General features: G+C 72.0%; 45 protein-coding genes (3 of these 45 only partly in view). 27 read left to right on the top strand and 18 right to left on the bottom strand.

Features of this window, described 5'->3' with window-relative positions:
* On the top strand, nt 1-48 hold the final stretch of the coding sequence (locus tag EU555_RS12815; protein WP_135415018.1) for an ImuA family protein. The gene continues 693 nt to the left of window position 1, outside the view; only the last 48 of its 741 coding nucleotides appear in the window; the start codon falls outside the window, past its left edge; its stop codon occupies nt 46-48.
* Nucleotides 1-1,468 carry the 3' portion of a DUF6504 family protein gene (locus EU555_RS12820; RefSeq protein ID WP_135415019.1) on the top strand. 35 nt of this gene lie to the left of the window's left edge, so only the last 1,468 of its 1,503 coding nucleotides appear in the window; the start codon falls outside the window, past its left edge; it ends in the stop codon at nt 1,466-1,468. The genes EU555_RS12815 and EU555_RS12820 overlap by 83 nt, the downstream gene beginning before the upstream one ends.
* Nucleotides 1,469-1,706: 238 nt before the next feature.
* Nucleotides 1,707-4,928, top strand: a complete 3,222-nt coding sequence (locus tag EU555_RS12825) for an error-prone DNA polymerase (protein ID WP_135415020.1) — start codon at nt 1,707-1,709, stop codon at nt 4,926-4,928.
* 100 nt (nt 4,929-5,028) lie between these two features.
* The gene (locus EU555_RS12830) at nt 5,029-5,253 is read left to right on the top strand and encodes an AbrB/MazE/SpoVT family DNA-binding domain-containing protein (RefSeq protein WP_205820900.1); all 225 of its coding nucleotides are present in this window, start codon (nt 5,029-5,031) and stop codon (nt 5,251-5,253) included.
* A gap of 22 nt (nt 5,254-5,275) precedes the next feature.
* Nucleotides 5,276-5,665: a type II toxin-antitoxin system death-on-curing family toxin gene (locus tag EU555_RS12835; protein WP_135415021.1), complete on the top strand. Its 390-nt coding sequence runs from the start codon at nt 5,276-5,278 to the stop codon at nt 5,663-5,665.
* Nucleotides 5,666-5,689: 24 nt separating this feature from the next.
* Entirely contained in the window at nt 5,690-5,938 is a 249-nt protein-coding gene (locus EU555_RS12840; protein WP_135415022.1) for a FitA-like ribbon-helix-helix domain-containing protein, read from the top strand.
* Nucleotides 5,939-5,990: 52 nt separating this feature from the next.
* Here EU555_RS12840 and ssuD read toward each other — a convergent pair whose 3' ends face one another.
* The 5 genes from ssuD to msuE are packed head-to-tail and all read right to left on the bottom strand — an operon-like array spanning nt 5,991 to nt 10,378.
* The gene (gene ssuD / locus EU555_RS12845) at nt 5,991-7,154 is read right to left on the bottom strand and encodes an FMNH2-dependent alkanesulfonate monooxygenase (protein ID WP_135415023.1); all 1,164 of its coding nucleotides are present in this window, start codon (nt 7,152-7,154) and stop codon (nt 5,991-5,993) included.
* A 27-nt stretch (nt 7,155-7,181) separates the two neighbouring features.
* A complete protein-coding gene (locus EU555_RS12850) occupies nt 7,182-8,006 on the bottom strand; it encodes an ATP-binding cassette domain-containing protein (RefSeq protein WP_135415024.1) in 825 nt (274 codons plus the stop codon).
* A gap of 33 nt (nt 8,007-8,039) precedes the next feature.
* The gene (gene ssuC / locus EU555_RS12855) at nt 8,040-8,825 is read right to left on the bottom strand and encodes an aliphatic sulfonate ABC transporter permease SsuC (RefSeq protein WP_135415025.1); all 786 of its coding nucleotides are present in this window, start codon (nt 8,823-8,825) and stop codon (nt 8,040-8,042) included.
* Nucleotides 8,826-8,831: 6 nt separating this feature from the next.
* Complete coding sequence (locus EU555_RS12860; protein ID WP_135415026.1) at nt 8,832-9,800, bottom strand: aliphatic sulfonate ABC transporter substrate-binding protein; 969 nt, start codon at nt 9,798-9,800, stop codon at nt 8,832-8,834.
* The gene (gene msuE, locus EU555_RS12865; protein WP_135415027.1) at nt 9,797-10,378 is read right to left on the bottom strand and encodes an FMN reductase; all 582 of its coding nucleotides are present in this window, start codon (nt 10,376-10,378) and stop codon (nt 9,797-9,799) included. The genes EU555_RS12860 and msuE overlap by 4 nt, the downstream gene beginning before the upstream one ends.
* Nucleotides 10,379-10,966: 588 nt before the next feature.
* On the opposite strand from msuE, the gene EU555_RS12870 reads away from it, so the two are divergent.
* Nucleotides 10,967-11,377: a tellurite resistance TerB family protein gene (locus EU555_RS12870; protein WP_245524282.1), complete on the top strand. Its 411-nt coding sequence runs from the start codon at nt 10,967-10,969 to the stop codon at nt 11,375-11,377.
* A 124-nt stretch (nt 11,378-11,501) separates the two neighbouring features.
* Here EU555_RS12870 and EU555_RS12875 read toward each other — a convergent pair whose 3' ends face one another.
* Nucleotides 11,502-12,467, bottom strand: a complete 966-nt coding sequence (locus EU555_RS12875; protein ID WP_135415029.1) for a D-2-hydroxyacid dehydrogenase — start codon at nt 12,465-12,467, stop codon at nt 11,502-11,504.
* Between the two features lie 433 nt (nt 12,468-12,900).
* Nucleotides 12,901-13,170: a hypothetical protein gene (locus EU555_RS12880; protein WP_135415030.1), complete on the bottom strand. Its 270-nt coding sequence runs from the start codon at nt 13,168-13,170 to the stop codon at nt 12,901-12,903.
* A 165-nt stretch (nt 13,171-13,335) separates the two neighbouring features.
* On the opposite strand from EU555_RS12880, the gene EU555_RS12885 reads away from it, so the two are divergent.
* From EU555_RS12885 to EU555_RS12895, 3 genes are read left to right on the top strand one after another with little or no spacing between them, the layout of a single operon-like run.
* Nucleotides 13,336-13,854: a (2Fe-2S)-binding protein gene (locus EU555_RS12885; protein WP_135415031.1), complete on the top strand. Its 519-nt coding sequence runs from the start codon at nt 13,336-13,338 to the stop codon at nt 13,852-13,854.
* On the top strand, nt 13,851-14,906 hold the full coding sequence (locus tag EU555_RS12890) for an FAD binding domain-containing protein (RefSeq protein WP_135415032.1): 1,056 nt from the start codon (nt 13,851-13,853) through the stop codon (nt 14,904-14,906). Before EU555_RS12885 ends, EU555_RS12890 begins: the two co-directional genes overlap by 4 nt.
* Nucleotides 14,899-17,133 (top strand): xanthine dehydrogenase family protein molybdopterin-binding subunit, encoded by a 2,235-nt coding sequence (locus EU555_RS12895; RefSeq protein WP_135415033.1) that lies wholly within the window; start codon nt 14,899-14,901, stop codon nt 17,131-17,133. Before EU555_RS12890 ends, EU555_RS12895 begins: the two co-directional genes overlap by 8 nt.
* On the opposite strand, the gene EU555_RS12900 is transcribed toward EU555_RS12895, so the two are convergent.
* Complete coding sequence (locus tag EU555_RS12900; protein WP_135415034.1) at nt 17,063-17,641, bottom strand: ABC transporter substrate-binding protein; 579 nt, start codon at nt 17,639-17,641, stop codon at nt 17,063-17,065. The genes EU555_RS12895 and EU555_RS12900 overlap by 71 nt on opposite strands.
* A gap of 364 nt (nt 17,642-18,005) precedes the next feature.
* Between EU555_RS12900 and EU555_RS12905 the strand changes: the two genes are divergently transcribed.
* On the top strand, nt 18,006-19,007 hold the full coding sequence (locus tag EU555_RS12905; RefSeq protein WP_205820902.1) for a hypothetical protein: 1,002 nt from the start codon (nt 18,006-18,008) through the stop codon (nt 19,005-19,007).
* On the opposite strand, the gene EU555_RS12910 is transcribed toward EU555_RS12905, so the two are convergent.
* A complete protein-coding gene (locus EU555_RS12910; RefSeq protein WP_135415035.1) occupies nt 18,991-19,443 on the bottom strand; it encodes an RrF2 family transcriptional regulator in 453 nt (150 codons plus the stop codon). The genes EU555_RS12905 and EU555_RS12910 overlap by 17 nt on opposite strands.
* A 592-nt stretch (nt 19,444-20,035) precedes the next feature.
* On the opposite strand from EU555_RS12910, the gene EU555_RS12915 reads away from it, so the two are divergent.
* From EU555_RS12915 to EU555_RS12925, 3 genes are all read left to right on the top strand, one after another.
* Nucleotides 20,036-23,068 (top strand): ATP-binding protein, encoded by a 3,033-nt coding sequence (locus tag EU555_RS12915; protein ID WP_135415036.1) that lies wholly within the window; start codon nt 20,036-20,038, stop codon nt 23,066-23,068.
* Nucleotides 23,069-23,279: 211 nt separating this feature from the next.
* Nucleotides 23,280-26,510, top strand: coding sequence for a PAS domain S-box protein (locus tag EU555_RS12920; RefSeq protein ID WP_167858529.1), 3,231 nt, complete (start codon nt 23,280-23,282; stop codon nt 26,508-26,510).
* A gap of 194 nt (nt 26,511-26,704) precedes the next feature.
* Complete coding sequence (locus EU555_RS12925; RefSeq protein ID WP_135415038.1) at nt 26,705-27,121, top strand: response regulator; 417 nt, start codon at nt 26,705-26,707, stop codon at nt 27,119-27,121.
* Nucleotides 27,122-27,436: 315 nt separating this feature from the next.
* Here the strand turns inward: EU555_RS12925 and EU555_RS12930 are convergent, their stop codons facing one another.
* A complete protein-coding gene (locus tag EU555_RS12930; protein WP_135415039.1) occupies nt 27,437-29,092 on the bottom strand; it encodes a glucosamine inositolphosphorylceramide transferase family protein in 1,656 nt (551 codons plus the stop codon).
* A 398-nt stretch (nt 29,093-29,490) separates the two neighbouring features.
* Between EU555_RS12930 and EU555_RS12935 the strand changes: the two genes are divergently transcribed.
* Nucleotides 29,491-31,545, top strand: a complete 2,055-nt coding sequence (locus tag EU555_RS12935; RefSeq protein ID WP_135415040.1) for a GumC family protein — start codon at nt 29,491-29,493, stop codon at nt 31,543-31,545.
* Nucleotides 31,542-32,840, top strand: coding sequence for a VpsF family polysaccharide biosynthesis protein (locus EU555_RS12940; RefSeq protein ID WP_205820904.1), 1,299 nt, complete (start codon nt 31,542-31,544; stop codon nt 32,838-32,840). Before EU555_RS12935 ends, EU555_RS12940 begins: the two co-directional genes overlap by 4 nt.
* A gap of 17 nt (nt 32,841-32,857) precedes the next feature.
* On the opposite strand, the gene EU555_RS12945 is transcribed toward EU555_RS12940, so the two are convergent.
* Both EU555_RS12945 and EU555_RS12950 read right to left on the bottom strand, forming a co-directional pair.
* The gene (locus tag EU555_RS12945) at nt 32,858-34,132 is read right to left on the bottom strand and encodes a glycoside hydrolase family 5 protein (protein WP_135415041.1); all 1,275 of its coding nucleotides are present in this window, start codon (nt 34,130-34,132) and stop codon (nt 32,858-32,860) included.
* Nucleotides 34,133-34,142: 10 nt separating this feature from the next.
* A complete protein-coding gene (locus EU555_RS12950) occupies nt 34,143-35,336 on the bottom strand; it encodes a DUF1972 domain-containing protein (protein WP_135415042.1) in 1,194 nt (397 codons plus the stop codon).
* A 182-nt stretch (nt 35,337-35,518) separates the two neighbouring features.
* On the opposite strand from EU555_RS12950, the gene EU555_RS12955 reads away from it, so the two are divergent.
* A complete protein-coding gene (locus EU555_RS12955; RefSeq protein WP_135415043.1) occupies nt 35,519-36,667 on the top strand; it encodes a glycosyltransferase family 4 protein in 1,149 nt (382 codons plus the stop codon).
* 157 nt (nt 36,668-36,824) lie between these two features.
* Here EU555_RS12955 and EU555_RS12960 read toward each other — a convergent pair whose 3' ends face one another.
* Nucleotides 36,825-38,234, bottom strand: coding sequence for a polysaccharide biosynthesis protein (locus EU555_RS12960; RefSeq protein WP_245524283.1), 1,410 nt, complete (start codon nt 38,232-38,234; stop codon nt 36,825-36,827).
* Between the two features lie 243 nt (nt 38,235-38,477).
* Here EU555_RS12960 and EU555_RS12965 point away from each other — a divergent pair, with 243 nt between their 5' ends.
* Nucleotides 38,478-39,374 carry a GNAT family N-acetyltransferase gene (locus tag EU555_RS12965; RefSeq protein WP_135415044.1) on the top strand — a complete coding sequence of 299 codons (897 nt, stop codon included), beginning with the start codon at nt 38,478-38,480 and terminating at the stop codon, nt 39,372-39,374.
* Between the two features lie 25 nt (nt 39,375-39,399).
* Here the strand turns inward: EU555_RS12965 and EU555_RS12970 are convergent, their stop codons facing one another.
* From EU555_RS12970 to EU555_RS12980, 3 genes are all read right to left on the bottom strand, one after another.
* The gene (locus tag EU555_RS12970; RefSeq protein ID WP_135415045.1) at nt 39,400-41,202 is read right to left on the bottom strand and encodes a long-chain-acyl-CoA synthetase; all 1,803 of its coding nucleotides are present in this window, start codon (nt 41,200-41,202) and stop codon (nt 39,400-39,402) included.
* A 43-nt stretch (nt 41,203-41,245) separates the two neighbouring features.
* Nucleotides 41,246-42,247, bottom strand: a complete 1,002-nt coding sequence (gene metA, locus EU555_RS12975; protein ID WP_135415046.1) for a homoserine O-succinyltransferase MetA — start codon at nt 42,245-42,247, stop codon at nt 41,246-41,248.
* A gap of 131 nt (nt 42,248-42,378) precedes the next feature.
* Nucleotides 42,379-43,671 (bottom strand): O-acetylhomoserine aminocarboxypropyltransferase/cysteine synthase family protein, encoded by a 1,293-nt coding sequence (locus tag EU555_RS12980; protein ID WP_135415047.1) that lies wholly within the window; start codon nt 43,669-43,671, stop codon nt 42,379-42,381.
* A gap of 501 nt (nt 43,672-44,172) precedes the next feature.
* On the opposite strand from EU555_RS12980, the gene EU555_RS12985 reads away from it, so the two are divergent.
* On the top strand, nt 44,173-44,622 hold the full coding sequence (locus EU555_RS12985) for a cupin domain-containing protein (RefSeq protein ID WP_135415131.1): 450 nt from the start codon (nt 44,173-44,175) through the stop codon (nt 44,620-44,622).
* A gap of 61 nt (nt 44,623-44,683) precedes the next feature.
* Nucleotides 44,684-45,565 carry a branched-chain amino acid aminotransferase gene (locus tag EU555_RS12990; RefSeq protein ID WP_135415048.1) on the top strand — a complete coding sequence of 294 codons (882 nt, stop codon included), beginning with the start codon at nt 44,684-44,686 and terminating at the stop codon, nt 45,563-45,565.
* Nucleotides 45,566-45,813: 248 nt separating this feature from the next.
* Here the strand turns inward: EU555_RS12990 and EU555_RS12995 are convergent, their stop codons facing one another.
* Together EU555_RS12995 and EU555_RS36985 are read right to left on the bottom strand one after the other, a co-directional pair.
* Entirely contained in the window at nt 45,814-47,508 is a 1,695-nt protein-coding gene (locus EU555_RS12995) for a thiamine pyrophosphate-binding protein (protein ID WP_135415049.1), read from the bottom strand.
* Nucleotides 47,509-48,246: 738 nt separating this feature from the next.
* Nucleotides 48,247-48,702 carry a phosphopantetheine-binding protein gene (locus tag EU555_RS36985; protein WP_245524284.1) on the bottom strand — a complete coding sequence of 152 codons (456 nt, stop codon included), beginning with the start codon at nt 48,700-48,702 and terminating at the stop codon, nt 48,247-48,249.
* 81 nt (nt 48,703-48,783) lie between these two features.
* Between EU555_RS36985 and EU555_RS13005 the strand changes: the two genes are divergently transcribed.
* The 7 genes from EU555_RS13005 to EU555_RS13035 all read left to right on the top strand — a co-directional run.
* The gene (locus EU555_RS13005; protein ID WP_135415050.1) at nt 48,784-49,986 is read left to right on the top strand and encodes an acyl-CoA dehydrogenase family protein; all 1,203 of its coding nucleotides are present in this window, start codon (nt 48,784-48,786) and stop codon (nt 49,984-49,986) included.
* Between the two features lie 20 nt (nt 49,987-50,006).
* The gene (locus EU555_RS13010; protein WP_135415051.1) at nt 50,007-50,939 is read left to right on the top strand and encodes an amino acid--[acyl-carrier-protein] ligase; all 933 of its coding nucleotides are present in this window, start codon (nt 50,007-50,009) and stop codon (nt 50,937-50,939) included.
* Nucleotides 50,940-51,021: 82 nt separating this feature from the next.
* Nucleotides 51,022-51,999 (top strand): alpha/beta hydrolase, encoded by a 978-nt coding sequence (locus tag EU555_RS13015; RefSeq protein WP_135415052.1) that lies wholly within the window; start codon nt 51,022-51,024, stop codon nt 51,997-51,999.
* Nucleotides 51,996-52,253: an acyl carrier protein gene (locus EU555_RS13020; RefSeq protein WP_135415053.1), complete on the top strand. Its 258-nt coding sequence runs from the start codon at nt 51,996-51,998 to the stop codon at nt 52,251-52,253. Before EU555_RS13015 ends, EU555_RS13020 begins: the two co-directional genes overlap by 4 nt.
* 5 nt (nt 52,254-52,258) lie before the next feature.
* Nucleotides 52,259-53,626 carry a class I adenylate-forming enzyme family protein gene (locus tag EU555_RS13025; protein WP_135415054.1) on the top strand — a complete coding sequence of 456 codons (1,368 nt, stop codon included), beginning with the start codon at nt 52,259-52,261 and terminating at the stop codon, nt 53,624-53,626.
* Nucleotides 53,623-54,357 carry an SDR family NAD(P)-dependent oxidoreductase gene (locus EU555_RS13030; protein WP_135415055.1) on the top strand — a complete coding sequence of 245 codons (735 nt, stop codon included), beginning with the start codon at nt 53,623-53,625 and terminating at the stop codon, nt 54,355-54,357. Before EU555_RS13025 ends, EU555_RS13030 begins: the two co-directional genes overlap by 4 nt.
* Before the next feature lie 687 nt (nt 54,358-55,044).
* Nucleotides 55,045-57,671 carry the 5' portion of an RICIN domain-containing protein gene (locus EU555_RS13035; protein ID WP_167858530.1) on the top strand. 292 nt of this gene lie beyond the right edge of the window, so the window shows 2,627 of its 2,919 coding nt (coding positions 1-2,627); it begins with the start codon at nt 55,045-55,047; its stop codon lies off the right edge, out of view.

A 57,671-nucleotide genomic window follows, 5' to 3' on the forward strand; every position in this document is an offset into this window, starting at 1 on the left:
GCCGACCGACCTGTGGCGGCGCCGGCACGGCGGGCCGCCGCCGGATGAGCCGCTGGTCGCGGCGGCGCAGGAGGGCCCGCGCCGGGTGCTCTCGGCCGTCGACCGCGCCGCCCGCGGCCTTGGTCTGCGCCCCGGCCTCGCCCTGGTGCAGGCGCAGGCGATGGTGCCGGGTCTGACCGTGATCGAGGCCGACCCGGAGGGCGACGCGGCGGCGCTGACCCGCCTCGCCGCCTGGTGCCTCGCCTACGCCCCCCTCGTCGCCCCCGACCCGCCGGACGGGATCTGGATCGACGTCGCGGGCGCGGCCCACCTGCATGGCGGCGAGGCGGCTCTGCTGGCGTCCCTGCGCCGGCGCCTCGGCCGGGCCGGCTACCGGGTGCGGGCGGCGCTCGCCGACACGCCCGGCGCCGCCTGGGCCGCCGCCCGCTGCCTCGCGCCCGAGACCGTGCTGCCGGAAGGCCGGCAGCGCGACCACCTCCTCGACCTGCCGCTCTGGAGCTTGCGCCTCGACCGCGACACGGTCTCGGGCCTGGCCCAGCTCGGCCTCACCCGGGTCGCTCACCTCCTCGACCAGCCCCGCGGCCCCTTGCGCCTGCGCTTCGGGGAGGAGCCGACGCGCCGCCTCGACCAGGCGCTCGGCCACGCCCCCGAACCGCTCGCCTATCTGGTGCCGCCGGTGGCGCACGCCGTGCGGCTCGCCTTCCCGGAGCCGATCGGGGCGCCCGAGACCCTCGCCCGGGTGACCGGGCGGCTCGCCGCGATGCTGGCCGACACCCTCGCCCGGCACGGGCTCGGCGCCCGCCGGCTCGATCTCGTCTTTCGCCGCGTGGACGGGCTCGACCAGTCGGTCAGCGTCGGCACCGCCCGGCCGAGCCGCGACCCGCGCCACCTCGCCCGGCTCCTCGCCGAGCGCCTGAGCACCGTCGATCCCGGCCACGGCCTCGACGAGGCGCGGCTCGCCGCTCCCTCCGTCGAGCGCCTGGAGGCGCGCCAGCTCGCCGCCCCGGGCGGGGAGCCGGACCCGGACGCGATGGCCGAGCTCGTCGACCGGCTGGTGCTGCGGCTCGGGCCCGGCCGGGTCTATCGCAAGGCCCCGGTCGAGAGCGAGTGGCCAGAGCGGGCGGTGCGCCGGGTCGCCCCCTTGAGCCCCGCTGGCGGCGTCACCTGGCCCGCCGACCTGCCGCGGCCCGGCCGCCTGCTTCCCGTCCCCGAGCCGGTGGCGGTGCTGGCCGCGCTCCCCGACGCGCCGCCCACGGTCTTCACCTGGCGCGGCACCCGCCGCCGGGTGGCGCGGGCCGACGGGCCGGAGCGCATCTTCGGCGAGTGGTGGCTTACCGACGACGAGGTCTCGGCCTGCCGCGACTATTACCGGGTCGAGGACGAGACCGGCGCCCGCTACTGGCTGTTTCGCGATTCCCTGACGAAGGACGGGGCGCGCTGGTGGCTGCATGGCTTGGGTGAGGCGTGATGCGCCCGGTCTCTCGAAGCTGGCCGGCTCCGGTCGATGGATTTGATCCCACCCACGACCTCATCCTGAGGTGTGGAGCGATCGCAGATCGCGGAGCCTCGAAGGAGGCCTCCAGTCGTCTCCGCGATCCCTGGAGCCCTCCTTCGAGGCTCGTTTCACTCGCACCTCAGGATGAGGTCGTGGGTGGGATGGGAAAAGGGGCCGGCGATGCTGCCGCCAGCAGTCAGCCAGGCTCCCGATGAGCGTCGAGCTCCAGGTCACCACCCACTACTCGTTCCTGCGCGGCGCCTCCTCGCCGGAGGAGCTGTTCGCCGCAGCCGCCCTCCTCGGCATCCGGGCGCTCGCCGTCACCGACCGCAACACGCTCGCCGGGATGGTCCGGGCCCACGCCGCCGCCCGCACCACCGGCTGCCGCCTGATCGTCGGCTGCCGGCTCGACCTCGCCGAGGGCTGGAGCCTGCTCGTCTATCCCACCGACCGGGCAGCCTATGGCCGGCTCTGCCGGCTCCTCACCCTCGGCCGCTCGCGCGAGCGGACGCCGCGCGGCGGTTGCCACCTGACAACCGCGGACGTGGCCGAGTGGAGCGACGGCCTGCTCGCGGTGCTGCCGGCCGACCGGCCGGACGATACCCTCCTCGAGCGCCTGCGCGCCCTGAAGGCGATCTTCGGCAAAGACCTTTCCTGCGGCCTGTCGCGCCGCTTCGGCGTCAACGACCACCTGCGGCTCGATGGCATCGCGAGCCTCGCCCGCGCCGCGCGGGTGCCGATCGTGGCCCTCGGCGACGTGCTCTACCACGTGCCGGAGCGGCGGATGATGCAGGACGTCGTCACCTGCATCCGCCTGAAGACCACCATCGCGGCGGCGGGCTTTGCCCGCGAGCGCCATGCCGGGCGCCACCTGCACGATCCCGACGAGACCGTGCGCCTGTTCGCCCGCCACCCGGAGGCGCTGGCCCGCGCCGCCGCGATCGCGGAGGCCTGCCGCTTCTCCCTGGATGAGTTGACCTACACCTACCCGGACGAGGCCGGCGCCGACGGCCGCCCGGCGCAGGTGCGCCTCGCGGCGATGACCTGGGAGGGGGCGGCGAGGCGCTACCCGGCCGGGGTGCCGGAGGCGGTGCGCCGGCAGCTCGGCGAAGAGCTCGACCTCGTCGCCAGGAAGAATTACGCGCCGTACTTCCTCACCGTCGAGGCGATCGTCCGCTATGCCCGCTCCCAGGGCATCCTGTGCCAGGGCCGCGGCTCGGCGGCGAATTCGGCGATCTGCTGGTGCCTCGGCATCACCGCCATCGATCCGGTCGCGCAGGGGCTGCTCTTCGCCCGCTTCATCAACGAGAACCGCGACGAGCCGCCCGACATCGACGTCGATTTCGAGCACGAGCGCCGGGAGGAGGTGATCCAGTGGATCTACGCCACCTACGGCCGCGAGCGGGCGGCGCTCACCGCCACGGTGATCCGCTACGGCGCCCGCGGCGCGGTGCGGGAGGTCGGCAAGGTGCTGGGCGTGCCGGAGGACGTCACCGGGGCGCTCGCCCGCCTGGTCTGGGGCTGGTCGCGCGAGGGCGTCGGCGAGCGGGAGGCCAAGGCCCTCGGCCTCGACCTCTCCGAGCGCTCCTTGCGCCTGACGCTGGAGATCGCCCGGGCGCTGATCGGCACCCCGCGCCATTTCGGCCAGCATCCCGGCGGCTTCGTCCTCACCCTCGACCGCCTCGACGACCTCTGCCCGGTGGTCCCGGCCCGGATGGAGGACCGCCAGATCATCGAGTGGGACAAGGACGACATCGAGGTCCTGCGGTTCATGAAGGTCGACGTGCTCGGCCTCGGCATGCTCGGCTGCCTGCGCCGGGCCTTCGCGCTGCTCGCCGAGCACAGGCCGGAGACGAACCCGCCGCGGGAGATCGCCGACATCCAGCAGGGTGACGAGCCGACTTACGAGATGATCCGGCGCGCCGACACGATCGGGGTCTTCCAGATCGAGAGCCGGGCGCAGATGGCGATGCTGCCGCGGATGCAGCCACGCAATCTCTACGACCTCACCATCGAGGTCGCGATCGTGCGGCCGGGCCCGATCCAGGGCGACATGGTCCATCCCTACCTGCGCCGGCGCCGCGAGATAGATCCGGTCACCTACCCGACCGCGGCGCTGGAGAGCGTGCTCGGGCGCACCCTCGGCGTGCCGCTGTTCCAGGAGCAGGCGATGCAGGTCGCGATCGTCGCCGCCGGCTTCACCGCCGCTGAGGCCGACGGCCTGCGCCGGGCCATGGGCACCTTCAAGGGCGACGGCACGATCAACCTCTACGAGGACAAGCTGATCCAGGGCATGATCGCCAACGGCTACGAGCCGGACTTCGCCGCCCGCACCTACCGCCAGCTCGAGGGCTTCGGCTCCTACGGCTTCCCGGAGAGCCACGCCGCCTCCTTCGCCCTCATCGCCTACGCCTCGTCCTGGCTGAAATGCCATCATCCCGAGGTCTTCTGTTGCGCCCTCCTCAACGCTCAGCCGATGGGCTTCTACGCCCCGGCCCAGATCGTGCGCGACGCCCGGGCCCATGGGGTCGAGGTGCGGCCGATCAGCGTCAACGCCTCGCGCTGGGACTGCACCCTGGAGCCGGCGGGGGACGGGCGCCTCGCCCTGCGCCTCGGCCTGCGGCTGGTGCGGGGCTTGGCGAACCAGGACGGCGCCCGGATCGCCACGGTCCGCGAGGCCGACCTGTTTCGCTCGGTCGAGGACCTGTGGCGCCGGGCCGGCCCCTCGCTGAAAGGCCTGCGCAGCCTTGCCGCGGCCGACGCCTTCGCGTGCCTCGGGGTGGGGCGGCGGGAGGCCCTGTGGGCGATCCGCGGCCTCGCCCCCGCCCCCCTGCCGCTCTTCGCGGCCGCCGACCGGCGCGAGGCGATGCCTCTCCCCGAACTCGCCGAGCCACCGGTGCATCTCGCACCCCTGGGGGAGGGGGCCGCGGTCGTGGCGGATTACCGCGCCTCGGGCCTCAGCCTCGGCCGTCACCCGCTCGCCTTCCTGCGGGCGACGCTGTCGCGCGACGGCGTCTCGGCCTGCGCCACCCTGCGCCGCCTGCGCGACGGCGCCCGGGTGACGGTGGCGGGGCTGGTGCTGGTGCGCCAGAAGCCGGGCTCGGCCAAGGGCGTGATGTTCATCACGCTCGAGGACGAGACCGAGGTCGCCAACCTGGTGATCTGGCCCTCGCTGTTTCATCGCCAGCGCAGCCTGATCCTCCAGGCCGGCCTCCTGGCCGCCCGCGGCCGGGTGCAGCGCGAGGGCGACGTCATCCACCTCGTCGCCGAGCACCTGATCGACCGCTCGGACCTCCTGGGCCGGGTGGCCGAGGACGCGCAGGCCGAGCCGCTGGCGGTCGATGGCGGCCGGGGGGACGAGGCGCGGCGCGGGGGAGGGGATGCGCGGGGTGCGGCGCGACCGCTGCGGGTGGGGAGCCGGGATTTCCGGTGAGGCGGTGGGTCTGCTTGGTCCGTGTGCGCCTAGAAGACGCTTGCGAGAACTCGATCGACGCCCCATCGTTAGAACGAACGTTATAACGACGGAGGTCATCATGCTGGCGCTGAAGCTCACGGCGATCGGAAACTCCGTCGGCTTCGTGCTGCCGAAGGAAGCGGCCGCGCGCCTCAAGGTCGAGAAGGGCGACACGGTGTTCCTCACCGAGACGCCGGACGGCTACCGGCTGACGCCCTACAACCCGGCTTTCGAGGAGCAGATGGACAAGGCGCGCGAGATCATGAAGCGCCGTCGCAACGCGTTGCGCGAACTCGCCAAGTGACACAGCCAAGTGACATCGCCAAGTGACGCCGCTCTGGGTCGAGAAAGAGGTTGTTCTCGCCATCCACGACGAACAGCTTGCCGAGCATGGCGGCGCCGTCTCGATGCGCGATAGGCTGATGCTCGACTCGGCCCTGGACCGTCCGCGGAATCGTCACGAGTTCGGCGGTTGCACGGACATCTGCGAACTCGCGGCCTGCTACGCGTTCGGCTTGGCCCGCAATCACGGATTTCTGGACGGCAACAAGCGGGTCTCGGCCGTGGTGACCGAGCTTCTTCTCGCGCTCAACGGTTACGAATTGACCGCCTCCGACGGCGATGTCGTCCAGACTTGGACGGCGATTGCCGCAGGGGAGATGACGGAGAAGGACATCACGGCCTGGATCAGGCGTTTCGTGTCGGCCTCCCCTTAGCCCCGGATGCATCGGTCGCTGCTCATGGCCACGCTCACGATCCGCAACCTCGATACCCAGATGAAAGAAGCGCTGCGCCTGCGCGCCGCGCGCAACGGCCGCTCCATCGAGGCGGAGGTGGGCGCGATCCTTGCCGAGGCAGTCGCACCACCCCCGCACGGGACGGTCAATTTGGCCGAGGCGATCCGCCGCCGCTTCGCGCCGCTCGGCGGGGTTGAACTCGAACCGCATCCGCCGGTGACGATCACTCAGCCGCCTCGCTGCGACGAATGATCGTCCTCGGTACGGCCACGATCTTTGGGCGGATGCGGCCCGAAAGTATCCGTCAATGCGCCGACACCCCCCGCACCGGCGCGATGTCGTTGGCGATCACCTCGCCGAACGGGCCGTCGTTGCGGGCGCCCGTCGCCGCCGTCCCGGTGGTGCTGCGCAGGGGGAGCTTGGGGAAGACCAGCTCGGCGAAGCGGTAGGCCTCCTCCAGGTGCGGGTAGCCGGAGAGGATGAAGCGGTCGATCCCGAGGTCGATATACTCCTTCATCCGGTCGGCGACCTGGTCGGGGGAGCCGACGAGGGCGGTGCCGGCGCCGCCGCGCACCAGGCCGACGCCGGCCCAGAGGTTCGGCGAGACCACGAGCTTGTCGCGCCGGCCGCCATGGAGCTGCATCATCCGGCTCTGGCCGACGGAATCCTGGCGCGCCAGGGTCGCCTGCGCCTTGGCGATGGTGGCGTCGTCGAGGCGCGAGATCAGCGACTCGGCCGCCTCCCAGGCCGCGCCTTCCGTCTCGCGCACGATGACGTGCAGGCGGATGCCGTAGGAGAAGGTTTTTCCGCGCTTCTCGGCCGCCGCGCGGGCCCGGGTAATCTTGTCCGCGACGTCCGCCGGGGGCTCGCCCCAGGTCAGGTAGACGTCGCAATGCTCGGCCGCGACCTCGATTCCCGCCGGCGACGAGCCGCCGAAATAGAGCGGCGGGTAGGGCCGCTGCACCGACGGGAAGATCAGCCGGCTGTCCTCGACCCGCAGGTGCTCGCCCTGGTAGGTCACGGTCTCGCCGGAGAGGAGCGCGCGCCAGACCCGCAGGAACTCGTCGGTCACCGCGTAGCGCTCGTCATGGGCGAGGAAGACGCCGTCGCCGCGCAGCTCCACCGGATCGCCGCCCGTCACCACGTTGATGAGGAGCCGCCCGTCCGAGATCCGGTCGAGGGTGGCGGCCATGCGGGCGGCGGCGGCGGGCAATTGCAGGCCCGGCCGCACCGCCACCAGGAAGCGCAGGCGCTGCGTCAGCGGCACCAGCGCCGAGGCGATAACCCAGGAATCCTCGCAGGAGCGCCCGGTCGGCAGGAGCACGCCGTAATAGCCGAGCTCGTCCGCGGCCTGGGCGATCTGGCGCAGGTAGGGCAGGGAGACGGCGCGGGCGCCTTCCTGCGCGCCGAGGTAGCGGCCGTCGCCATGGGTGGGCAGGAACCAGAGGACGTCGGTCTGGCCGGTCATGGGGGAAACTCCGATGGGAGGGTGCGATCAGGCGCGCCGGTCCAAGAGGTGATCGAGGATGCGGCCTTCGAGGGCCGCGAGCTCCGCGTCGCCGCGCCGGCGCGGGCGGGGCACGGTCACCGGTACGTCGAGGGCGATGCGGCCGGCCTCGACCACCAGGATGCGGTCGGCGAGCGCCACCGCCTCGGCGACGTCGTGGGTGACGAGGAGCGCGGTGAACCCTTGCGCGCGCCAGATCCGCTCGATCATCGCCTGCATGTCGATGCGGGTGAGCGCGTCGAGGGCGCCGAGGGGCTCGTCGAGGGCCAAGAGCCCCGGGTGGCTGACGAGGGCGCGGGCGAGCGCCACCCGCTGGCGCTGGCCGCCCGAGAGGGTGGCGGGCCACTGGCCGGTCTTGTCGGCAAGGCCGACCTCCTGAAGCGCCGCCGCCGCCCGCTCCCGCCGCTCCGCCGCCGAGCCGTCGCGCAGACCCACCGCGACGTTGTCGAGGACCCGCGCCCAGGGCAGCAGCCGCGGCTCCTGGAACATGATCCGGCGCGGCGCCTCCCCGCCCTCGACCGCGACGCGGCCGGCGCTCGGCGCCTCGAGGCCCAGGATCAGGCGCAGCAGGGTGGACTTGCCGCAGCCCGAGCGCCCGACCACGGCGACGAACTGGCCCGCCGGCACGTGCAGGTCGAGCCCGTCGATGACCGGCTTGCCGTCCTCGAAGGCCTTGGACAGGCCCCGCAGGGTGATGCCGAGGCCGGGCGCGGCCCGGTCGCGGGCGATCTCGCGGGAGATGGCCTCGCGGCGCAAACCCGCCCGGGAGGCGGGGGCGAGGCCCTCGAACCGGCGAAGGGTGCTGGCGATCATGGAGAGAAACCCTGGAGGCGGAAGGCGGGAGGGTCAGGCCGAGCGGTAGGCCGGGTTCCAGGCGAGGCAGGCGCGCTCGAGCTGGCGGGTGAGCAGGTCGGCGACCTTGCCGAGAAGCGCGTAGATCAGGATCGCCAGGACCACGACGTCGACCAGCATGAACTCGCGCGCCTGCATCGCCATGTAGCCGAGGCCGGAGGAGGCCGAGATCGTCTCGGCGACGATGAGCGTCAGCCACATGATGCCGAGCGCGTAGCGCAGGCCCACGAAGACCGATGGCAGGGCACCCGGCAGCACCACGCGCCAGAAGAGTTCGCCGCGCGACATGCCGTAGATCCGGCCCATCTCGACCAGCTGCGGATCGACCGAGCGGATGCCGTGCAGGGTGTTGGCGTAGATCGGGAAGAACACGCCCAGCGCCACCAGGAAGAGCTTGGCTTCCTCGCCGATGCCGAACCACAGGATCACCAGCGGGATCAGCGACAGGTGCGGGATGTTGCGGATCATCTGCACGGTCGTGTCGGTGAGCCGGTCGGAGAGGCGCGACAGGCCGTTGGCGAGCCCGAGGACGAAGCCGATGCTGCCGCCGATCAGGAAGCCGCTCGCCGCCCGCAGGAAGCTGACGCCGAGATTGGTCCAGAGCTCGCCGGTCGCGGCCATGCGCCAGCCGGCCGCCGCCACGTCGAGGGGGGCGGGCATCAGCCGGGTCGAGACCAGCCCGGCCGAGCCGGCGGCCTGCCAGCCCAGCAGGATCACGGCGGGCAGCAGCCAGGGGGCGAGGCGCCGCGCCGCCGCGGCGGGGGAGAGGAGGGCAGGCATGAGGCGTCAGCCGTTGTTCTGGGAGACCGGCGTGCGGAGCGCGTCGGCGATCCGGATCGGCCGCGGGATCAGCGAGAGGGCGTGGAAGCGGTCGGCGACGCGCTGCTGCTCGGCGACCACGCTCGCGGTCATCGGGCCGATGACGAAGTCGGTGCGGTCCACCGCCCGCTGCGTCGCCGCAAGCGGCACGCCGGTGCCCTTCGCGAGCAGGCCCGCGACCTCGCCCCGGTTGGCGCCGCACCAGCGCGAGACGTCGGCGAGGGCGGCGAGCGCCGCGTCGAGCACCGGTCCGCGCTCGCGCGCGACGGTCTGGTGGGCGAGGAAGAAGCTGTTGGGCCTGGCGATGTCGGTGGCGAGCGACAGGACCCGGGTGCCCGGCTGCATCTCCGCGATGGCGAAGTACGGGTCCCAGATCGTCCAGGCATCGACGCTGCCGCGGGCGAAGGCCGCCGCGGCGTCGGCCGGGGCCAGGGTCACGGGCTCGATGTCGCGGTAGGTCAGGCCCGCCTTGTCGAGCGCCGCGATGGTGAGGTTGTGGGCGCTCGACGCCTTGGCGAAGGCGACGCGCTTGCCCCTCAGGTCCGCCAGGCTGCGGAGGGACGAGTCCTTCTGCACCAGGATCGCGGAACCCGAGCCGGCGGCTTCCTGCGCGGCGACGTAGACCAGCGGGCTGCCGGCGGAATCTTGGGGCCTGCCGGCGGCCTGGGCGAAGATCGGCGGCGCGTCGCCGGTCTGGCCGATGTCGATGGCGCCGAGGCTGATCGCCTCGAGGAGCGGCGGGCCGAACGAGAACTCGACCCAGGACACGCCGACGCCGAGGGGCTTGAGCCGGGCCTCGATGGCGCCCTGCTGCTTGGCGACGACCAGGATGCCGTTCTTCTGGTAGCCGATGCGCAGGGTGTCGCCGGCCGCGGCCCGCGCCGGCAGGGCGGCGCCGGCCAGCGCCGCGGCGAGGAGCGTGCGACGGTCGATCACCGGGCCCCCCCGGCCGTGCGGGCGAGCGGTGCCGGGCTGGCCGCGCGGGCACCGGCCAGCGCCGCGAGCTGGCCGCCGGCCTCCGCCACCCGCTGGCGGATCGCCGCGGAGTCGAGGCCGCCGTCGCGAAAATCGGGATCGGAGGCGTAGACCGCGGTCGGCACCGTGAGCGCCGTGAAGAAGCCGAAGAGCGGGCGCAAGGCGTGCTCGACCACGAGGGCATGGCGCGGCCCGCCGCCGGTGGCGGCGAGCGCCACCGGCTTGCCGGCCAGGGCCTCGGGCGCCACGAGGTCGAACAGGTGCTTGAACAGGCCCGTATAGGCGCCCTTGTAGACGGGGGTGCCGACCACGAGGGCGTCCGCCTCCTCCACCGCCTCGACGACGCGGCGGGCGGGCAGGGAGAGCTGGTCGCGGGTGAGCGCGCCGCCGAGGCCGGGGCCGGCATCGACGAGGTCGAAGATCCGCACCTCGACCGGCAGCCGCACGGCGGCCTCGGCGGCGATCGCCTCGACCAGGGTGCGGGTCTTCGAGGGCCGCTGGATGTTCGCGGAGAAGCCGACGAGGCGCGGTCGCGTCATGGAGGTGGATCCGGTGGTCAGGGACGACGGCATGGCTGGGGCGTCGCAGCCCCGTGCCCGATCTCGCTACGATGCGGTGGCCGTCGAGATCAGTCAATGAAACGAGTTTTTAAATGAAGGTAGAGGCGGAGTTGATCTTGCTATGGCGACAGCTCCATGGAGAAAATGCGCCTTCCATCTCGGCAAAGGGCGGGAAAAAATCACGGATGCGTCAGGAGATATGCTGACGCTCCGGGATCGGTTACGGTCGGCTCGGGCCGCTGGCGATCCGGAGAGGACGATGCGGGCGAACCCTGGCGGCGTGGGCTCCCTTGCGCATCCCTCGCGTCGGGCTTCCACTCGGAACGGAATTTTTTAAGCAATCATACGGGATTAAATCCGCTTTCCAAACGTAATAATTGCGTGATCGCCGCTATATGGGAGTTTTACCCGGCAAACGGAATACTCTGTCGCGGAAAAATACTCACGCCGGGCCGACTTCAGGATGATCGACATCGGTGCATCATTGCGGTAATCGACCGGCTGCGCTGACGGATCGCGTCGGCACCTTGCCAGACACCGTGCCAAGGGTCCCTGACGATGTTCAACATGTTCAAGTCGCAGACCTCGCTCGACCTCACGCCGAGGACCTGCCTCGCGGTCTCGCTGGTCTACTGCATGGGCGCCGACGGCGAGATCGACCCGGAGGAGGTCGGCCACCTGATCTCGGTGCTCGGCCGCAACGCGACGCGCCAGCAGCTCGACGCCGCCGTCCGCTACGCCCGCGCCACCCAGCCGGGGCAGTTCCTGGCCGATGCCGCGCCGCGCCTGCGCCCGGAGCAGAAGCTCTGCATCATCCTCAACATGATCGACAGCGCCATGGCCGACGGCGAGGCCGAGCCGGCCGAGCAGCAGCTGATCATGCAGTTCGCCCAGGCCTTCGGCCTGTCGGAGGCCGACCTGACCCCGTACTTCAAGGCCCTGGTGGCGAAGAACGACCGGGCGGTGCTGGATCGGTGAGGCGGGGCCGGGCGTCGGCGGGATGCTGGTTCCTCCTCTCCCCGTCCGCGGGGAGAGGAGGACGCGCACGATCCGTCGTGTGACCCGGACCCACAGGGACGTGGCTCTCCCCGTAACTCGTCCCTCACACCACCGGGTTCACCAGCTCCTCGCCCCGCCGCAGCCGGCCGAGATTCTCGAGGAGCAGGTCGATCACCCGGCCCTCGTAATGGTCCGTCTCGCCGGCGCTGTGGGGCGTGACGATCACGTTCTCCATGCGCCAGAACGGCGCCTCCGGCGGCAGCGGCTCCTCGCGAAAGCAGTCGAGGCCGGCGCCGGCGATCCGGCCCTCGGTCAGCGCCCGGGCCAGGGCATCCTGGTCGACGACGCGGCCGCGGGCGACGTTGATGAGGAGGGCGCCGGGCTTCATCGCCGCGAGCGCCGCTTCGTCGATCAGCCCCTCCGTCTCCGGCGTCAGCGGGCAGGCGAGCGCCACCACGTCGGCTTGCCCTAAGGCCTCGTGCAGGTGCGCGGGGGAAAACACCGCCTCGACCGGGTCGTCGGCCTGGAGCGGGCGGCGGCGCAGGCCGATCACCCGCATGTCGAAGGCTTGGGCCAGCCGGGCGATGCGGGTGCCGATGCGGCCGAGCCCGATCACCAGCAGCGTCTGTCCGCCGAGCTCCCGCTCGCGCCTGGCCGGATCGGCGATCATCGGCCGCCAGGTCGCGGCGGCCTGGTTGCGCAGGGCCTCGGGCAGGCGGCGGGTGAGGCCGAGCATCAGCGCGAGGGCGTGCTCGGCCACGGCGCGCTCGTTGCCGCCCTGCGCGCTGGCGAGCCGGATGCTGCGCTGGCGCAAGGCCTCCTTCGGGAACTGGTCGGTGCCGGCGCTGACCGACTGGATGAAGCGCAGGCGCGGGGCCCGCTCCAGCAGGGAGTGGCGCCAGAGCCCCGAGACCACCAGCACCTCGGCTTCCGGGATCGCGGCCTCCAAAGCCGCGAGGTCGCGCACCTCGACGACCGGCTGGGTCGCGCCCTTCGCCCCATAGGCGTCGCCGAGGCGGTAGGCGGCGTGGGCGAGGACGATGGGGCCGGAGAAGGCGGGTGCGGTCATCGGCGGGCGGCTCGGGATCCGGGAGGCAAGCGGGGCCGCGGGAGTTCACACCGGCCGCAGGTCGGATGCAAGCCGCCGGACTGTATTTTCGCGCCTCGCTTCAGCAACAAAACCGTCGACGAGACTGCGCGGGATCCCCTCTCCCGTGTGGGAGAGGGGTTGGGGTGAGGGTGCTACGCTTCAGTGTGAAGCTGCGGCTGTCGTGCTGGCAGCGGAACAGTCGGAGCTAGACTCAGAACCGTGTCACCCTCACCCCCAACCCCTCTCCCACACGGGAGAGGGGAGGCGTGCTCTACTTCAAAACATTGCAGAGAAAGCAGTCGGGACCGCAAACACGAAAAGCCCGCCCCCGCAGGCAGCGGGGACGGGCTTTTCCGGCTCGCGAGAACTTCAAAGAATCCCGAACGGGGCGGACGGGACCCTCAGGGCTCGATCAGCGGCCGTAGATGGTCGGCGCGCCCGGCGGGTAGCCCGGGGGCACCTCGCGCACCAGCACGCCGCGCTCGTCGCGCGGGACGATGACGACGCTGCCGGTGCTGTCGATGGCCGGAACGCCGCCCGGGGCGCCGTAGGCGCGCTCGGCGCCGGCGAGCGGGCCGCCGGCCTGCGAGCCGGAGCGGTTGTAGGGCGAGCCGCCCTGGGCGAAGGCGGGAGCGGCGGCCACGGTCAGCAGCGCCGCCGCGAGAGCGAGGCGGGTCTTCATCACAGTACCTCTCGGGTTGTCGGGAACCGTCGGTGCGGTTTCGCAGCGTCAACAGGCCAGCTGGCAAAAGGTTCGCTGCGGCGTGTGCGCTGCCGCACACGCTGCAGCCTGGGCAGGGTGCGGTGCGGGACTAGCTTGGAGCCGGTCTAGCCTGGAGGAAGCCGCATGAGCGTCGACATCGTCCTGACGGTGAACGGCACGAGGCGCACGATCCCGATTCCGGACCCGCGCACGACCCTGCTCGACCTGCTGCGCGAGGGCCTGCACCTCACCGGCGCCAAGAAGGGCTGCGACCGCGGCCAGTGCGGCGCCTGCACGGTGCTGGTCGACGGACGGCGCATCAATTCCTGCCTGGCCCTCGCGGTCAGCCTCGACGGGGCCGAGGTCCTGACCATCGAGGGCCTGGCGGAGGGCGACCACCTGCATCCGGTACAGGAGGCCTTCATCGCCCATGACGGGTTCCAGTGCGGCTTCTGCACCCCCGGCCAGATCATGAGCGCGGTCGGGCTGATCCGCGAGGCCCAGGCCGGCAACGACCCCGAGCGGGTGCGCGAGGCGATGAGCGGCAACCTGTGCCGCTGCGGCGCCTACGCCGGCATCACCGAGGCGGTGCTGGAGGCGCAGGGCGCCATGAGCCAGCACACGATTCGCGATTCTGCCACCCGGCAGGGAGAGGCGGCATGATCCCGTTCGAGTACGTGCGCGCGACCGACGTCGCCGACGCGGTCGCCGCGGGAGGAGCGCCCGGCGCCGCCTATCTCGCCGCCGGCACCAACCTCCTCGACCTGATGAAGGGCGGCGTCAGCCGGCCGACCCGCCTCGTCGACATCACCCGCCTGCCGGGCCTCGCCGCGGTCGAGCGGCGGGACGACGGCTCGGTGCGGATCGGGGCGCTCGTCCGCAACAGCGACCTCGCGCACGATCCCGCCTTCGCCAGAACCTATCCGGCGGTGGCGGAGGCGCTGCTGTCTGGCGCCTCGGCGCAGCTGCGCAACGCCGCCACGGCGGCCGGCAACGTGATGCAGCGCACCCGCTGCCCGTACTTCACCGACACGGGCAGCGCCTGCAACAAGCGCGAGCCCGGAAGCGGCTGCGACGCCCGGGGTGGCGAGACCCGGCTGCACGCGGTCCTCGGCTGGAGCGAGGCCTGCATCGCCACCCACCCGTCGGATTTCTGCGTGCCCCTCGTGGCGCTCGACGCCGTCGTCGAGATCGCGGGCCCGGCCGGGACGCGCAGCGTGCCGCTCGACGCCTTCCACCGCCTGCCCGGCGACGCGCCGGAGCGGGAGACGGTGCTCGAACCCGGCGAACTCGTCACCGTCCTGGTGCTGCCGCCGGAGGCCGCGCGCTTCTCCGGCCACAGCCGCTACCTCAAGGTCCGCGACCGCACATCCTACGCCTTCGCGGTCGTCTCGGCGGCGGCGTCCTTGCGGCTCGACGGCGGGCGCATCGCCGAGGCGCGGCTGGCGCTCGGCGGCGTCGCCCTCAAGCCCTGGCGGGCGAGGGAGGCGGAAGCGGTTCTCGCCGGCCGCGCGCCCGACGAGGCCGCCTTCCGGGCGGCGGCCGACGCCGCCCTCGCGGGTGCAAGACCCTCCGGCGACAACGCCTTCAAGATCGAGCTCGCCCGCCGCCTCGTGGTGCGGGCGTTTCAACGCGCCGCTGCCGGCACGCCGGAGCGCCTGCCGGCGCTGCCGGGTTCCGCTTTCGCCCCCGCCTCGGAGGCCGCTCATGTCTGAGACCGCTCCCCGGACCCGCCACGGCTCCAGCATCGGCCAGCCGCTCACCCGCCGGGACGGGATCCTGAAGGTGACGGGCGGCGCGCGATATGCCGCCGATCATCACCCGCCCGGGATGCTCTACGCCGTGATGGCGGTGAGCCGCATCGCCCGCGGCCGCGTGACCCATCTCGACGTCGCGGCGGCCGAGAGCCATCCCGGCGTCGTCGCCGTGATGACGCCGCAGAACAAGCCCGCGCTCGCCCAGCACCCGGACGAGAAGCACGACGGCTTCACCTTCCGGCTCGACCTCCTGCAGGACGACCGCGTGCGCTACGCCAACCAGCCGGTCGCGGTGGTGATCGCCGAGACGCTGGAGGCCGCGACCGAGGGCGCCGCCCTGCTCGACCCCGCCTACGAGGTGGAGACCCCGGCGGTCGGGCTCGATGCGGCGAGAGAGTTCACCCCGCCGGCGATCGGCGTCGGCGATCCGGCCGACATGGAGACGGGCGACGTCGCGGCCGGGCTCGCGGCGGCGGCGAAGACGATCGAGGCGACCTACGAGACGCCGGCCCAGTACCACAACGCGATGGAGCCCCATGCCGTCGTCGCCACCTGGGACGGCGACCGGCTCGACCTCGACATGCCCTCGCAGGGGCTCGCGATGGCTCAAGGGCGCATCGCCGGCCTGTTCGGCATCGCGCCGTCGGACATCCACATCCGCAGCCCGTTCCTCGGCGGCGGCTTCGGCTCGAAGGGGATGATCGCCGGTCCCCAGGTGCTCGGCATCATGGCGGCCCGCCTCGTCGGTCGGCCGGTGAAGCTCGTGATGAGCCGGCCGCAGATGTTCGGCCCGGTCGGCCACCGCGCCCCGACCCGCCAGACCCTGCGCCTCGGCGCGGCCGAGGACGGCGCCCTCACCGCCCTCGACCATCACACGCTGACGGCGACCAGCACCTTCGACGACTTCATCGAGCCGAGCGGCGGCGTCTCGCACACGCTCTACGCCGCGCCGGCGCTGGCCACCCGGCACCGGGCGGTGCGGCTCGACACCGGCACGCCGCTCTTCATGCGCGCGCCCGGCGAGGCGTCGGGCAGCGCGGCTTTGGAGGCCGCCATCGACGAGATGGCCGAGGCCTGCGGCATGGACCCGCTGGAGTTCCGCCTGCGCAACTACGCCGAGACCGAGCCCGCTTCCGGCAAGCCGTTCTCCTCGAAGGCCCTGCGCGCGTGCTACGCCCGCGGTGCCGAGGCCTTCGGCTGGGGCAAGCGCCCGCTGGCGCCGGGGCAGATGCGCAATGCCGACGGGCTCCTCGTCGGCTGGGGCGTCGGCACCGCGACCTTCCCGGCACTGATGTTCCAGGCCGAGGCGCGGGCGGTGCTCAAGGCCAGCGGCGAGGCGTCCGTGGCGATCGGCGCGATCGACATGGGGCAGGGGGCCTGGACCGCGCTCGCCCAGATCGCTGCGGACGAACTCGGCCTCGACATCGACGCGGTCGACTTCCGCATCGGCACCTCGGACCTGCCGAACGGCGGCATCGCCGGCGGCTCGGCCCACACCGCCACCGCCGGCACGGCGATCAAGGGAGCGGCCGCCGACGCGATCGCGCAACTCGCAGGTCTGGCGACGCAGGATCCGCGCTCGCCGCTCTACGGCGCCGGCAATGCCGGGGTGATCGCGCGGGGCGGCCGCCTCGTGCGGCGCGACGACGAGAGCCGGTCCGAGGCCTTCACGGAGATCTTAGGGAGGGCCGGCAAGGAATCGGTCGAGGGCAAGGGCTCGGCCGGGCCCGACGCGGCGCGGGAGCATTACGCCATGCACGCCCACGGCGCGGTCTTCGCCGAGGTGACGGTCGATCCCGATCTCGGCCAGATCCGCGCGACCCGCCTCGTCGGCGCCTTCGCGGCCGGGCGGATCATCAACCCGCGGCTGGTGCGCAGCCAGTATTACGGCGGGATGATCTGGGGCGTCTCCTTCGCCCTGCACGAGCAGGCGGTGATGGACCCGCGCACCGGCCGGCCGATGAACGCCAACCTCGCCGAGTATCACGTCCCGGTGAACGCCGACGTGCCCTCGCTCGAGGCGATCCTGGTCGAGGAGGAGGACCCGCACGTCAACCCGCTCGGGATCAAGGGCGTGGGCGAGATCGGCGTCACCGGGAGTGCGGGGGCGATCGTCAACGCGATCTGGCACGCGACCGGCAAGCGGGTGCGGACGCTTCCGGTGACGCTGGACAAGCTGCTGTAGGAGCCGCGGCTGGGTTCAGGCCTTCCTGACCCGCAGATCCTGCGGCACCCCGGTGTCGAGGTTGACGAACGCTTGCGTCCGCGGCCCGAACAGGCGCGGGTGGTGGTGTCGATTCCGCCCCCGCGAAGGCGCTGATCAGGAACGGGGCCGGGCGCGACAGCACGATCTCGACGCTGTGGGCGTCCGCACCTCCGGGACGTTGGCGAAGCTGATGCGCCTCGCGCAGGCGCAGGAGCGAGAACGCGATGGCGGCGGCGGTGAACGGCTGGCCGTCATGCCAGGACACGTCGCGCCGCAAGTTGAAGCGGTAGCGCAGGCTGTAGGTCTGGCCGGTGCCCGAGGTCGTGTTGATGGCGATGAGCGCCGGCGGCCCGGGGAAGGACGCCCAGTCGCGCGTGCCGCCGCGCTCCGGCGTCTCGGCCGGAGCGGGGAGCCGGGCAGGGACGCGGGAAGCGCGGCGCCGGCGCTCAGGAGCAGGCGGGTCGCATGACGGCGCGCGAGGGGACATGGCGCGGGCCCTCGGACGGCGAAGCGGGGCTGACCATCGTTCTTTTGATCGAACGAAGCCCACCCATCCGGCATCGCATGACCTGGCGTGCGATCCTGTTGCTGCGATCAACACGGGTGAATGCGCCGATATGCTCGTTGTCTTCTCCGTGGGGCGTCCGCTTCAGCAGATAATTTCTTCCGCGAGGGTTCTTTAAAGAGAACATTCTCGTTGACCGGTCGGTTCGGTCCGGAGAGACTGCCAGCCCATGACAGACTGTCCATGACAGCCCGCCACCGTGAGAACCGACCCAGTGGGAGCCTATCTGGGAGCCTATCCCGGTGAGTGACTGCCCAACCGCGACGGGGACCGATCGATGCCGGACATGCCGCCCCGAGGAAACAGCCTCCAGGGAGCCAGCCTCACGCATCCGGGGCCCGAGCCTGCCCCGCGCGGGCGCCACGTCCTGGTGATCGGCGCGACCCCCAGCAGCTTGGGGCTCGCCTCCCACCTGCTGCGCCGCGAGGCGCGGGTGCAGGTCACCGTGATCGAGGCGAGGCCCGCCCGTTGCCGCCGCCTGCGCCGCGGCGAGTTCGCCGGCTTGCTGGCGGAGGAGACCGGCCCGCTGCCGACCGAGCCCCTGCACCTCGTCGAGGCGCTGCGGCGGCATGCCGGGCGCCTCCACGTCGCCGAGACGACCTGCCTGTCGGTCGCTCTCACGGCGCAGGGCGTGGCGGCGCGGACCGCCGACGGTCCCATCTATCTCGGGCGCGCCGCGATCCTGGCCTGCGCCCTGCAAACACCGGCCCCGGCGATTCCGCCGCGCGAGGCGGCCGCCTCCGTCCGCGCCCTGCGGCTCGATCCGGCGGATCTGCCGCTCGGGCATGGCGCCGTCGCCCTCGTCAGGGCCCTGCGCGCCCTGGTGCGGGAGGCGCAGGACCGCGGCGTCCCGGCGCACGAGGCACTGGCCGGCCTGCGTCTGAGCGCTCCGGCCCTCTGGCACAGCCTGCCGGACGAGGCGCGCGCGCGGCTGCTGCGCCATGGCCGGCCGATTTGGGAGCGGATCCTCGGCGGCGGGGCATCGCGGCCGGCGGCGCTCCACGGCGCGCCGAGGCCGCGTCCGCTCCTGCGCGACCTCGTCGTGCGCGGGCTGCTGTTACCGTGTGCAACCGGTCTCACCGTCGCGCCCGGGGCACGGGACCGGCTGTTCGCGGCGCATCCGGCGGCCCTGATGCCCTATGCGGCGCCGCGGCTCCTCGATCTCGATGCCGCCTGCGCCTGGCTCGCAGGGCGTGTCGCCGAGGGCGCCGCCGCGCCTTACGTCGCGTCGGCCGAGGCACGGGAGGCCCCGGCCCAAGGGGGCGCGGCGCTCAGATGTGGTAGGTGAGGCTCGCTTCCGCCTCCGCCTGCGGCATCGCCCGCATCTGCGCCAGGGTCAGGTTGTCGAGGATCCCCGCGATGCTGTTGCGCACCGCCAGCATGGCGAGGCGCACCGCGCAGGCCCCCTCGTCGGCGCAGTCCTCGCAGGGCCGATAGGCGGTGCGGCTGGCGCAGGGAAGCGGCGCCAGCGGGCCGTCGAGCGCCCGCACGACGTGGCCGATGCGAATCTCCTCGGCCGGGCGCGCCAGGGCGTAGCCGCCGCCCGGCCCCTTCTTGCTGTGGACGAAGCCGGCATTGCGCAGGTCGCCCAGGATCGCGTCCAGGAACTTCTTCGGGATGCGATGCGCCTCGGCGATCTCGGCGACGCCGATGCGGGCGCCCGGGGGCAGCCCGGCGAGGTGGACCATCGCCTTGAGGCCGTACTTGCCCTTGTTGGTCAGCATCGTCGTCCTGCGTGAAGCGCGTGCGGCGGAGAGGGCGGGTGAGGGGGGTCGGCGCGAGCGCCGTCGCGGGGAGGCGGTGCCGGAGAGATGGGGATTTGTCGACCGGGGCGGTAGACTTCCTCCGGGCCGATCCCGCGACGGCAGGCCTGAGCGCGCGGCCCGTCCTCCCCTCCCGCACACCCGAAGGCCATGGTCGAGCGCCTGTTCCGGCGCCTCATCCAGGCCGCCCCCGTCATGCCGGCGGTGGCGGTGCTGGTCTTTCGCCGTCGTCGTTTGGCCTGCATCAGCCGGCGCAACCAAGAGAGGGGCGCTCCCGGTCGACGTGCCGCGCCGACCGCCGCGCGCAATAGACCGATCGGCTTAGTTCTTACGTCTCGACCAAGGCTTCGAAGGTGCCCTCACCACGCTCAACTTTTTGATTATCATACGTTTAACTGTGATCTGAATAGTCTAGATTCAACCAGATGTGCCCCCAATCGATATAGATCGCTAAGGTTGTATCTGCGATACCATTTTTCGGGTACGCAAATCATAGAAGCCAATGCGGCCCGCTGTTGAGGCCTTAAAACTTGCTTGATCGCCGAGTTCGTACATGTCTGTCCTGCGCGGGCGCCCGCTGTCCCACTACATCGCCAGCTTGATGCTCGCCGTGCTCGTCCCCGCCGTCGCGATAACGCTGCTACTCGGGCAGCGCCTGATCACGGCCGAGCAGGCTCGCCTCCAGGACGCCACCGCCGCCTCCAACGCCGACGCCGTCGAGCGGATCGACCGCTTCCTCGCCGGTCAGATCGCGATGCTGCGCGCCCTCGCGAGTTCGCCCGTGTTCGAGACGAAGGACTTCGCGCGCTTCGACCAGCAGGCCCGCGAGCTCGCAAGCCTGGAAGGGACGCACATCATCCTGCGGGATCGTTCGGGGCAGGAGATCGTGACCACCCGGGCACCCCTCGGCGCATCCCAACCGCGCCTCGCTCGCGAGGATGCGGACCATTCCTTCGCGGTGCAGGGCCCGGCCGTGTCGAACCTGCTCCTCGACGCCGTCACCGGACGACACGCGGTGCGCGTCGGCGTCCCGGTGATCCGATCCGGCGAAACCGTCTACGTTCTGCTCTCCCATATACCGGCCGCGCATCTCGGCGGCCTGCTCGCGCAGGCGGGGATCGCGCAGCCCTCCTTCGGCTCCCTCGTCGATCGAGACGGGATGATCATCGGCCGTTCCGCCGACACGGACGCCGTCGCCGGCAAGCGCCTGCCCGGCTTCGACGAGATCGCGGAGCGCGACCGCGGCGTCTGGATCGGGGAGAACATCGCGGGCGTGCCCGTCGTCGCCACCTTCCGACGCTCGACGCTGTCGGGCTGGATCGTCGGCGTCGGGATCGAGCGCACCGCCCTGGAAGCCCCCCTGAGGGCCTCCCTCTGGGTGCTGATCCCGGTCGTTCTCGGTCTCATCATCCTGGCCCTCGCGGTCTCGACCTTCGTCAGCCGGACGATCGTGATGGCTCATCACGGCCTCGTCGGCCACGCCCGGGCGCTCGGGGACGGGCGCGTCCTCGATCCGCTCCTCACCCCGATCCGCGAGACGAGCGAGGTCGGCGCCGAACTCGCGACGGCTTCACGCAAGATCCGCGGGCAGGCCGAGGCGCTGCTCGGCGTCCAGCAGGTCCTCGAAGAGCGCGTCGCGGAACGCACCCGGGAGGCGCAGGCGCGGCAGGCGCTCCTGACCGCGACGCTCGATGCCATCGACCACGGCCTGATCGCGTTCGAGCCCGACGGCCGACTCGCGGTCGCGAACCGGCGAGCCGCCGAGCTTCTCGGGCTCGACCCGGGCTTCCTCACCGGCCGGCTGACCTGCGACGCGTTCCAGCAGGCCCTCGTCGCCAACGGCGAGTTCTCCGGCGTCAGCCCGGTCATGCTGGCATCCATGGGCCTGACCGATGCTCCGCCGGCGGGAGCGCTCTACGAACGCACCCGCCCGAACGGCACCGTGCTGGAAGTGCGCACGGCCGTCCTGCCGGATGGCAGCGTGGTTCGCACCTACTCCGACATCACCCTTCGCCGGCGGGCCGAGGAGAGCATGGCCGAGGCCGCACGGCTCGCCGAGGTCGCCCGCCGGGAGGCCGAGGCCGCCAGCGCGGCGAAATCGGACTTCCTCGCGACGATGTCGCACGAGATCCGCACGCCGCTGACCGGCATTCTCGGCTACGCCGACCTCCTCCTCCGGCAACCCGGACTGCCTCCGGCCGCGCATCGATCCGTCGAGCGCATCCGCGGGGCCGGAACCGCCCTGGTCACGATCGTCAATGACATCCTGGACTATTCCAGCATCCAGTCCCGGCACGTCGCCCTCAACCCGGAGCCGTTCTCCCCGCGCGCGCTCATCGAGGAGGCGGTCGCGATCGTCCGGCCGAATGCCGACAAGAAGATGCTGAGCCTCACCTGCCACGTCGAGCAGGACGTCCCGGGGACCCTCCTCGGCGATCCAGGGCGCATCCGCCAGATCGTCCTGAATCTGCTCGCGAACGCGGTGAAGTTCACGAGCGAGGGCGGTGTCACGGTGACGGTGCTGTGCCACCGTGCGATCGATGCCGGAGCGCCGCACCGGTTGCAGGTTGCCGTGCAGGACACCGGCATCGGCATCCCGCCGGAGAAGCGCGATCGCCTGTTCCGGCACTTCAGCCAGATCGACGGCTCGACGCAGCGGGACTTCGGCGGCACCGGGCTCGGGCTGGCGATCAGCAGAAGGCTGGTCGAGGTCATGGACGGCAAGATCGGGGTCGCCAGCACCCCGGGCCGGGGTTCGACCTTCTTCTTCAGCATCCCTCTGCCGGAAGCGATCGAGGCGGCGGAGGCCGTGCCCGTTCGTGCCGAGATGGCGCCGCCGCTCACCCGCACCGTCCGTATCCTCCTCGCCGAGGACGACCCGATCAACCAGGAGATCGCCCTCGGCCTGCTCGACGGCTGGGGCTACACCATCGAGGTCGCGAATGACGGCGCCGAGGCCGTGGAAGCGGTGAGGACCAGGCACTACGATCTCGTGCTCATGGACATCCAGATGCCGCGGATGGACGGGATCACCGCGATGCGGACCATCCGCGACCTCGACGAGCCGTGCAGGGACGTGCCGATCCTCGCCGTGACGGCCAATGTGCTGCCCCAGCAGGTCGCCCAGTTCCGTCAGGCGGGTGCGACCGGCCATATCGGCAAGCCGTTCAAGCAGCAGGAACTGGTCGCCGCCATCGAGCGGTTGATCTCGCTCAAGGATCCGGATCCGGGCGGGGACGAGACCGGGCCCCCGGACCAGAACGCCCTGCTCGACGCGCAGGCCTATCACGACGCCTTGGAGCAGTTCGGCACGCAGACCATGCACCGGCTGCTCGCGGATCTCGCCGAGGAGATGCAGTCCCGCTTCACCGCACGGACGAGCGCGAGCGGGCGCGAGGCGCTCGCACGTGACGCCCACGGGATGTGCTCGGTCGCCGGGACGCTCGGATTCAGGGCCTTCTCGGCCGCCTGCCGGGATTTGGAGCGGGCATGCCGGAGCCACGGTGACGTCGACCTCCGGCTTCGTCGCCTCGACGTGACGCGTGAGGCGACGCTCAGCCGGATCGCCGATCTGCGGACGGCCTAACGGTGATACGCGATGCCGGCCAGTCTGGATCAGGCGGTGGATTAAGGCATAACAAATAGGTCGGACGCAATCGATTCGTGAAATAACCTATTGCAGCTTACACAGCCGACTCGCCCGCTCGGTTGAGCCGCCTACGTCACGAGGATGCGGGACCATGCCGCCGTTGAATGCCGCTCGCGCGTCGCGAGGTCGACGTCCGTCGAGCCCGGCGATGATCGCCTACCTCGCCGCCATCCTGATCGTCTGCCTGGGGGGGTGGCAACTCCTTCGCGGACGGGAGGCCGCCTTGGTCGACGCCCGGGGTGACGTGCGCAACCTCGCGCGCTCCCTGGCCCAGCACGCCACCCGCAGTGCCGAGGCCGTCGACATCGTTCTCAGCGGCATCGTCGACCGGGTCGAGCATGGCGCCCTGCGCGATCCGAATCAGTTCAGGACGTTCCTGGAGAAGCGCGTCAAGGCGGTCACCCAGGTTCGCAACCTCGCCGTTCTGGACGAGCGCGGCGACTGGATCATCGACTCGGTGCCCGGTGCGCATCCCCCGCTGAACTCCGCCGATCGGGACTACTTCCTGTGGCATCGCGAGCGCCCGGATCCCGGCATGCACCTGGGTGAGATGATCCTCAGTCGCGCGACCGGGAAGTGGTTGATCCCGCTGACGCGCCGATGGAACAAGCCGGACGGGAGCTTCGGCGGCCTCGTCGCGGCGGCTCTCGATCCCGCCTACTTCCAGAGCTTCTACGACGAGCTGGGCGTGGGGCAGCAGGGATCGATCGCGCTGATCAGCGACCGCGCGCGGCTGCTGGTGCGCCACCCCTACGATCCGGGAATGGTGAACCTCGACGTGTCCCGGGGGCCGCTGTTCCGCGACCTCCTCCCGCGCTCGCCGGTCGGGACCGCCTCGTCCGTCCAGGCCCTGGACGGCAACGAGCTGATCGTCGCCTACGAGCGCCTCCGCGACTTCCCCTTCGTGGTGTGGGTCGGACGAAGCGTGCCCGAGACCCTTGCGGCGTGGCGCCGCGAAGTGCTCGTCGTCGGCGGCGTGATCGCGTCGGCCGCGGTCCTGCTCGCTCTGCTGGGGCTGCACCTCGACCGGCGCCAGCGGCGGGTTCACGCGGCCGAGGCGCTGATCCGCGAGAGCGAGGCGCGCTACCGCCTGCTCGCCGACAACGCCTCCGACGTCATCATGATCAAGGACGTCCGCCGCGGCGGCTTGCGCTCCTACGTCTCGCCCGCAATCCGTGCGGTCCTGGGCTACGACCCGGAGGAGTTCGCCGCCCTGCCGCCCCGCGACCTGATCCACCCGGACGATGCCGGGCGCGTGCTCGCCCTGGAGGCCGGCATCGACGCCGATCACCCGGTCGCCACGAGCGTCCACCGCCTCAGGCACAAGGACGGCCGCTGGCTCTGGGTCGAGGTCGCCTTCACCTGGATGCGGCAGGACGACGGCGAGCCCAGGCTGCTGGGCACGATCCGCGACGTGAGCGAGCGCGTGGCGGCCGAGGAGGCGATCCGCGCCAGTCAGCGCGATTACCGGCTCTTGGCCGAGACCACGACCGACGTGATCACCCGTCTCGACCTGGAGTTCCGGCGAACCTACGTCTCGCCCGCCTGCCGGACCGTGCTGGGCTACGAGCCCGAGGAGCTGCTCGGCTGCCAGCCCTCCGCCGCCATCCACCCCGACGACGCGCCCGCCGTGCGCGAGGCCGCGGGTCGGCTGACCGGGGGCCAGGTGCCGCAGGGGCGGATCGTCACCACCTACCGCACGCGCCACAAGGCCGGACACTGGATCTGGATCGAGGCCGGGATGAGCCTCGCCCGCGACGCGGAGGACCAGCCGGCCGCGATCGTCTGCTCGCTGCGCGACGTCACCGCCCGCAGGCAGGCGGAGGCGGCGCTCGCGCGCCTGCGCGAGGAAGCGGAGGCGGCCAGGGCGGAGGCCGAGAAGGCCAGCCTCGCCAAGAGCGAGTTCCTGGCCGCCATGAGCCACGAGATCCGCACCCCGCTCCATGGCGTCATCGGCTACGCGGACCTGCTGGTCCGTGATGGCGGCCTCGCGCCCGTCCAGCGTCGTCAGGCGCAATGCATCCAGACCGCCGGGAAGACCCTCCTGACGATCGTCAACGACGTGCTGGACTTCGCGAAGATCGAGGCGGGGCAGATTGATCTCGATCCCCAGCCCTTCGCCATGCGGGCGATGCTCGAGGACGCCGTCTCGATCCTGCGCGAGCCCGCGGACCGGAAAGGGGTGACGCTCCACGTCGAGATCGACCCGGCCCTGCCGCCGCACCTGATCGGCGATCAGGATCGCGTGAGGCAGATCGTCCTCAACCTCCTGTCGAACGCCATCAAGTTCACCGCGAGGGGAACCGTCACGCTCCGCCTGCGCTGTGACCCGGTGGACGATCCCACCGCGCCGTGCCGCTTCCTCGTCGCGGTGGCCGATACCGGCATCGGCATCCCGCGGGAGCACCTCGGGCGCCTGTTCCAGCGCTTCGCTCAGGCCGATGCCTCGGTGCAGCGCCGGTTCGGCGGCACGGGCCTGGGCCTGGCGATCTCGAAGACGCTCGTCGAGAGGATGGGCGGCGAGATCGGGGTCGAGAGCGAAGCAGGCGCCGGCTCGACCTTCTGGTTCCGTCTCGCGCTGATGCCCGCCACGGCGCCGGCGGCCGGCACGGTCGCCGAGGTTGCGGCCGCCGCGCGGAGCGGACGCCCGGCACGCATCCTCCTGGCCGAGGACGGCGAGATCAACCAGGACATCGCACGCGTGGTGCTCGAAAGTGCCGGCCACGCCGTCACCATCGTGAGTGACGGCGTGGCGGCGATCGAGGCGGTGAAGGGGAGCGACTTCGACCTCGTGCTGATGGACGTTCAGATGGCGCCGGGCATGGATGGCCTGACGGCGACCCGGCACATCCGCAGCCTCGACCATCCCGCCCGTGATCTTCCGATCGTCGCGATGACGGCGAACGTTCTTCCCGCCCAACTGGCGGAATGCCGTCTGGCGGGCATGAACGACCATGTCGGGAAGCCGTTCCATCTCGACGAACTTCTCGGCGCCGTCGCGCGCTGGACCAGCGCCGATGACCGCCCCGCCGCTCCCTCCCTCCAGGCCGAGCCGCCCGCGGCGGTGTTCGACCCGCAGACCTTCGACGCGCTGGCGCAGATCCTTGGCCAGGACAGGATGCGCCGGATCCTCTCGGGCCTGGCCGAGGAACTCCGCGCCCGGTTTCCGGTGGACAGCCCGCGGGAGCGGCTGGTGCGCGAGGCGCACGCCACGGTGTCGGCCGCCGGAGCGCTGGGCTTCCCGGCCCTGACCCGGGCCTGTCGGGAGATCGAGGAGACCTGCGGCGCGGAGGGCGATCTCGGCCCGCTCATCCGACGGGTGGGAGAAGCCCGCGACGCCGCCCTCGAGGAGATCAGGCGGTTGCAGACCGCCGCCTGACGAGGGATCGGACAGAGAGGCCCGGACTGGGATCGCGCCGCCATCAGCGCAGTCTCAATCTGCTCGGCCTCCCCGGAACCGACCCGCGGTCGATGTCGCCGACGCCGCAGCGCTGATCCCAACTCCGCGACGTGAAGCAAAGCCTCTCCGAACGGCCGACGCAATCCATCGAATCTTCAGCCGGGAACAAAATCATGCGCATCCGCGATCAACTTGTGCTCGTGGTCGAGGACGAAATATTGGTTGCAGAGTTTCTCTTTGACATCATCAGGGAGGAGGGAGGAATTCCGATCGGTCCGGCCTCCACGAATTCTGCCGCGCTTCGTTACATCGAGGATAACAACGCAAACATTGCGATACTGGATGTCAATTTACGTGATGGTGAATCGATCGCAGTCGCGCAGGCGCTGCATGGTCGTGACATCCCCTTCGTCATCTACACCGGAGGTGGATTGCCGAAGCGTCTTCGACCTGCATTTGGCAATGCCACGATCATCAACAAGCCTGTTCGATCCAAGGTCATCATCGACGCCCTCGTTGCCGCGATCGACATGAGCGAACCGTTGCACCCTTCTCCGTCCGGCTCACCCGGCATCAACGATTTTGGTTGAGGTCGAGCGGCCCGTCGCGAGCGCGAACGGGTCCCGTTCACGGATCGTCCGCTCCAGGGGACCCGCTTGCCGCTCCGCCGCCGGAGCCGGCCCAGGATCCGGCATGCCCTCGCCCGCAGGCGGAGGCGACAGGCCCGCGGCGACCTCAGGGGCCGGTATGTCGAGGCCAGCCCGATCGTGCCGGCCGTCTCCGAGACGTCGCCGGCGGCGAGGTCGATGCTGTTGAACGGGCGCCCAACCGGGCGTTCCGGACCGCGACCGTCGGGATCGGACCGCCTCGGCGGGCCGGGGTCGTCCGACCGGGCGGACGCCGCATCAGACCTGGCGCCGGGCGAGTCCCGGCGGCAGGAAGCGCGGGATCCGGGCCGAGCCGTCGATGAACTCGAACCCGCCGGCGCAGTTGAGCGAGTGGATCCGGGTGCCGGGCCAGAGCGGCCCGGAGGTGATCCGCGCGTGAAGGCTCTGGGCGAAGCCGTCCTCGTCCAGCCGGTCGATGCGCATCAGGCCGAGCGCCCGCCCGTAGCCGTCGGCGCAATCCTGGACCGGGCGGATCGCCTGGCCGTTCCGGACCACGATGCGGCCGGCCGGCCGGGCCGTCGCGGCGTCGATCAGCACAGGGTTGGCCCTGTGCGCGGTCCAGGGCCCGCGGAAATCCGGTGCGCTCCAGAGATGGAGCGCGTCCGAGTACGAGCCCCGCCCGAGCGGTTCCGAGGCCGGTGCTCCGCGGACCGTGGCGAACATCCACCAGCGCCCGCCATGCTCGAACAGGGTCGGATCGCTCGCCGCGACGCCGGAGACCAGCCGCGCCTCCCGGACCCAGCCGCCCGGGAAGGCGGTCGCCCGGTAGAGATCGATCGACCCTGCGGCGCAGGATTCCGGGATCATCCAGACCGCGCCGTCCCGCTCGAAGACGAACGGGTAGGACAGGTGATGCTCCGTCTCCAGGACCGGCGCCGGGATGCCGGCCGGTCCTTCGGCGTCGAACGGCACCGCCGAGATCACGCCCTTGCCGGTCGCGTGGGGAAACTCCTCGACGAACAGCCAGCAGCGCCCGTCGTGGAGGATCGGGAAGGGATCGGCGTAGAAGCGCCGGCCGTCGTCCGGCAGTTCCTGCCAGCCGGTCTCGGGATGCGCCCGGAGGTCGACGAGATCCGGCCCGTCGAGCCGGCGCCAGCCGATCCGCCAGTGCGGCGAGCGATAGCCCAGCCGGTAGAGGCGCTGGAAGACGGCCCGCGCCGCGATGCGCAGGGTCCGGCGCGCGAGCTCCGTCGCCGTCAGCGCGACCGGGGGCAGCCCGACCTGCGGGGCCGCGGCGGCATCGGGATCCGCGAGCGGGGCCGCCCCGCCCGCGAAGCCCGCCTCGATCATCGTCGCCGTCCGGACGAGCGCGTCGTCCAGCATGGTCAGCATCACCCCGCGCACCTCCGTGCCCAGGCGCGCCGCACAGAGCGTGCGGCCGCCCTCGACGAGGCTCGCGACGGGGACCCGCTTCGCGAGCAGGGCGCCGAACAGGGCCGCCTCCCCGGGCAGGCCGTCATAGTGGAGGCGACGGACCGGGACGCCGGCGCGCTCCGGGACGTCGCCCACGAGGTCGATCACGAGGTCCGGCAGGTCTCCGGCCGGCAGGTCTCCGGCCGGCCTGGGCCAGGCCGCGGCGGCCGCCGGGTCGAGCCGGGAGGCCGGGCCGTCGCGCGGGACGCCGTAGGCGAGGGATTCGATCCGGAACAGCGCCTCCGCGTAGGCGGGCGCGTCATCGGGGCCCGGCCGGTCCTCGACCTCGATCGAGAGGCCGGGCCGCGCGGCGAGGCGCGCGATCAGTGCCGCGTGCCACCGGCGCGGTCGGCGCCCGTCGATCCGCAGGCGCACGCGCAGGGCCCCCGCCGTCCTTGCCGCCGCGCAGCCGGCCGCACGCCCCGCCGGGCGCGCCCGCGTCGAGCCGGCATCCACTTCGATGAGGAGCGCTTCAGCCACGGTGCAATCCCTGCCTGCGGGAAGGGGGCGCGGCCGCCGCGCGGCCCGATCGATGCCGGCCCGTGACGATCCGGGCCGCCCACCGACCCCGCCGATCTCATCCGAGCACGGTTAACGCAAGGTTGATCGGTGCGACATCCGTTCCGGGTGCCGGAGGTGCGCACCGATCGCCGCGGATGGAAGAGAACGGTTAATCCTGCGCAGGTAAACATCTCCGGAACGCCGCTCCGCTCCGGCCGGCTCCGCGCGGTCGCGTGCCTCAGAGTTTTCTTCGTGTTCTTGCAGCGGTTTTGCAGCCGGGATCGGGCAGAGGCCGACGGAGCGCCGTTTTGAACCAGCAATGGCCGAGTCTGAGACAGCTTGAGCCCGGTTCGGAACCGCCGAGCCGCGCCCCCGCCGTGCCGCCCCCGCGGGGCCAGGCCGCCAAGGAGACCATCGTCGACCTCGGCGACATCTGGCGCATCATCGTGCGCCGGCGCGCGATCGTGCTCGGCACCACTACCCTCTGCGCCCTTGCGGCTCTCGTGTACGGCGTCCTCGCCGCGCCCCTCTACTCGGCGACGTCCCAGATCCTGATCGATCCGCGCGACCGGCAGGTCGTCAACCGCGACCTCAACGCGAGCGCGGTGGCTCCGGACGGCGGCATCACCATCGTCGAGAGTCAGGTCAAGGTCATCGAGTCCGACACCGTGCTCCTGCGCGCCATCGCGGCGGAGGGCCTCGAGACCGATCCCGAATTCGGCGCCGCCCCGACCGGGCTGGTCCAGCGGCTCCGGGAGTCGCTGCTCGGATCGACCGAGAGCGTCGGCGATCCCAGGACGGCGGCCCTGCGCAAGCTCCGGCGCCGGCTCGCCGTGAAGCGCGCCGACAAGGTCTTCGTCGTCGACATCATCGTCACGGTCTCCGACCCCGGGAAGGCGGCCCGCATCGTCAACGCCATCGCCCGGGCCTATCTCGCCGACCAGGCCGAAGCCCGCGCGGACGCGGCCAGGCGCGCCTCCGGCGAGCTGAACGGCCGCCTCGACAGCCTGCGGACGGACCTCAACGCCGCGGAGAACCGGCTGGAGACCTTCAAGGCGAAGCACGGGCTCATCGCCTCGAGCGGCGTGCTCGTCAGCGAGCAGCAGCTGACCGATAGCAATTCGCGCCTCTCGGCGGCGCGCAACCGGGTCGCGGAGGCGAAGAGCAAGCTCCAGGACCTCCGCACCGCCCGCGGCGGTGCCGTCGACCCCGGCGCCCTGCCGGAGGCGATTCAGTCCCAGACGATCGATCGCCTGCGCGGGCAGTACGCCGAGCTGATCGGCAAGGAGGGCGAGCTGCGCATGCAGCTCGGGCCCCGCCATCCCGCCATCCAGGCCGTGCGCACCCAGAAGGCGGACGTGAAGAGGCTGATCGACGCCGAGCTCGACCGCATCGTCCGGGCGTCCGAGGTCGAGTATCAGCGCGCGCTTGCCGCCGCGCGCCTGCTCTCGGAGAACCTCGACGCGCTGCGGGCGGAATCGGTGCGGACCAACCGCGACACGGTGCAGCTGCGCGAGCTCGAGAGCGCCGTCGCCGCGAGCCGCTCGGTCTACGACGCGTTCCTGGTCCGCTCCCGCGAGATCGCGGAGCAGGCCAACATCGACCCGACCAACGCGCGGGTCATCAGCTGGGGCCAGCCTCCCGACGAGCGTAGCTGGCCCCTGCGCGGCCTCATCTTCGTCGCCGGCCTCGCGGCCGGGCTGGGGCTCGGCATCGGCCTCGCGATGGTGCGCGAGTACGTCCGTCCCGCCCTGCTCTCCGCCGGGCAGATGGAGCGGCTGATCGGGGCGCCGGTTCTGGCCGTGTTCCCGCCCGCGCTCACCCTGCGCAACACCCCGCGCGCGGCCCGCGAGGCGGTCTTCGCCCTCGACGGCCTGACCGGCTTCCCGGACGCGCGGCCACGGTCGCGGCGCGGGCTCAGCGTCGTCCTGACCGGGGCCGAGGCCGATGCGGACGCGCGCAAGGCGCTGACCGAGATGCTCGCCGACGCCGCCACGGCCCGCGGCGACCGGGTGCTCGTCGTGGAGACCGCCCTCACGGCGAGCGAGGTCGGCGCGGGCTGCCTCCTCGAGGTCCTGCGCGGCGAGGCGAGCGTCCAGGCCGCCGTCACGACCGACCCCGAGACCGGCACCCGCCGGCTCCGCGTCGGCACCGGCCAGAAACCCGTGCGCGACGCCTTCGCCCGGGAGAACGTCGAGGCCTTCCTCGACGATGTCTGCGACCGGTTCGATCTCGTGCTCGTGGACGGCGGCGACATCGCGCGCTCCCTGCAGATCGCCCACTTCGTCGCTCAGGCGGAGCGCGTCCTCGTCGTGGCCCGCGCCGGGCTGTCCCTGCAATCCGAGGTCGGCGCCATCGCCAGGGTCGTCGCCGCGACGAGGCAGCGCATCTTCGGCGGCCTCCTCGTCGATGACCGGGCGAGCGGGCGATGAGCCGGGGCTGGAGCGGTGCCGCGGTCCCGGCCGCCCCGCGGCGGCTCGGCCTGCGCGCACCGCCCTCGGCCGCGCTGGTCCTGCTCACGCTCCTCGTATTCGGCGTGTCGGGCGGGATGCTCTGGGTCGTCGGCATCAACTACGACGGTCTGACCGGCTCCGCCGCGCAGAAGATCCATCCGGCGACCTATCTCGCGCTGCTGCTGCTCGGCTGGTCGCTGGTGCATGCGGGCAATCCGGTCGCCAACCTGAGGACGGCCGTCGAGCGCAGGCCCGCGAGCGTCCTGCTCGGGATCGCCGGCGTCGGCCTCGCGCTCCAGATCAGCCTGCGCGGCGGAGCCGGCATCGCGGGCGCCGTCGATACCTTCCTGCTCCCCGCCCTCGTCTGCCTCCTGCTGCTCGACTGCGACGCGCCGACCCTGCGCCGCCTGGAGCGGACCGTTCACGCCGTCATGACGGCCAACGGTCTCCTCGGCCTCTTCGAGTTCGTCTCCGGCCGCCAGGTTTTTCCCTACCGCCTGGACGGGATGCTGCTCGAATACGACACCCGCGCGATGTCCCTGCAGGGGCATCCGCTGCCCAACGCGACCCTGACGGCCTGCTACGTGATCGCGCTCTGCGCGGGCGCGGGCAGCCTGTCGGCGGCCGCGCGCCTCGCCGTGATCGGCCTCCAGCTCGCCGCGCTCGTCACCTTCGGCGGACGCTCCGGCATCGTGATCACCCTGGTGCTCGGCGGCGGGCTCGGCCTCCTCGCGCTCGCGCGCATGGTCCGGCGCGGGCGGATCCCGCTTCTGGGCGTCGCCGGGGCGGCCTTCGCGCTCCCCCTCCTCGCCCTCGCCCTGGCCGCGCTCGCGGGTTCCGGCTTCTTCGACGCGCTGCTCGCGCGCTTCGCCAATGACGGCGGCAGCGCCAATGCGCGGGTCGTGGTCCTCGACCTGTTCGCGGCGCTGTCCCCGCGCGAGTTCGTCTTCGGACCCGATGCGGGCGTGATCGACACCCTGCGCCGCATGAACGGGCTGCAGATGGGCCTCGAGAACCCGATCGTGCGCATCCTGCTCTACCAGGGCGCGGCGATGACCGGCCTGCTCACGGTGGCCTTCGCGCTGTTCCTCTGGGAGGTCGGCCGCCGCTGCCGGCCCGGCATCGCGATGCCGATGGTCGCCTTCGTGGTGCTGGTGAACACCTACGAGAGCCTCGGCGGCAAGACGACGATCCTCGCCAAGTTCGTGATCCTGCTGATCGCGCTGTACCGGTGGCCCGACCCGGAGGACGGACCGGGCGGCCACGGCCTCTGAACCGCTCGGCCCGCCGGTCAGGGCCGGGATCGCGCGCCGGGCGCGGGCAGGCCCAGCGCGGCCAGGAGGTCGGCGTCGAGCACCCGCGTCTCGTCGTCGCGCACGAGCCCCATGCCGTCGAAGAGGTTCCAGAACGCCCAGCCGAAGCCGAGCGCCTCAGCGCTCGCGCGCACGTCGGCGACGTAGCGGGCGCGGTCGGGGGCGGACGCGGCGAGGTAGCGCGCGTCGGTGCGCAGGGCCCCGAACTCCCCGAGCAGGATCTCCTGCGGGGCGATGCCCTGCCGGGAGGCCCAGCCCGCGACCGCCCCGAGATGGCGGTCGACGAAGCCCCGATCGGGCCGGGCCGCGAAATACTCGGCCATCTTCGCCTCGGTCACCCGGTAGGCCGCCTCCCGCTCGGCCGGTGCCCTCGGGTCGTCGGCGCGCATCCGGGCGCGCACGGCGGACAGCGTCGCATCGCGGGTTCCGGCCGAGGCCGGCCACGGCACCCCGTTGAGGGCGCGGTAGACCGGCTCCCGCATCCACGGGGCGCCCTGATGCGTGAACAGGTAGGGCTCGTAGAAGTGGAACGTGTAGAGCAGCGGCCGGCAGGCGCGCAGGGGAGCCGGGTCGAGCGCCGCCAGACCCGCGACCATGCTGCCGCAGGCGCCCGTGGCCACGAGCGTGAGCCGCGGCGCGGCGGCCCGCGCGGCGGTGAGGAGAGAGACCTGCACGCCGGCCCAGGATGCGGCGGAGCAGGCCTGCGGCGGCTCGTTGACCGGCTCGAAGGCGATCGTGTCGGGCGGGTGCCGGGCGAGCATCCGGGCGAGGTCGGCCACCAGGGCGCGGTAGGGCGGCAGCAGCGGGGCGTCCGGGCCGCCGTAGAGGCGCGGCGGGTTGAAGTGGTGCGTCGCCGCGTTCCCGTGGAGGTTGACCACGATCTTCAGCCGGGCGGCCAGCACCGCCGCGACGGCGGCGTCCAGCTCGGCGAGAAGGGCGGTTCTGCGCCCGTCCGCGAAGGCGAGGAACGGGCCCGGATCGACGGGCAGGCGCACGAAGTCGAAGCCCGCCCGCGCCAGGCCGCGCAGGTCGGCCGCCGTCGGCACCGGCCGCTCGCTCTGGAAGGCGGGCCAGCCGTAATCCGTCCGCGGCGGCGGGTATTCCCGGGTCAGGGAGAACCAGGGCCACAGGTTGACGCCGCGCCGGACGACGATCGGCCCGCCCGCCCCCGGGGGCCCGGCTGCCGCGCGGCGCGGCGGCAGGGCGGCCGCCAGGAGCGCGGCGGTCACGCGGCGGCGGTCGAGCGCCGGCATGACCCGCGGCTCAGAGCGACCGGGTCGGGACGCCGACGGCCGGCCCGGCCTCCGGTTTCGTCTCGAGCGCGGGGGCGCGTTCGCGGCCGGCCGTTCCGACCTTGAGGATCATCGTCTCGTAGGCCTCGAGGATGTCCGTCCAGTCGAAGCGCTGCGCCTGCAGCCGCGCACCCTGCCGGCAGCGTTCCGCCAGCGCCGCGTCCGTCAGGATCCGCGTCATCAGCCGGTCGCACTCATCGGCATCCCGGAAATAGCTCTGCGCCTCGCCCGCGGTGATGCGGTTGTAGGGATTGTCGTGGGCGATGATCGGGCTGCCGGCCCAGAGCGCCTCGACCAGGGACGGGTTGGTGCCGCCGACGGTGTGCCCGTGCAGATAGGCGCCCGCATGGTAGCGGAGCGCGCCGACGACCTGCGCGTCGTAGATGGCTCCCGGGAACATCACCTCGTCGCTCGCCGCGGCGCGGATGCGTGCGTGATAGGCGTTGCCGGGGCGCAGCTCGCCCAGCACGATCAGCTTGGCGCCGCGCCTGCGGCGCGAGAAGGCCTCGACGATCGTCAGGATGTTGTTGTCCGGCTCGATGCGGCAGATCGACACCATGTAGCGGCCGGGCTCCACCCCGAACGCCGCCAGGGGCGCGGACGGTGCGTCGCGGACCGGCTCGCCGCCGTAGGGGATCGTGGTGATCGCCCTGCGCGGCCGGCGCGTGGCGACGTGGTCGGCGATGACCGGGTGGTCCGCGACGAGCCGGTGCGACGACCAGGCGGCGATCCATTCGTTGACCCAGAACCAGGCCTTGACCGGGAACGACCATTTCGGCCGGCGCCATTCGATGCCGTCCATGTTCGTCACGATCTTGCGCCCGGCGAGGCGCAGCAGGGGGAGGAACACGGCGCCGTTGTATCCGAGCACGAGGCACACGGCTCGGCGCGTCGCGGCATGCCGGACGCAGTGGAAGTCGAAATCCAGGGTCGCGCGCGGTCCCGTCGAGGCGACCTGCACGCGGATGAGCTCGATGCCGCACCAGGTCTCGCTCCGGAACCGTTCCCCGACCTCGCCGACCTCGTCCTGGCAGTAGACCCCGACGGACCAGCCGCGGCCGGCCAGGAACAGGGCGAGACGCTCGGCGAAGGTCTCAAACCCCCCGTGCTCCGCGGGTATTCCGCGCGTGCCCAGGATGAGGAGAGAGGGGGCTTGAGGCGTCATGTCCCGGATCCGATAGGGGCTGGAGCTGGCGCGAAGCGAGATCACCGCGAGGGCGGGTAGACGCCTGCCGTTGATCAGGCTAACACTTGCTTGGCGCAAGGGAAGTTGCGCGCAAAGATTTTCCCGCTGGAAACCGCGGTCATTTCTCGTTATTGTTAACGTCGTCGGAGGCAGACGAGTCCGTGCGGTTCACATGCGTTCACCAGGGTTACGAACTCTACGGATCGGACCGGAGCTTCGTCGAGACGGTGCGGGTCATCCGTGCGGCCTGGCCGCAGGCGGTGATCGACGTGGTGCTGCCGCGGCACGGTCCGATCGTGGCCGCGCTGGAGCCCCTGGCGACCCGCATCCTCGTCGAGCCTCTCTGGATCCTGCGCCGGCGTGACCTTCCCGGCCTCCTGACCGTCGGTCTGCTGAGACTGCCCCTGGCACTCGGGCGCGCGCTCGTGCGGATCGCCCGCAGCGACCTCGTCTACGTGAACACCACCGTCGTCGCCGACTACCTGCTGGCGGCGCGGCTCTTCCGCCGCCGCTGCGTGGTTCACGTCCACGAGATCCCCGAGGGCGTCGTCCGCCGGGTGCTGCGGATGCTGCTCGGCTGGAGCGGCTGCGCGCGGATCTACAACTCGCAGGCGACGCGGCGCGCCTTCGCGGGCGAGGCAGCCGCGGGCCGCGTGGTCTATAACGGCATCGCCGATCCCGGTTCTCCGAAGGGCACGACCTATCGCGGCGACCGGCCCCTGCGCCTGCTGATGCTCGGCCGGATCAGCCGCATCAAGGGCCAGGACGTCCTCGTCGAGGCGGTGGCCCGCCTGCCGGACGACCTGCGCGGCCGGATCGCCGTGCGCATCGTCGGCAGCGCCTTCGAGGATGCGGAGCGCGAACGGGCGCTCGCCGCGCGCGTGGCGGAGCCGGACCTGCGCGATTGCGTGACGCTCCTGCCGTTCGCCCCCGATCCGTCCGAGCATTTCCGCTGGGCCGACCTCGTCGCCGTCCCGTCGTGCCTGCCGGAATCCCTCGGCCGCGTGGCGATCGAGGCGATGGCCCACGGCATCCCGCCGGTCGTCTCGGAGATCGGCGGCCTGCCGGAGGTGGTGGCGGACGGCCGGACCGGCTGGCTCGTGCCGCCGGGCGATGCGGCGGCCCTGTCGCGGCGCCTCGCGGACCTGGTGCGGCGGCCGGAGGACTGGGCCGGCTTTCCCGAGGCGGCGCGGGCGCGCTACCTCGCGGTCTTCGCCGAACGCGCCTCCGCCGAGGGCATGATCGCCTGCTTCCGCTCCGTGCTGGAGCGGCGCGCGGGCAGGCTCCCGGCCGAACCGCGCACCGAGTGAGCGGCCGGGTACCGCGCCGACCCCCTCGACCAGGCCGGCGGCAGGTTGCCGAGGCGGCGGAGCGGGGATCGCCGCCGGGGCCCGGCCGTCGTCCCTTCCTTGCGGCCATCTCCGGACCGGCGGGACCGAACGCGGCGCGCTGGACTCGGCATCTCCATCATCGGGCTTCCGCAGGGGAGACGGCGGCGCGGATCTGCGGCGCGACCGCGTCCTCGCGGGGCGCCTGGACCTCCGCCATCGCGGCGGCCGTCGCGAGGACGCGCCTGTCGGCGTTGCGCGCGAAGCGCCGGAAGGCCAGGGCGGACCAGATCACGGTCGCGGCCTCGGAGGCCGCGAGGCCGATCAGCGCCCAGGGCGCCGGCAGGACGAGCAGGAGCGGGACCATGATCGCGAAGCCGAGGAGCGCCGCCACGATGGCGCCGCTGGCGATCGTCCGGAAGCCCGCCGAGGCCTCCAGATAGGCGCGCGGGATCGCGTAGAGCAGCGACACGCTCACGACGGTCCAGACCCCGAACCCGATCCAGTTCATCGGCTCGTGGTTGAAGCGGCCCTTGAACAGGTACTGCTCGATCAGCGGCAGAAGGACCCACATCGCGGTGCCGTAGACGAGGCAGGCGAGCGCGATCACCGCCGTCGAGCGCACGACGATCAGCGTCGCGGGCCGCGTGCGCCCCTCCGCGAGCAGGGCGGTGATCTCGGCCATCACCATGTTGGTGAGCGCGTTGGTGGGGATCCGCAGCGGCGCGAACAGGACGAGCGTGGCGGCGATCGGCGCGTAGCTCTCGGGCCCGACCAGGGTGGCGAAGGCGAGCGTCATGCCCTGGCCCTGAACCGTGATGCTGGTGACGCCGGTGAGCGACCACAGCAGGGTCCGCCACAGCGCGAGGTAGCGCCGCCAGAGCGAGCGGCGCAGCGTGAACCGCAGCGGCTTGCGCAGGGCCAGGTAGGAGACCGCGATGCCGCAGCCATGCGCGAAGGCGACCGACAGGAAGGCGTGCTCGAGGACGATCTCGTCGCTGCCGTGCAGGGTCGCCACCGCGAGGGCGAGCCCGAGGCCGGCATAGACCGTGTCGCTGAGGCCCGCGATGCGCGGAGCCTTGCGGGCGAGGAGCACGATGCGCAGGTGGCTGCGGAACGCGTAAAGCGCGATGAAGGCGCCGGCGGCGAGGGCGCCCACCCCCATGATCGGGACGAGCACGGCGGCGGCGAGCCCGCCCATCGCCGCGGCGACGAGCAGGGCGCCGGACCCGAACACCACGTCGTAGCCGCGCTCGGACGGGCGCCCGAGGCTGCGCGACAGGAACAGGGTGGCCGGCACCGAGACCAGGGCGCGGATATAGGCGACCCCGACGGCCCCGCACGTGAACACGATCGCGAACAGCCCGTAATCGTGCTGGGTCAGGGTGCGCACGAGCACGACGTTCAGCACGAAGTGGAACAGGCTCTGGATGAGCTCGCCCGACAGGACCACCGCGAAGCGGCGTCCGAACCCGCCGCGCCCGCCGGTGAGGGCTGCCGCTGTCCGGGAGAGCCGGCTCGAACTCAGGAAACTCGGCATCGCGGTCATGAGGCCATCCTTGAGAAGCCCCTCTCCTCATCACGAAACATTTTACGAACCTGCCTTAAAGGTCGCTCAAGATCATCCTCGATCCGGGTCGCTCCGGACCGGGACGAACCTGCCGGGCCCCGTTTCCTTCGCGGCTGCAAGTCCGGGGCCCGGGGCGCAGGGGCGGGTTCGTGCCGATCCGGGACGCTGGCCCGTGGCCGTCGCGAGGGTGGGTGTTTCGGTCCGGGACCGTCGGGAGCGCACATGACGACCACCTCCGCCACGTTGTCCGGCGCCCAGGCCTCCCCGCCCGCCCCGCCCCGGAGCGTCGCCGTGCGCTGCCGGCGGATCGAGCCGGGGGACGACGCGCCCCTCGCGGCCCTGCTCGCGCAGGGCTTTCCGGCCCGGGGCCTCGCCGCCTGGCGCGGGACGCTCGCGCGCCTCCGGGCCTGGACGGAGGCGGAGGCGCTGCCCGGATTCGGCTTCGTGCTGGAGGAGGAGGGCCGCCTCGTCGGCTGCCTGCTCACGCTCTACGCGGCCGGCGGCGGGCGCTGCAACATGTCGAGCTGGTACGTCGCGGAAGGCTACCGGCGCTACGGCTCGATGCTCGTGAACCTCGCCCTGCGGGATCGCTCGGTGACCTACCTGAACGTCACCTCGGAGCGGCACACCCGCCCGATCATCGAGGCGCAGGGCTTCCGCCGCTTCGCCGACGGCGTGGTGCTCGCGGCCCCGCTCCTGGCGGTCGCGGGTCTCGCGCGCGCGCGGGTCTCGCGGCACTTGCCCGCGGAGGCCGCGGCGGATCCGGCCGAGCAGCGGCTCGTCGCCGACCACGCCCGGCTCGGCTGCATCACCTTCTGGTGCCTCGCGCAGGGCCGGGCCTTCCCCTTCGTCGCCGTGCGCCGGCAGGTGCGGGGCGCCCTGCCGATCGCCCAGATCGTCTATTGCGCCGCGGAGACGGACTGGCGGCTCGTGTCGCACGCGGTCGGCCGGGCGCTCGCCCGGCACGGCCTGTTCCTGATGCTCGTCGATGCGCGGGGCCCGCTTCCCGGGCTGCCCGGCCGCTTCCTTCGCGGCCGCATGCCGAAATACGCCCGCGGCTCCGCGCCGCCCCATTGCGGCGACCTCGCCTACACGGAGATCGCCCTGATCGGCACCTGAGGCGACCGCCGCGGCGGGGCAGGCCTCACAGCCGGATCCCGCCTCGGGTCACGGCCGTGAAGAGATCCCGATCGAGGCGCCGGTAGCCCGCCTTCAGGTCGATGTAGAGCGGGTCGTCGATCCGATCGGGGTCGAAGCCCTCGGCGGCGAGCGCGGCCTTGCGCTGCTTGAACGTCTCGGTGTGGACGAAGCCCGGCGCGATCCGCAGGAAGACCGGGCGGGCATAGGCCGGCAGCAGCGCGGCGAGCTGCAGATGGAGGGCGGCCGGGTCGAAATCGGGCGTCACCGTGAGGGCGGCCATGCCGGCCCGGCCCTCGGTGCCCGGCACCGCCACGCCATAGACGATCGCCTCGCTGACGCCCGCGCAACGCCCGAGCGCCTCGGCGACCTCGGTGGTCGCGACGTTCTCGCCCTTCCAGCGGAAGGTGTCGCCGATCCGGTCCACGAAGTAGAAGAAGCCCTGGGCGTCACGCCGCATCAGGTCGCCGGTCCGCATCCAGGCGTCCCCTGGCCGCAGGACGTCGCGGACGATCTTGCGGTCGCTCTCCTGGGCGCTCGTATAGCCCTCGAAGCTGTGCTCGGCCCGCGACGACGAGAGCCGGCCCAGCAGCTCGCCCGTCTCGTCCGGTTCCGCCGGGACGCAGTGCCCGGATGCATCGCGCAGGGGCTGCCCGGTCTCGACATCGTGGCGCACGATCAGGGCGGGCGACCGCCGCGCCATGAAGGGCGGCACCCGGCCGACCGCGCCGACCCGGCCCTCGACGTTGTAGAGCGACACCGTGCCCTCGGTGGCGGCGTAGAATTCGAGCACCCGCGGGATCGCGAACCGCGCCTGGAAGCGCTCCCAGACCTCCGGCCGCATGCCGTTGCCCGTGCACAGGCGCAGGCGGTGCCGGGTCTCGGCGGGATCGGGGGCCGCCGCGGCGAGGTAGCGGCAGAGCTCGCCGATATACTGGAACAGCGTCGCGCCGGTCTCGGCCACGTCGGCCCAGAACCGGCTCGCGGAGAACTTCTCCCGGATCACCACGCTGCCGCCGCCGATCAGGACGCTGCCCGGGGCCACCACGCCCCCGACGCTGTGGTAGAGCGGCAGGCAATCGTACATCCGGTCTTCCGGCGTGGGATCGATCAGCCCGGCGAACCAGTGGGTCCAGCTCATGACCCGGTGGTGGCTGACCCGCGCGGCCTTCGGCAGGCCGGTGGTGCCGGAGGTGTAGATCAGGAGCGCCTCGTCCCGCAGGCCCACCGCGGGTCCCTCGCCGTCGCGCAAGGGGTCCCCCGCGTGGGGCGCCGCCGCCTCGGCGAGGCGGACGGCCTCGCCGGCCGGCTCCGGTGTGCACCCGTCGCCTTGCCAGACGAGCGCCGGCGTCTCGGCGAGATGCGGCCAGGCGCTCGCCACCGCGTCCGCGAGCCCGGTCTCCGCGATGAGCACGCGCGGGCCCGCGACCGCGATGCAATGCGCCAGGCCCTGCGCCAGCAGGCTCGTGTTCAGCAGGGCCACCCGCACGCCGACGCGGGTGAGGCCGAGCCAGATCGCGAGATAGTCCGGCCGGTTGCGCATGAGGAGCGCGACGGTCTCCCCCTTGCCGAGGCCGCGGGCGGACGCCCAGCGGGCATAGCGGTTCTGGCGCGCGGCGAGGTCGGCGAAGCTCAGGGTCTCGTCCGTGCCGATCAGCGCCGGCGCCGGGCCGTACTGCGCGGCGAGCTCGTCGATGACGCAGGGAAAGATCCGCGCCGGCTGCGCGTCGATCCGGGCGGTGCGCTCCAGTGCCGCGATCCAGCCGCTGATCGATGCGGATCGGGTGCGCGGGTCGGGCGATGCGGCCATGGGGGTGCTCCGGGAGGGGTGTCCGCGGGCGGTCGGCCCGCGCTCAGCGGGCGGCCTGCCGGGCGAGGCACCGGCGGTCGGCGACGCAGGCGAGCCAGTTGGCGAAGAGCCGGCGCGCCGCGGGCTGCCAGGCCGCCGGCCTGAGCGGCGCGGCGTCGAGCCCGGGAACGCCGCAGACCTGCGCGAACTCGCGCCAGGACCGGGCCTTGGCGGCGAAGTCCGCCAGACGGGCCTCGCCCGCGGCCGTGTAGTAGTGGCGGGGCAGGCCGGGACAGGTCGCGGCCGTCCCGTCGAGGAAGCGCCCGAGGTCGCGGCGGTACTCGCGGGCGAGGCTGTCGGGCTCGTATTCCGGATGGCCCTGCAGGAAGACCAGGAGGCTGCGCCCCTCGCGCACGAACAGGTCGACCCCGACCTCGGCCGAGCGCCGCAGGACCGTGTAGCCGCAGGCGGTCAGATCGTCCTCGGCCAGGTCGTTCCAGCGGGAATGGGGCACCGGGACCGTGTCCGGCTCGCCGGCCAGCAGAGGATGCGGGGCGGTGCGGTCGCAGGCGAACACGCCCGAATGCTTGCGCGTCAGCGGCTGCCGCCGGATGCCGTCGCGGTGCAGGACGGCGGCGTGCGAGGCGAGGCAGGAGAACAGGGTCGAGACGGTGCTCTCCGCCGCCCAGTCGATCACCGCGGCGAGGGGAGCGAAGAACGGCTCGTCCTCGAGCCGGGCCTGGCGCGGCTCGCAGCCGGTCACCACGAGGGCATCGAGCCCCGCCTCCGCCAGCGCCTCGTGCGGGGCGTAGTGCGCGGCGATGCGGGCCGCGACGGCCGGCGCGCGCGGCGTCGCCAGGAACGCGAACCGCGCGAGGGCGGCGTCCGGGCCGAGGAGCTGCCGGAACTGCGCCTCGGTGCGGATGAAGGCCGCGTCCGGCATGTTGTTGAGCAGCCCGACCCGCAGGGGCGGCGCGGCGTCCTCCCGCGACGGCGGGCGCGGGACCACCGACCAACCCGGCATCTCGAGGGCGGACATGTGCGGCGATGGCCCGTGCTCCAGCATCGGAACGTCTCTCCCGGAACTGTGCGGAGAGGGCGCTCCGCTCGCGATCCTCAGGTCCTTCCAAGGGGCGCGGCCCGGGGCCCCCCTCGCGGGACGCGCCGAACCGGCATCGCCGGGCGCCGTGCCGGCGCTCAGGCGGCCCGCATCAGCGAGCCGGCCGCGTGCAGCGCCTGTTCGAGATCCTCGGTGATGTCGTCGACGTGCTCGATGCCGACGCTGAGGCGGATCATCTCGGGATAGACCCCGGCCTTGCGCTGCTCCTCGGGAGTCATCTGCCGGTGGGTGGTCGAGGCCGGATGGCAGGCGAGCGACTTCGCGTCGCCGATATTGACCAGCCGCTTCACGAGCTTCAGGGCGTCGTAGAACGACTTGCCGGCCGTGAAGCCGCCGTGCACGCCGAAGGTCAGGAGCGAGGAGCCCTGGCCGCCGAGGTATTTCTGCGCCATCGCGTGGTGCTCGTTCTCCGGAAAGCCCGCGTAGTTGACCCAGGCGACGGCCGGATGCGCCCGCAGGAAGGCGGCGACCTTGGCGGCGTTGGCGACGTGGCGCTCCACCCGCAGGGCCACCGTCTCGATGCCCTGCAGCAGCAGGAAGGCGCTCATCGCGGGCAGCACGGCGCCGGTTGTGCGCTGATAGACGCTGCGGGCCCGCGCCGCGAAGGCGCCGGCGCCGAAATGCTCCGCGTAGACGAGCCCGTGATAGGAGACGTCCGGCGTCGAGAACATCGGGAAGCGCCGGGGCTCCGCGGCCCAGTCGAACCGGCCGGAATCGACGATCACGCCGCCGAGCGTGGTCCCGTGACCGCCCATGAACTTGGTGAGCGAGGCGATGACGATGTCCGCCCCGTGCTCGATCGGCCGCAGCAGTATCGGTGTCGCCACGGTGTTGTCGACGATCAGCGGGACGCCGCGGGCATGTGCGACGTCCGCGAGGGCGGCGATGTCGCAGATGTTGCCCGCCGGGTTGCCGATGGACTCGCAATAGACCGCCCTGGTCTCGTCGTCGATCAGCCGCGCGATGTCGGCCGGGGCGTCGCTGTCCGCGAAGCGCGTCGTGATGCCCTGGCGCGGCAGCACGTGCGCCAGCAGGGTGTGCGTGGTTCCGTAGAGCTGGGGCACCGCGACGATGTTGCCGCCGTGGTCGGCGAGCGTCGCGATCGCGTAGTGGAGGGCCGCCTGCCCGCTGGCGACGGCGAGCGCCGCATGGCCGCGCTCGAGGTCGGCGACCCGACGCTCCAGCACCGCCACGGTCGGGTTGGCGATCCGGCTGTAGCGGAAGCCCTCTTCCTCGAGGTTGAAGAGGGCGGCGCCGTGGTCGGCACTGTCGAAGGCGTAGGCGACGCTCTGGTAGATCGGGACCGCCACCGCATGGGTTGCCGGATCATGCTCGAAGCCGGCGTGAACGGCGATCGTTTCGCTGCGCATGTGGAGGGTCCCGTATCGAGAGGCAGACCGTGTCGGCCCGGTGGCAAGGCTCGAGCCAGACCTTGATGTGCCGCTCCTGCACAGACGGTTGACGAATGGGGTGAAGAATTTTCCATTCACGGTGCGGCTCGACGACTTGTCGCGGCACCACCCGGAATCGGGCCTTCCGCTAGGTGCGCCGAGCACTTGGGGCCGCCGATGATCCGACGGCGCCGACGCCGGACGGCCGGTTCCGGCGGCGCGGCGCAGCGCGGCGGCGACTGTCCCGAGATGGGGCGACTGTGCCGAAACATGACGCTCGGTGAGGGATGGCCCTGTTCATCGGCAATGTCTGTCAGACCTCAAGCGGGTCTTGTTAAGAATAAGAGCGCAATCCTCTTGCTCCACGGCAGGTTTGGTGAGTTCCTGGGGCTCCACTCGATCCTGAACTGACTCTGCGGCTCAGGATCCGCACGCCATCAGGGGAACGCGTCCGTGTCTGCCAATGCCTCCACCAAGCCGATGATCGCGTCGCTGACCTCGGTCGAGCTGAGCCCGGCCCCGATCGAGCCGAGCTGGATCCGCGACGGCAACCCGGTCGCGCGGAACGCGACCCTGTCCCGGAGCGCGGACGGGCTTGCCAGCACGCTGGTCTGGGACTGCACGGCGGGCAAGTTCGACTGGATCTACGACATCGACGAAACGATCTACTTCCTCGAAGGGTCGGCCACGATCTCCGACGGCCATTCCCCCGCCAGGACGTTCGGGCCGGGCGATGTGCTGTTCCTGCCGCGCGGCGCGGTCTGCCACTGGCACGTCGAGACCTATGTCCGGAAGGTCGCGTTCTGCCGGCGGACGCAGCCCTGGGCCATCGGCTTCATGATGCGGGCCATCGGGAAGATCGGCCGCATGCTGACGCGCGGCGGCTCCAAGCGGAGCGGCGGCTTCCAGGTCGGGCCCGAGCCGGCCTGACCGGCGCCCTGCGACCGTCGTTCCGGCGGGCTGCGAGACAACAGGCCGATCGAGGTGTGCCATGGCTGTGACCGATCCCGATACCTGGACGTTCTTCGAGGAGGCCTGGCACCCGGGGAACGTGCGCCTGATGGGCCCGCGCACCCACGGTGCCTGGCTCGGATCGACGGTCTTCGACGGCGCGCGCGCCTTCGAGGGCGTGACGCCCGACCTCGACCTGCACCTCGCGCGGGTCAACCGCTCGGCCGAGGCGCTGGGGCTGTCGCCGAAGGTCGACGTCGCGCGCTGGGAGGCGCTGGTGCGCGAGGGGCTCGCTCGGTTCGCGCCCGACGCGGAGCTCTACATCCGCCCGATGTACTGGGCCGAGGACGGGTTCGCGGGGGGCGTCCGCTTCGATCCGGATTCCACCAACTGGTGCCTCTGCCTCTATCGCGCACCGATGCCCGAGCCCACCGGCGTGCAGGCGACGCTCTCGCCCTTCCGGCGGCCGACGATGGAGACGGCCCCCGTCGATGCCAAGGCGGGCTGCCTCTACCCGAACGGCGCCCGCGCCCTCTCCGAGGCCTTCGCGCGCGGCTACGGCAATTGCCTGATGCGCGACGCGCTCGGCAACGTCGCCGAGTTCGCCAACGCCAACGCCTTCCTGGCCAAGGACGGGGTGGTCCACACCCCCGTCCCGAACGGCGCGTTCCTGGCCGGCATCACCCGGGCGCGGGTCATCGGCCTGCTCCGGGACGCCGGTGTGACGGTCGTGGAGCGGACGCTCACCTACGCGGACTTCCTGGGCGCCGACGAGGTGTTCACCGCGGGCAACTTCGCCAAGGTCGCGCCGGTCGTCGCGCTCGACGAGGTCGCCTTCGAGGCGGGTCCGATCTTCCGCCTCGCCCGCCGGCTCTACTGGGATTTCGCGCACGACCGGCGCACGCGAAACCTCGCGGCCTGATACGATGTCCGCTTGATTCCTCCAGATAAAGATGGAGCGCGGGATCCCCTTGCCCGGCGATGCCGGGCAAGGGGATCCCGCGCTATATTTCTATGAGAATAGATTAAGCGGAGATCGGATGACGCATTGCCCGCGCCACGGACGGACGACGCGCGGCCCGGCACCGCGTCGTCCGTCCGGATCTTCGCGGTGTCGCGCGTTCCCGTCGGGAGCCCGGCGACCCGTCTTTTCCGGGATCCGCTCGAGCCCTACCGGGCAGCCAGGGCCTTGTCCCGGATCGCCGTGAGGCTCTGCCCCGGCGCGATGGCATCGACGCTCATCGTGAGATGGACGATCGCCGGCTTGCCGGAGGCGCGCGCGGCCTCGAAGGCCGCCGGGAAGTCCTCGGTGCGCTCCACGGTGATGCCGAAGCCGCCGAAGGCCCGGGCGTAGGCCGCGAAGTCCGGGTTGACGAGATCGGTCGCGCAGACGCGGCCGGGGAAGTCGCGCTCCTGGTGCATCCGGATCGTGCCGTAGCTGGCATTGTCGCAGACGATGCAGACGATCGGCAGCCCGTACTGGACGGCCGTGGCGAATTCCTGCCCGTTCATGAGGAAGTCGCCGTCGCCCGCGAGGGCGACCACGACGCGGTCGGGATGGAGCCGCTTCATCGCCACCGCCGCGGGCACGCCGTAGCCCATCGAGCCCGAGGTCGGGGCGAGATGCGTGGCGAGCTGCCGGAAGCGGTAGAAGCGGTGGATCCAGGCGGCGTAGTTGCCCGCCCCGTTGCAGAGGATCGCGTCCGCGGGCAGCGTCTCGCGCAGGGCGACCATCACGGCGCCGAGATTGACGGGGCCGGGCTGCGGGGTCGCGCGCTCGCTCCAGTCGAGATACTCCGCATGGGCGGCACGGGTCTCCTGCCCCCACCGGATCGTCGCGGGTGCCGGAAGCCGCTCCAGCGCCTCGGCCATCCGGGTCGGCGCGGCGTTGATCGCCAGGTGCGGGACGTAGACCCGGCCGAGTTCCTCCGGGCCGGGATGGATGTGGACGAGGCGGGTGCGCGGGCTCGGGATGTCGAGGAGGGCGTAGCCCTGGCTCGGAACCTCGCCGAGGCGGCCGCCGAGGACGATCAGGAGGTCGGCCGCCCTGGCCCGGGCGACGAGCCTCGGGTTGGCCGCGAGCCCGAGATCGCCCGCATAGGCCGGGTGCAGCGGGTCGAACAGCGGCAGGCGCCGGTAGCTCGTGGCCACCGGCAGGTCGAAACGCTCCGCGAAGCGGTGGATGGCCGCGCGCGCCTCCTCGCTCCAGCGACTGCCGCCGAGCACCAGCAGCGGGCGCTCGGCCTCCGCGAGCAGGTGGGCGAGCCGCTCCATCTCCTCCGCGCCCGGCGCCGCCTCGACCGGCGTCCAGGGGGCGGCGGGCGGTGCCGTCACGGTCTCCTTCAGCATGTCCTTGGGCAGCGCCACCACCACCGGGCCGGGCCTGCCGGAGGTGGCGGTGTGGAAGGCGCGCGAGACGTACTCGGTCACCCGCGACCCCTGGTCGATCTCGGTCGCCCATTTCGAGATCGGACCGAAGGCGGCCCGGTAATCGATCTCCTGCCACGCCTCGCGGTCGCGCAGCGCGCGCTCGATCTGGCCGACGAACAGGATCATCGGCGTCGAGTCCTGCTGGGCGATATGGATGCCCGCCGACGCGTTCGTCGCACCCGGGCCCCGTGTGACGAAGCAGATGCCGGGCCGCCCGGTCGCCTTGCCGTGCGCCTCCGCCATCATCGCCGCGCCGCCTTCCTGGCGGCAGACGGTGATCGCGATCCCGGACCCGTGCAGGGCGTCGAGGACGGGCAGGAAGCTCTCGCCCGGCACGGTGAAGACGTGGCGGACGCCGTTCGCCACGAGTTGTGCCACGAGCGCCTCCGCCGCGCTGGAGGCGGTGCGGGCGGCGTCTGCAGGAGCTTTGGTCATGGGCGGGAGTCCGGGATGTCGCGGGCGGGAGGGCGAGCCGGGCGCTGTCGCCGTTGAGCGGAACGCCGGATCGCGCGGAAGAGCGCGTGTCGGCGCAGGTCTCAGGACGATCGGCGGACAGGGCCTGACGAAGGCGTCCTCGAGGCCCGGCGCCTCGCGGTGCCAGCCGTTCTCGGATCGCGTATCGTGCCCTGTCCGGCCGGTTCAGCGGTCGAGGGGCGTGCAGGCGGTCAGGATGCGCGCGGCCCTCGCGAAACGGACTTGTTCCTGTCGATGTCGGGGGCGCACCGGTCCGTGAGCCGAAGCACGGGGCCGGATGACAGCGCGCATCATGGGCTCGTGTTCAAGCAAGAGGATAGTCTAGACTCGGTGCGTTGATTTTCTTGTCTTGACGGAGGGATCATCCGTTCCGAGATCTCTCCACGGTCGGCAAGAGCCATGAATCCGCACGCGTGACCTGTCCGGCCCTGCGCATGACGAGGCGCGACGCAAATTCTCGTCCGGTCGGCGGGGACCGAGCGAACGGCACGCCGGGCCGACCGCATGCGGGACGAGGCGCGGGTGAACGCGCTCGAAGACCTCGCGCGTTTCGGCACCCCTCCCGCCCGGTTCAGGCTGCCGCCAGAGCGCTGCGCCCGGCTCGCACCCATCCGGCAGGCCGGAACCGGTGGTCCGCGCGTGTCCGGGCCGGCGTCTCCCGGAGGATCTGCCGGCCGGCTCGATCAGGCGGCCCGATCCTCAGTTCTTCAGCGCGAGGACCATGATGGCGATGGACTGGACCGACCGAAAATTCTGCGGATTGATCTGGGTTGATGGGATCATCACGTCAAACTCGACCTCAAGGGAAATCATGAGATTGACGAGATCGAGCGAGGACAGCCCGATATCGAGCAGAGCGTCATCCGGCTCGAAGGCGAGATCGCGCGACTGATCCGCCAGGATGCCCTTCGCGAGGCTCATGGTCCGATGGGTGATGTCCACGAGAGCGCTGGTGTGGCTCTGAGGAAATGTTTCAGCAAGATTAATCATAGCTGGCCCGGGACGATTCAAACATGGGCTTGGATCTACATCAAATACCGGCGGTTTGGCGAGGCGCTCGCTGCGCACTTCCGAATTTAGGGTTAATTCCGTCAAGTGCGCGATACGCAGTCTCCACGTATACCAATAACCCTGCCTTAAGGCGAAGAAGGTCATATGAAGCGCCACGGGCCGTTGGACGGCTGTGACGACTTACGGGGCGGCCCGGCGCCGCGATAGAGCGTTGCGGGAGCAGGCATGACCAATCAACACAGCGCAGCCTCGACGTCCTGCGGCGCGGGCGCGGCCGGGCTGAAGGAGCGAACCGACGCCGTCGCCGCGACGGCGGCCCTGCACGCCGAGGCCGTCGATGCCGATGCCCGGTTCCCGGCCGAGGCGTGTGACGCGCTGCGGACGAACCGCCTGTTCGGCGCGGCCATCCCGATCGAGCTGGGGGGCGAGGGCGCATCGGTACGGATGCTGGCCGACATCTGCTACGCGCTCGGCCGTGCCTGCTCCTCGACCGCGATGATCTTCGCGATGCACCAGACCAAGGTGGCCTGCCTCGTCCGGCACGGTCGGGGCACGCCCTGGCTGGAGACGCTCATGCGGCGGATCGCCGACGAGCAGCTGCTCCTGGCCTCCTCGACGACCGAGGGCAACGGCGGCGGCAATGTCCGCGCCTCCGCCGCGGCGATCGAGCGCGAGGCCGGCCTGATCCGCCTCGATCGCGCCGCGACCGTGATCTCCTACGGCGCGCAGGCCGACGGCATCGTCACGGTGGCCCGGCGCTCGGCCGAGGCCGCGCCCTCCGACCAGGTGCTCTGCGCCTTCCTGAAGGAGGACTACACCCTCGAGCCTCTCGCCGGCTGGGAGACGCTCGGGATGCGCGGCACCTGCAGCAGCGGCTTCCGCCTGCTCGCGCGGGGCTGCGAGGCGCAGGTGCTCGAGACGCGCTACGCCGACATCCACGGCCGCACCATGACGCCGGTCTCCCACATCCTGTGGTCGAGCGCCTGGGCCGGCATCGCCGCGCGGGCGATCGAGAAGGCGCAGGCCTTCACCCGCACGGCGATGCGCGGGGCCGGCGGCGCGGCGCCTCCCGGCGCGATCCACTACGCCCGGGCGGTCTCGAACCTCAAGCAGGCCCGCGCCCTGATCGAGCAGGCGATCGAGCGCTTCGAGGCGGCGGCCGACGACCCGGCGATGCTCGCGAGCCTCGATTTCCAGACGGCGATCACGATGCTCAAGGTCGACGTCTCGGACCTCGCGGTGTCCGCCGTGATGGCCGCCCTGCGCACCAACGGGCTGGCCGGCTACCGCCAGGACGGCCCGTTCAGCATCGGGCGCGACCTGCGCGATGTCCTGTCCGCGCCGCTCATGATCCACAACGACCGCATCGTCGCGAACCTCGCGACATCCACCCTCATGGCCCCCGTGGCCGCCACCATCAGCGCGTAGCCGAGTCCGAGGATCCGACCATGAACATGCAGGTCGTCAACCTACCCTCCCAGCCGAAGGGGACGGATCCCCTGGATGCCCTGTTCGACGCGATGTTCCGCCCGATGGCGGCGCAGGGCGTCTACGCGCGCACCGGCGCCTACGAGGCGGTGGTGGAGGGGCTCGCGGCGCTGATCTCCCGCTTGCGCGAGGACGGGACCGAGGTGTTCCGCTTCCCGCCGGTGATGAGCCGGGCGCATCTCGAGCGGCACGGCTACCTCAACAGCTTCCCGAACCTTTTGGGCTGCGTCTCCTGCCTCGAAGGCACCGATGCGCAGATCATGGCGATGGCCGCCCGGCAGGCGACGGGCGGCGACTGGACGGAGGGCCTGCGCACCGCCGACCTCGTGCTCACCCCGGCGGCCTGCTACCCCGTCTATCCGATCGCGGCGGCGCGGGGCCCGGTGCCGGAGGCCGGCTACCGCTTCGACGTGGCCTGCGACTGCTTCCGCCGCGAGCCCTCCCAGCATCTCGACCGGCTGCAATCCTTCCGGATGCGGGAATACGTCACCATCGGCACGCCCGAGCAGGTCGCCGCCTTCCGCGAGCGCTGGATCGGGCGCGCCACCGCGCTCGCCGACACCCTCGGCCTCCCCTACCGGGTCGAGCAGGCGAGCGACCCCTTCTTCGGCCGCGTCGGCCAGGTCATGGCCATGGCGCAGCTCCAGCAGGCCCTGAAGTTCGAGCTGCTCGTCCCCCTGCGCGGCGAGGGCTCGGGCACGGCCTGCATGAGCTTCAACTATCACCGCGAGCATTTCGGCACGACCTGGGACCTGCGCTGCGCGGACGGGGAGTTCGCCCATACCGGCTGCGTCGCCTTCGGCATGGACCGCCTGGCCGTGGCCCTGTTCGCGACCCACGGCCCCGAGACGGCGGACTGGCCCGGCTCGGTCCGCGCCGCCCTCTCGCTCTGAGCCCCTCTCCCTCCGAGCCTCTGCGCACCCTCCGGCCGGAGGGCGCGTTCCCGACCAGCCCGCAGAAGGCGAGACCCGCGCGATGTCCCTCGACCCGCATGTCAGGCGCTTCCTCGACATGATGGCGATCGGCGCGCCCGGCGACCCGGCGCACGTCGCCGGGCGCCGGGAGAGCCTGCGCGCGCTGGCGGGGCTCGCGGCGAGCCCGGCCGTCGCGACCGGCATCCGCTCGCTCAGCCTGCCGCTTCCCGCCGGCCCGCGCCCGGCGCGCCTCTACACGCCGCTGGACGCGCCCGAGCGTGGCCCCGGCCTCGTCTACTTCCACGGCGGCGGCCTCGTCGCCGGCGATCTCGAAACCCACGACGCGGTGTGCCGGCGCCTCGCCGTCGCGGCCGGCTGCCGGATCGTGGCGGTCGATTACCGGCTCGCCCCCGAGCATCCCTTCCCGGCCGCGATCGAGGACGCCGTGGCGGCGTTCCTGGAGGTGACGGCCCGCGCCGGGGAACTCGGGATCGCGCGCGGCCGGCTCGCCGTCGGCGGCGACTCGGCCGGCGGCGGGCTCGCAGCCAGGGTCTGCCACGAGCTGCGCGGGATGGGGCCGGCGATCGCCGCCCAGCTCCTGATCTGCCCGGTGCTCGACCTGCGCTGCGACACGGCCTCTCACCGGGACTTCGCCCAGGGCTACTTCCTCGACGCCAGGACCATCGCCGCCGACATCGCGGCCTGCGGCGTGGCGGGGCTCGTCGACAGCCCCCGCGTCTCGCCCCTGCGCGAGCCCGACCTCGCCGGCCTGCCGCCGGCCCGGATCCACACGGCCGCCTTCGACATGGTCCGCGACGACGGCGCCGCCTATGCCCGCCGCCTCGAACGGGCCGGCGTTCCGGTGGAATATGCGTGCCACGAGGGCATGATCCACTTCTTCTACGCGCTCGGCCGCCTCGTCCCGCGCTCCCAGTCGATCCTCGCGGAGATCGGCGCCGGGTTCGGAGCCCTGCTGCGCGGCGAGCCCGTTCCCGCCCCGAATTCCATTCCCCAGCCGCTTCCACGGAGAGCGTCATGAGCCTGCGTCCGACCCTGATCGCCGAGATCGAGTCCATCACCCGCGACAACGACAAGCGGATGCCGCCGCTGACCGACGACCTCGTGCTGCTCGACACCGAGTTCGACTCGCTCTGCTTCGCGCTCCTCGTCGCACGCATGGAGGACCAGACCGGGATCGACCCGTTCAGCGACCTGGAGGTCGCTGACCTCCCGGTCACCCTCGGCGACCTCGTCGCGCTCTACGAGCGCGCCGCCCGCCCCGTCGCGGCCTGACCGCGATGTTCCTTCGCGACGGATTGAGGCGCGAGGCCGGGCGCTCCGACCTGTTCCTCTCGGACCGGTCGGAGCGCAGGGACCGGGCCGCCATCCGGGAGGCGGCATGCCGGGCCGACCTCGCCGGGCTGATCGCCGGACGTTCGGTCATGGTCGCCACGGCCGGTCAGATGCCGGCCGCGCTCGCGATGCTCGGGCTCGACGGGCTCGCGCGCCGGATGGTCCTGGTCCCGCCGGGCCTGACCGACGATCAGGTCGCCCGGATCGCCGCCGACGCGGAGATCGATCTCTGCGTCGCCGACGACGACGCGCCGGTCCCGCCGGCGCTCGCCGGGCTGCCGCGCCTCGCGCCGGCCGAGGCGGCGAGCGCCGGCGAGGCGCCCGCGCCGCAGCCGACCGAGTGGGTGCTCACCACCTCCGGCACGACCGGGGCGCCCAAGCTCGTCGCCCACACCCTCGACGGGCTCGCCGGCGGGATCAACACCTCGGCGACCCCGGAACCCGGCACGGTCTGGAGCACCTTCTACGACATCCGGCGCTACGGCGGCCTCCAGGTCTTCCTGCGTGCGGTGTTCGGGCCGTCCTCGCTCGTCCTGTCGGACCCGGCCGAGCCGATGCGCGACTACCTGCTGCGCGCCGCCGCGGCGGGCGTGACCCATATCCTCGGGACGCCCTCGCATTGGCGGCTCGCGCTGATGAACGCCGCCCTCACGGATCTCGCGCCGCGCTACGTGCGGCTCTCCGGCGAGATCGCCGACCAGGCGATCCTCGACCTGCTCCGGGCCACCTTCCCGCAGGCCCGGATCGCCCACGCCTACGCCTCGTCCGAGGGCGGCGTCGGCTTCACGGTCGAGGACGGCCGTGCGGGCTTCCCGGCGAGCCTCGTCGGCAGCCGGTCCGGCATCGAGATCGTGGTGCGCGACGACGCGCTGCTCGTGCGCTCGAAGCGCACGGGCCGGCGCTATCTCGGTGCGCAGGCCGAGCCGCTCACCGACGCGGAGGGCTTCGTCGATACCGGAGACCTCGTGGAGCTGCGCGGCGAGCGCTACCACTTCCTCGGCCGGCGCTCGGGCGTGATCAATGTCGGCGGCATCAAGGTGCAGCCGGAGGAGGTCGAGAGCGTCGTCAACAGCCATCCGCTGGTCTCGATGTCCCGGGTCCGGCCCCGGCCGAACCCGATCCTCGGTGCGGTGGTCGAGGCCGAGATCGTCCTCGTCGAGGGTGCGGATGCGTCCGACGCGGCGGCGCTGAAGCGTGCGATCATCGCCCATTGCCGCCCGCACCTGCCCAAGCACAAGGTGCCGGCGAGCGTGCGCTTCGTGCCCGACCTGCCGCTCTCCACGGGCGGCAAGCTCCTGAGGAGAGCCCCGTGAACGCGCGCCGCACCATCGTCGTCACCGGCGGGACCCGCGGGCTCGGCCTCGCGATCGCCACCACGCTGGCCGCCGAGGGCTTCCGTGCGGTCGCCGTGGCCCGCCGCCCCTCGGAGGCCTTTGAGGCCGCCGCCGCGGCGGCGGGGCCGGAGGCCATGCATTTCGTCGCCTGCGATCTCGGCGAGACCGAGGCGCTCCAGCCCCTCGTCCGCACGATCCGCGCCGAGCACGGACCCATCTACGGTCTCGTCAACAACGCCGCGATCGGCACGCCCGGCCTCCTCGCGACGATGCCCGAGCGCGAGGTCGCCGACCTCGTGCGCCTCAACACCCTCGCCCCGATCCTGCTGACGAAATACGCCGTGCGCGGGATGATGGCGGCCGGGGCGGGGCGCGTCGTCAACGTCAGCTCGATCATCGCCTTCACCGGCTACAACGCCCTTTCGGTCTACGCGGCCACCAAGGCCTCGATGATCGGCTTCACGCGCTCGCTCTCGCGGGAGGTCGGCCGCCTCGGCGTGACGGTCAACGCGGTGGCGCCGGGCTTCGTCGAGACCGCGATGACGGAGGGCATGGACGAGCTCGACCGCAGCCGCATCGCCAAGCGCAGCGCGCTCCAGCGCCTACCCGAGCCGCAGGACGTGGCGGACGCCGTCGCCTACCTGGTCTCGGACAAGGCCCGCAACGTCACGGGCACGGTCCTCACCGTGGATGCCGGCAGCACGGCCTGACCTGCCTGCCGACCCCGCGTGCGCGAAAGGCCGCGCCCTTCCGGGCGTTGCGACCAGCGAGGAGAACCGCACGCTCGCCCGGCTGGGACGGGTCCGAGGCGAGGCACCCGGCCGGTGAGCGGGGCGGAACTCCGCGATATCCAGGTGCACCGACTCGGGCGTGCAGAAGAGCCATCCGACATACGAAGCTCCGGGAACGATGTCCCGGATCCGGGAGCCTCACTCCGGAACCGGGCGAGGGGGACCGGAAGGGCAGCCGCTGCGGCACGATCGCGGTCGATCTCGACCGGCACGGCGTGATCGGCCTGCTCCCGGATCGCACATCGACGAAGAGGCGCGCCGTCGTCATGCCGGCGGCGAGCCGTCGCTCGGGGTCGCCCGCGCCATGGGTCGGCCCGGACGATGCAGGGGCCGGCAGCCCTCAGGCACGCCACCGACCGGCGATCCGGGCGGCGCGACCGGGGCGTCGACCATCGGAGGTTTCGTCGTCCTCGACAGCCCGGCCGCACCTGTCCGCCCCGCTGACGCGGCGCTACACCGTCTTGTCGAACCTTTCGTCAAGCGGGGCAATCGGACATTAATTCCAGCTCTCTACCGTCGCCGCAGGCAATCGAACCATCGGCCGGTGCCCCTCTTGACGGACGGGGAGCAGAGACTGACATGCGCACTTTCCTTACGATATCCGCCTTGCTCGCGCCGATGGTGACCGCGCTCCTGGGGACGCCGGCGCTCGCGCAATCGGCGCTTCCGGGTCCGGGCGGGGGCACGCTGAAAGCTGCCCATTCCGGCCTGTGCCTGGCGGTCGCGGCGGGGAACCGGGCCGACGGCGCCGCCGTCACCCAGCAGCCCTGCACCGGCGGCGACGAGCAGATCTGGGACACCAAGCCCCAGCGCTCCGGCGTCGCCTACGTCAACCGGATGAGCGGCAAGTGCCTCAACGTCTCGGGGCTGACCAACGCGCTGACGCAGGCCGGCACGCAGGTGTTCCAGTGGACCTGCGCGGGCGCCGCCAACGACACCTGGACCGCCCAGGCCCAGACCTGGGGAAGCGGCTACCGGCTGGTGGCCGAGGTCTCGGGGATGTGCCTGAACGTCAGCGGGGCCTTCACGAGCGTGGGCGCAGGCACGATCCAGTGGCCCTGCGTCGGCGCGGCCAACGAGACCTTCACCTCCACCGCGGCCGGGCGGGCGGCTGCGCCGCAATCGGCGCTTCCGGGTCCGGGCGGGGGCACGCTGAAGGCCGCCCATTCCGGCCTGTGCCTGGCGGTCGCGGCGGGGAACCGGGCCGACGGCGCCGCCATCACCCAGCAGCCCTGCACCGGCGGCGACGAGCAGATCTGGGACACCAAGCCCCAGCGCTCCGGCGTCGCCTACGTCAACCGGATGAGCGGCAAGTGCCTCAACGTCTCGGGGCTGACCAACGCGCTGACGCAGGCCGGCACGCAGGTGTTCCAGTGGACCTGCGCGGGCGCCGCCAACGACACCTGGACCGCCCAGGCCCAGACCTGGGGAAGCGGCTACCGGCTGGTGGCCGAGGTCTCGGGGATGTGCCTGAACGTCAACGGGGCCTTCACGAGCGTGGGCGCAGGCACGATCCAGTGGCCCTGCGTCGGCGCGGTCAACGAGACCTTCAGTTCCGCCCCCGCCGCGGGGATGGGAAGCACCACCGGGCCGGGAACCGGAACGGTGGGTGGCAGCGGGTCGGGAACTGGTGGCGGTTCGACTGGTGGAGGCGGCGGAGGGACCGTTCCGCCAGGCGACGCCCCGCCGGCCACCACAGGCCTGATTGTCGCAAAGCACTCGGCGATGTGTGTCGAGAATCCGGGCGCCCAGACAGCCGCCGGGGTCGGGATCGATCAATGGCCCTGCGAGCCCGGCGCCACGCACATGGACTGGACCTTCGTGCCGGCCAGCACCGGCTACCAAATCAGGAACGCCAAGTCCGGCCTGTGCCTCACCGTCACGAACGGTGCCACGAACAACGGCGCGGGAACTTCGCAGCAATCCTGTGACGCATCGACGACCGGGGGCCTCTGGACCCTGCGCAAAGTCGGCGGCTTCTACGAAATCGTGGCCGTCCACTCGGGCCGTTGCCTCACCGTCAGTTCCGCGTCCCGCGACAACAATGCGGCGGTGATCCAATGGGACTGCACGCTCCAGGACAACACGGTCTTCGCCCTCGTCCCCCCGGCGCCCCCATCCGCCTGGACGCCCCTGACGACGCTGGGCCTCGTTCCGGTCTCGGCGACCGTGATGCCGTCCGGGAAGGTCATGCTCTGGGCCGCCGAATCCAGGACGTCCTTCGGTTCCGGCAACGGGACGTGGATCACCGTCTACGACCCCGGCACCGGCACCTCGAACGACACCTACGTCTCGAACACGAACCACGACATGTTCTGCGTCGGGACCAACCTTCTGCCCGACGGACGGATGATGATCACCGGCGGCATCACCGCCGGCGGGACCTCGCTCTACAATCCCGACACCAACCAGTGGAGCACGGGACCGACCCTCACCATCCCCCGGGGCTACAATGCCAACGTGACCCTCTCGACCGGCGAGACCATGACCTATGGCGGTTCCTGGTCGGGCAATATCGGCGGCAAGAGCGCCGAGGTGTGGTCGGCCGCGGCGAGGAGCTGGCGCGTCCTCACGAACGTCTCCGGCGACGCGGCCGCCGAGCCCGGTGTCGACCTGTACAGGGCCGACAACCACTTCTGGCTGTTCGGCGTGTCGAACGGATACGTGTTCCACGCCGGGCCGAGCCGCGAGATGCACTGGATCGGCACTGGCGGCACCGGCTCCTTCGCGAGCGCGGGCAACCGGGCGGACGACGCTTTCTCGATCAACGGCACCGCGACGATGTTCGACGTGAACCGGATCTTCAAGGCCGGCGGCGCTCCCCAGTACCAGTACCAGCCGGCGAACGGGGCCACCTACACGATCGACATCGGCCGCGGCCCGGGCTCGACGCCGACCGTCGCAGCCGCCGCGCCGCTCCAATTCGCCCGGGCGTTCCACAACAGCGTCGTCTTGCCGAGCGGCGACGTGATCGTGGTGGGCGGCCAGACCGTGCCGATCCCGTTCACAGATTCCACTCCGATCTACTATCCCGAGCTGTGGTCGCCGACGAAGAACACCGTGGTGCGCCTCGCACCGATCAGCGTGCCGCGGACCTACCACAGCATCGCGCTGCTCCTGCCCGACGGGCGGGTGCTCTCGGCGGGCGGCGGCCTGTGCAACTGCAGCGCGGATCACCCCAACCTGCAGATCCTGACGCCGCCTTATCTCTACGGCGCCAACGGACAACTCGC

The organism is Methylobacterium nonmethylotrophicum, from assembly GCF_004745635.1.
Taxonomy (GTDB): domain Bacteria; phylum Pseudomonadota; class Alphaproteobacteria; order Rhizobiales; family Beijerinckiaceae; genus Methylobacterium; species Methylobacterium nonmethylotrophicum.

Bases quoted from the DNA above. Each gene is read 5' to 3' on its own strand.
- EU555_RS12880 (WP_135415030.1), bottom strand. From the start codon at position 13,170: ATGAAGACCCGCCTCGCTCTCGCGGCGGCGCTGCTGACCGTGGCCGCC.
- EU555_RS12850 (WP_135415024.1), bottom strand. From the start codon at position 8,006: ATGATCGCCAGCACCCTTCGCCGGTTCGAGGGCCTCGCCCCCGCCTCC.
- EU555_RS13005 (WP_135415050.1), top strand. From the start codon at position 48,784: ATGACCAATCAACACAGCGCAGCCTCGACGTCCTGCGGCGCGGGCGCG.
- EU555_RS36985 (WP_245524284.1), bottom strand. From the start codon at position 48,702: ATGACCTTCTTCGCCTTAAGGCAGGGTTATTGGTATACGTGGAGACTG.
- EU555_RS12890 (WP_135415032.1), top strand. From the start codon at position 13,851: ATGATCCCGTTCGAGTACGTGCGCGCGACCGACGTCGCCGACGCGGTC.
- EU555_RS12910 (WP_135415035.1), bottom strand. From the start codon at position 19,443: ATGCTGACCAACAAGGGCAAGTACGGCCTCAAGGCGATGGTCCACCTC.
- msuE (WP_135415027.1), bottom strand. From the start codon at position 10,378: ATGACGCGACCGCGCCTCGTCGGCTTCTCCGCGAACATCCAGCGGCCC.
- EU555_RS12920 (WP_167858529.1), top strand. From the start codon at position 23,280: ATGATCGCCTACCTCGCCGCCATCCTGATCGTCTGCCTGGGGGGGTGG.
- EU555_RS13020 (WP_135415053.1), top strand. From the start codon at position 51,996: ATGAGCCTGCGTCCGACCCTGATCGCCGAGATCGAGTCCATCACCCGC.
- metA (WP_135415046.1), bottom strand. From the start codon at position 42,247: ATGCTGGAGCACGGGCCATCGCCGCACATGTCCGCCCTCGAGATGCCG.
- EU555_RS12915 (WP_135415036.1), top strand. From the start codon at position 20,036: ATGTCTGTCCTGCGCGGGCGCCCGCTGTCCCACTACATCGCCAGCTTG.
- EU555_RS12980 (WP_135415047.1), bottom strand. From the start codon at position 43,671: ATGCGCAGCGAAACGATCGCCGTTCACGCCGGCTTCGAGCATGATCCG.
- EU555_RS12950 (WP_135415042.1), bottom strand. From the start codon at position 35,336: ATGACGCCTCAAGCCCCCTCTCTCCTCATCCTGGGCACGCGCGGAATA.
- ssuD (WP_135415023.1), bottom strand. From the start codon at position 7,154: ATGACCGGCCAGACCGACGTCCTCTGGTTCCTGCCCACCCATGGCGAC.
- EU555_RS12940 (WP_205820904.1), top strand. From the start codon at position 31,542: ATGAGCCGGGGCTGGAGCGGTGCCGCGGTCCCGGCCGCCCCGCGGCGG.
- EU555_RS12885 (WP_135415031.1), top strand. From the start codon at position 13,336: ATGAGCGTCGACATCGTCCTGACGGTGAACGGCACGAGGCGCACGATC.
- EU555_RS12960 (WP_245524283.1), bottom strand. From the start codon at position 38,234: ATGACCGCGATGCCGAGTTTCCTGAGTTCGAGCCGGCTCTCCCGGACA.
- EU555_RS12995 (WP_135415049.1), bottom strand. From the start codon at position 47,508: ATGACCAAAGCTCCTGCAGACGCCGCCCGCACCGCCTCCAGCGCGGCG.
- EU555_RS12945 (WP_135415041.1), bottom strand. From the start codon at position 34,132: ATGCCGGCGCTCGACCGCCGCCGCGTGACCGCCGCGCTCCTGGCGGCC.
- EU555_RS12905 (WP_205820902.1), top strand. From the start codon at position 18,006: ATGCCGCCCCGAGGAAACAGCCTCCAGGGAGCCAGCCTCACGCATCCG.
- EU555_RS12970 (WP_135415045.1), bottom strand. From the start codon at position 41,202: ATGGCCGCATCGCCCGACCCGCGCACCCGATCCGCATCGATCAGCGGC.
- EU555_RS12990 (WP_135415048.1), top strand. From the start codon at position 44,684: ATGGCTGTGACCGATCCCGATACCTGGACGTTCTTCGAGGAGGCCTGG.
- ssuC (WP_135415025.1), bottom strand. From the start codon at position 8,825: ATGCCTGCCCTCCTCTCCCCCGCCGCGGCGGCGCGGCGCCTCGCCCCC.
- EU555_RS12825 (WP_135415020.1), top strand. From the start codon at position 1,707: ATGAGCGTCGAGCTCCAGGTCACCACCCACTACTCGTTCCTGCGCGGC.
- EU555_RS13010 (WP_135415051.1), top strand. From the start codon at position 50,007: ATGAACATGCAGGTCGTCAACCTACCCTCCCAGCCGAAGGGGACGGAT.
- EU555_RS12870 (WP_245524282.1), top strand. From the start codon at position 10,967: ATGTTCAAGTCGCAGACCTCGCTCGACCTCACGCCGAGGACCTGCCTC.
- EU555_RS12985 (WP_135415131.1), top strand. From the start codon at position 44,173: ATGATCGCGTCGCTGACCTCGGTCGAGCTGAGCCCGGCCCCGATCGAG.
- EU555_RS12900 (WP_135415034.1), bottom strand. From the start codon at position 17,641: ATGTCCCCTCGCGCGCCGTCATGCGACCCGCCTGCTCCTGAGCGCCGG.
- EU555_RS12830 (WP_205820900.1), top strand. From the start codon at position 5,029: ATGCTGGCGCTGAAGCTCACGGCGATCGGAAACTCCGTCGGCTTCGTG.
- EU555_RS13015 (WP_135415052.1), top strand. From the start codon at position 51,022: ATGTCCCTCGACCCGCATGTCAGGCGCTTCCTCGACATGATGGCGATC.
- EU555_RS12895 (WP_135415033.1), top strand. From the start codon at position 14,899: ATGTCTGAGACCGCTCCCCGGACCCGCCACGGCTCCAGCATCGGCCAG.
- EU555_RS12925 (WP_135415038.1), top strand. From the start codon at position 26,705: ATGCGCATCCGCGATCAACTTGTGCTCGTGGTCGAGGACGAAATATTG.
- EU555_RS13025 (WP_135415054.1), top strand. From the start codon at position 52,259: ATGTTCCTTCGCGACGGATTGAGGCGCGAGGCCGGGCGCTCCGACCTG.
- EU555_RS12840 (WP_135415022.1), top strand. From the start codon at position 5,690: ATGGCCACGCTCACGATCCGCAACCTCGATACCCAGATGAAAGAAGCG.
- EU555_RS12875 (WP_135415029.1), bottom strand. From the start codon at position 12,467: ATGACCGCACCCGCCTTCTCCGGCCCCATCGTCCTCGCCCACGCCGCC.
- EU555_RS12965 (WP_135415044.1), top strand. From the start codon at position 38,478: ATGACGACCACCTCCGCCACGTTGTCCGGCGCCCAGGCCTCCCCGCCC.